This is a genomic window from Bacillus sp. FSL L8-0152 (assembly GCF_038006365.1).
GTDB classification, from domain to species: domain Bacteria; phylum Bacillota; class Bacilli; order Bacillales; family Bacillaceae_G; genus Bacillus_A; species Bacillus_A cereus.
In genome coordinates this window covers 5,514,045-5,571,715 of sequence record NZ_JBBOVB010000001.1, presented here as the reverse complement: position 1 = coordinate 5,571,715, position 57,671 = coordinate 5,514,045, and the positions used below count along the sequence as shown (strand labels likewise).

The following is a 57,671-nucleotide window of genomic DNA, read 5'->3' as shown; positions in this document are numbered from 1 at the left end:
GTTATACAATAAGGATTACGGGATTGATTGGGCAAATCCTTATTTATCTTCATGCCTGGGACAGCATGCGTTAGCTGGATGGCACCTTTACGATGTATCAGAAACATTACTTCTTTTCATTAAAGGAGAAACTTCTGATGATATAGTCTCTTTAAATAATCGAAAGTTTCGCGTTTTTGTAAGGAAAGAAGAAAAGTTAATTTATTTCTTTGATGTAACAGAACAAACGGAAATCGAAAAGATGTATGAGGATCAACGCACTGTTTTAGCTGTAATTTATTTGGATAATTATGATGAAGTTACACAAGGATTAGATGATCAATTACGTACGAATATAACAAGTCTTGTGACATCGCGACTAAATGAATGGGCACTTAAGTATGGTGCGTATTTAAAACGTGCATCTTCAGAAAGATTCTTCGTTGTGCTAAATGAAAGTATTCTGACGCAGATGGAGAAAGGGAAATTTAGTATTTTAGATCAGGTGCGTGAAGAAACATCTAAAAGGAATATACCACTTACATTAAGTGTAGGTGTCGGATCAGGTGATTTACCTTTGTCAGAGCTTGGGGCAATGGCTCAATCTGGTTTAGACCTTGCGCTTGGGCGCGGTGGAGACCAAGTAGCTATTAAACAAGCGACAGGTAAAGTTAAGTTCTATGGAGGTAAGACAAATCCCGTTGAAAAGCGTACCCGTGTACGTGCTAGGGTCATTTCGCATGCGTTAAAGGATTTAGTATTAGAAAGTAGTAATGTCATTATCATGGGGCATAGGGCTCCTGATATGGACGCAATTGGTGCTGCGATTGGTATTTTAAAAGTGGCTCAATTAAACGAGCGTAAAGGATATATTGTATTAGATGAAAATGATTCTGATAAGGGAATTAAACGCTTGATGGACAAAGTGAAACAAAATGAGGAGTTATGGTCTCATTTTATTACTCCAGAGCAAGCGATGGAATTTGCAAATGATGAGTCGTTACTTGTTGTTGTTGATACGCATAAACCTTCTATGGTGATGGAGCAAAAACTGTTACATAAAATTGAAAATGTAGTAGTTATTGATCATCATCGTCGTGGGGAAGATTTTATTGAAGACCCATTGCTAGTTTATATGGAACCATATGCTTCTTCCACGGCAGAATTGGTTACAGAATTACTTGAGTATCAACCTAAAAATTTAAAGATGACAATGCTAGAAGCGACGGCATTGTTAGCAGGTATTATTGTCGACACGAAAAGTTTCACATTCCGGACAGGGGCTCGTACATTTGATGCTGCTTCTTATTTACGCTCACATGGTGCAGATACTGTACTTGTACAAGAACTTTTAAAGGAAGATATGGATCAGTATTTACGGGTTGCAAAAGCTATAAAAAATGCGTACATTTATAAAAATGGAATTGCGATTGCTAAAGTTGATAGTGATGATTACTACGATCAAGTGCTTATTGCGCAATCGGCAGACACGTTATTAACGATGACAGGGATTATTGCATCATTTGTTGTTGCGAAACGTGGTGAGAATCTCATTGGAATTAGCAGCAGGTCTTTAGGTGAAGTGAATGTGCAGCTAATTATGGAAAACTTAGGCGGTGGAGGGCATTTGACTAATGCAGCCACACAAATGAAAAATGTTACAGTAGATGAAGCTGAGGAGAAGCTTCGATTTGTTATTGATGACTATTTACAGGGAGGCACACAATCATGAAAGTAATTTTTCTAAAAGACGTAAAAGGTAAAGGTAAAAAAGGAGAAATAAAAAACGTACCGGATGGCTATGCAAATAACTTCTTACTAAAACAAGGATTAGCTGCTGAAGCAACAAATAGCAGTATGAAAACTTTAGAAGCTCAAAAGCGTAAAGAAGAAAAAGATGCAGCAGCAGAGCTTGAAAATGCAAAAGAGTTAAAAGAGACTTTAGAGAAATTAACTGTAGAATTAAAGGCGAAATCTGGAGAAGGTGGCCGTTTATTCGGTTCTATTACGAGCAAACAAATCGTAGATGCGATGCAAAAATCACATAAAATTAAACTTGATAAACGTAAATTTGAAATGGATGATGCAATTCGTGCATTAGGCTACACAAATGTAACAGTGAAATTGCATCCGCAAGTAACAGCGACAGTAAAAGTTCATGTTAGTGAACAATAAAAATAAATTAAGCAAGGAGGATTGCGTATGAGTGATGTACTTGCTGATCGTACCCCTCCGCATAATATAGAGGCCGAGCAGGCGGTTTTAGGTGCCATATTAATTGATCAAGATGCGTTAACGTCAGCATCGGAGTTATTGGTACCTGATTCATTCTATCGAACAAAACATCAAAAGATTTTTGAGGTCATGCTTGGATTATCTGATAAAGGAGAACCGATCGACTTAGTAATAATGACATCAGCGATGGCTGATCAAGGATTACTAGAAGAAGTTGGTGGAGTGTCTTATCTAGCAGAGTTAGCAGAAGTTGTTCCAACAGCTGCTAACGTTGAATATTATGCACGTATCATTGCTGAAAAGGCACTTTTACGCCGTTTAATTCGAACAGCGACTCATATAGTGTCGGATGGATACGAGAGAGAAGATGACGTGGACGGCCTTTTAAATGAGGCCGAGAAAAAAATATTAGAAGTATCCCATCAAACGAATGCAAAAGCATTTCAAAATATTAAAGATGTTCTTGTGGATGCTTATGATAAAATTGAACTTTTGCATAATCAAAAAGGTGAAGTTACTGGGATACCAACTGGATTTACTGAATTAGATAAGATGACGGCAGGTTTCCAGCGAAATGATTTAATCATTGTAGCAGCACGTCCGTCAGTAGGGAAAACTGCATTTTCATTAAATATCGCACAAAACGTAGCGACGAAAACGGATGAAAATGTAGCGATTTTTAGCTTGGAGATGGGCTCCGATCAGCTTGTTATGCGTATGCTTTGTGCAGAAGGAAATATCGATGCGCAAAGACTTCGTACCGGGTCACTAACTTCTGATGATTGGGCGAAATTAACAATGGCGATGGGGAGTCTTTCAAATGCCGGTATATATATTGATGATACACCGGGAATTAAGGTAAATGAGATTCGAGCAAAATGTCGTAGACTAAAGCAAGAACAAGGTCTTGGAATGGTTTTAATTGACTACTTACAGCTTATTCAAGGAAGTGGGAAATCAGGTGAGAACCGTCAGCAGGAAGTATCTGAGATTTCTCGTACTTTAAAAGGGATTGCACGTGAGTTGCAAGTGCCTGTTATTGCCTTATCACAGTTATCTCGTGGTGTAGAATCTCGTCAGGATAAACGCCCGATGATGTCTGATATTCGTGAATCTGGAAGTATTGAGCAGGATGCTGATATTGTAGCTTTCCTATATCGTGAAGATTACTATGACCGTGAAACGGAAAATAAAAATACGATTGAAATTATCATTGCAAAGCAACGTAACGGTCCAGTAGGTTCAGTGGAACTTGCATTCGTCAAAGAGTTCAATAAGTTCGTTAACTTAGAACGACGCTTTGAGGATGGGGCATAAAGGCAGTATAAAAAAGAAACACATTTCTTATAATAAGATGTGTTTCTTTTTTTATGGGGTAAAGATAAGGCTTTCATAAGGTGAAAACATAATTCTTACGAACGAAAATGATTTTTGATAAAAAAATGTTCGCTTTTTGGTTGACTTCTTTTTCGGTTTTGGTACAATTATATTGTTTGAATAGATCGTTTGAAAATTGCGGAGGTGCTTTAATAATGTCTTCAGTAGTAGTTGTAGGAACACAATGGGGCGACGAAGGAAAAGGTAAAATCACTGATTTTCTTTCTGAGCATGCGGAAGTAGTTGCAAGATATCAAGGTGGAAATAACGCGGGACATACAATTGTTTTCGGCGGAGTTAAATATAAGTTACACTTAATTCCATCTGGTATTTTCTATAAAGAGAAAATTTGTGTAATCGGAAATGGCTTAGTAGTAGATCCGAAAGCATTACTTGAAGAGTTAAAATACTTACACGACCGTGGTGTAAGTACTGATAATTTACGTGTAAGTAACCGTGCACACGTTATTTTACCTTATCACTTAAAACAAGATGAGTTAGAAGAGGCTAGTAAAGGTGATAACAAAATCGGTACAACGAAAAAAGGTATCGGTCCTGCATATATGGATAAAGCTGCTCGTATTGGTATCCGTATGGCTGATCTTTTAGATCGTGAAGCATTTAAAGAGAAGCTTGAGCGCAATTTAGTAGAGAAAAATCGTTTGTTTGAAAAAATGTACGATACAGAAGGTTTCAGTGTAGAAGAAATCTTTGAAGAGTACTTCGAATATGGACAACAAATCGCACAATATGTATGCGACACATCTGTTGTATTAAATGATGCACTAGATAACAATCACCGTGTATTATTTGAAGGTGCACAAGGTGTTATGCTTGATATTGACCACGGTACGTACCCATTCGTTACATCTTCTAACCCGATTGCGGGTGGTGTAACAGTTGGAACTGGAGTTGGTCCTGCGAAAGTTACTCGCGTTGTAGGTGTATGTAAAGCATATACAAGCCGTGTTGGTGACGGTCCATTCCCTACTGAACTTAATGATGAAATTGGTCATCAAATTCGTGAAGTTGGTCGTGAGTACGGAACAACAACTGGTCGTCCGCGCCGCGTAGGTTGGTTCGATAGCGTTGTTGTAAGACATGCGCGTCGTGTTAGTGGTTTAACGGATCTATCATTAAATTCTATCGACGTTTTAACAGATATTCCGACTCTTAAAATTTGTGTTGCTTACAAATACAATGGCGAAGTTATCGATGAAGTTCCAGCAAACTTAAACATTTTAGCAAAATGTGAGCCTGTATATGAAGAGCTTCCAGGTTGGACAGAAGATATTACTGGTGTAAAATCATTAGACGAGCTTCCTGAAAATGCACGAAAATACGTAGAACGTGTTTCTGAGTTAACAGGAATTCAATTATCTATGTTCTCAGTTGGACCAGATCGTAACCAAACGAATATTGTTCGTAATGTATACGAGGCTTAATTGATATTTTAAGAAAAAACTCATGTCCGCATGAGTTTTTTCTTATCTTTTATAAAAAAATGAAAAAAAGTATTGCGAAGAATACAGAATACATGTTATGATACATCTTGTCGTCACGAAAATATGACGTTGGTGAGTATGAGCCATTAGCTCAGTTGGTAGAGCATCTGACTTTTAATCAGAGGGTCGAAGGTTCGAATCCTTCATGGCTCACCATTTTATTTTTCGTGGCCCGTTGGTCAAGTGGTTAAGACACCGCCCTTTCACGGCGGTAACACGGGTTCGAATCCCGTACGGGTCATGTTTTTTTTATGCTTATTTTTGGTCCCGTGGTGTAGTGGTTAACATGCCTGCCTGTCACGCAGGAGATCGCCGGTTCGACCCCGGTCGGGACCGCCACTTTTGTTTATACCACCATTAGTGGTTTTATATATAGTTTTGGCTCGGTAGCTCAGTCGGTAGAGCAGAGGACTGAAAATCCTCGTGTCGGCGGTTCGATTCCGTCCCGAGCCACTCTCAGGATATTAAGTGGGCCCACTTAATATCCTTTTTATTTATGTAATTTTACAAAACTGAGTAGTTATTTTAAAATAGAACGAGGAGCCTCTAGCAGTTGAAGCTAGAGGTTTTTCTATAGATCGTATAGGATTCCGTGTAAAAGTGGATCATACATGAGTCTATGAGAATAGAGGAGAAAATACTTAAACAAAGGATGCGGTCATATAGGACATACTATGTAAACATCAATATGTTTAGGGATTATTGACCATATTTTTATAAGGAGGAAATAGACGATGATGGGAAAGAAAATTTTAGTAGTTGATGATGAAAAGCCGATTGCAGATATTTTGAAGTTTAACCTAGAAAAAGAAGGTTTTGAAATAGTAATGGCGCATGATGGTGATGAAGCAATTGAAAAAGCTAATGAAGAACAACCAGATATGGTTTTATTAGATATTATGCTACCAGGTAAAGATGGCTTAGAGGTTTGTCGTGAAATACGTAAAAGTTCAGAAATGCCGATTATTATGCTTACAGCAAAGGACTCTGAGATTGATAAAGTATTAGGGCTTGAGCTTGGGGCAGATGATTATGTAACGAAGCCATTTAGCACGAGAGAATTACTTGCTCGTGTGAAGGCGAATTTACGCCGTCACCAACAAGGTGGTGCTGCAGAAAAAGAAGAAAATACAGAAATGGTTATTGGACCAATTGTTATTAATCCAAATGCATATAGTGTAACGAAGCGCGAGGAAAATATCGAGCTTACACATCGTGAATTTGAGTTGCTACATTATTTAGCGAAACACTTAGGACAAGTTATGACACGCGAACATTTATTACAAACAGTTTGGGGTTATGACTATTTTGGAGATGTGCGCACAGTAGACGTAACAGTACGTCGTTTGCGTGAAAAAATTGAAGATAATCCAAGCCATCCTACTTTAATTGTAACTAGACGTGGAGTAGGGTATTACTTGCGTGACCCAGAGCAGGAATAGTATATGAAGAAAGTTGGTTTTTTTCAATCTATTCATTTAAAATTTGTGCTTATATATATGCTATTAATATTAATAGCGATGCAAGTTATTGGGGTATATTTTGTAAGGGAATTAGAGAAGAGCCTAGTACAAGGTTTTAGGGATTCTTTAACGCAGCAAACAAACTTATTATCATATAACTTGAAACAAGAATTTAAAAAAAGTTATACAAAAGCAGAAACAGAGTCAACAGATGAAACGATTAAAACTTCTATTCGAAAGTTTGCCTCTGATCAAAAAAAAGTTATACAAGAGGTAAGTGTATTTGATTCGCATAGAAAGTTACTGGCTATTTCAGATGAATCAAAGCAGAATAAGGTGAATAGAACATCAACTGATATAGCTGTTCAGCGAGTGTTGGTGCAAAAAAAGCCAGAAGTGAAAATTGAGAAGGATGGTAGTACAGGCCATCGTGTTCAAGTTATGCTTACTCCGATTCTAGATGATAATGGTAAGGATGCGCTTGGTGTTATATACATCGTTGCATCTATGGAAGATGTATATAAACAAATGAAGGATATAAATCAAATTTTTGCTACGGGAACAGTAATTGCCTTATTAGTAACGGCCGTACTTGGGATTTTATTGGCTCAAACAATTACAAGACCAATTTCAGATATGCGGAGACAAGCAATCGAAATGGCAAAAGGAAATTATTCGAGAAAAGTAAAGGTGCATAGCCATGATGAAATTGGACAACTGGCATTATCCTTCAATAATTTATCAAAAAAATTACAACAAGCTCGTTCTTCTACAGAAAGTGAAAGGCGTAAACTATCATCTGTTTTATCTCATATGACAGATGGAGTAATTGCTACTGACCGAAAAGGGGATATTATTTTACTAAATGACCCTGCGGAAAAGATGTTAAATGTTTCTCGTGAAACAGCGCTTGATCAATCTGTTTTAGAGGTATTAGGGATACAGGAAGAATTTACGCTCGATCATTTATATGAAGAGCCAGATTCTGTTTTATTAGATTTTAGTACGAGAAATGAACCATATATTTTACGTGCTAGTTTCTCTGTTATTCAAAAAGAAACAGGGAAGGCAAATGGTTTAATTGCCGTATTATATGATGTAACAGAGCAGGAGCGTATAGAAAGGGAACGCCGTGAGTTTGTAGCGAATGTCTCTCATGAATTAAGGACGCCATTAACGACGATGCGCAGTTATTTAGAGGCACTTACAGATGGAGCATGGCAGGATCCGAATATTGCACCACAATTTTTAACGGTTACACAAGAAGAAACAGAAAGAATGATTAGACTTGTAAATGCGTTGTTACAGCTATCTAAACTTGATAGTACAGAGCACCGTTTAATGAAAGAATGGGTCGACTTTACTGATTTCTTTAATAATATTATTGATCGCTTTGAAATGTCTAAAGAACAAAATGTAAGTTTCAAACGATCTTTCTCTAAGAAGTCTAGGTTTATTGATATGGATACTGACAAAATTACTCAAGTGCTGTATAACATTATTTCTAACGCATTAAAGTATTCACCAGAAGGTGGAACAGTAACATATCGCTTACGTGATCGCGGTGATTTATTAGAAATTAGCGTAAGTGACCAAGGAATGGGTATTCCAAAAGAAAACGTTGATAAAATCTTTGAACGTTTTTATCGCGTAGATAAAGCTCGTTCAAGACAAATGGGTGGTACGGGACTTGGACTAGCAATTGCAAAAGAAATGATCGAGGCACATGGTGGCTCTATTTGGGCGAAGAGTGAAGAAGGAAAAGGGACAACTATTTATTTCACGTTACCAATGGCAGCAGATGAAGAGGACGATTGGGAATGAGTATGGAAAACTTTAAAACAATAGTTTTAATTAACCTAGTTGTAATTAGCCTGTTTCTTACTTTTAACCTATGGACGTATGTGCCAGATTCTACATCCATGCAAAATGCAAAATTTGTACAGGGCAATGAAGGAACGAATCAAACTAAAATTTCCGATGTTGTCCGTCCTACTTCTATCATCGTGCATAAAGATAAAAATCATTATGGGAGCAGAAGAGAGGCAGATATAGAATCAATCTATAAGCCTTTGGAAGTAGGGGAGCTACATGAGTTTAGAGAGATATCAATCACTAAGGGTGATTTCCTATCCTATGTGCATGGTGAAGGGAAAATTGAACTTGTTTTCCCTACTGATATCCCATTTGATGCAGTTAAATCTATGTTTAACATGAAAGAGAAAAGTACAGATAAGCCTAAATATTTTAATCGTATTCTCCTTGATCCTTCTAGGAGTAAGGATCAAGAAATTAAAATTAACTTTGTTTCTGATGGTGATAACTTTAAAATATATGAGGCAAAATTAAGTGGTGTGTATTTAAAAGATATTGTAAATGCTCAAAATCAATTTATAGTATCAGCAAAGCCCTATTTTGATTATCAAATCAATGATATGAAAAAGTTATTTTTACCAGATGGCACGACAGAGTTAAACAATATAACATATATTTCATCTAATTTAGCAGTTGATACGTTTAAGAATGCTCTGTTTAGTGATCCTCGTTATTTAAGTCCGATTACTGAGATATCGAAAGAAACATTTACAGATGGTATTAGATCCATGGAAATTGAAAACGATCGTCACATGCTAAAGTATAAAAACTCTTCTGTCTTAACTGAGAAAACGATAGATAATTTAATGCTGTTACAAAAAAGCTTTGAATTTGTAAGTGGTCACAGTGGAAGTTTGGATTCATATCGTTTGGACTATATGAATAAAGGAGAGACAGTATTTCGCTTACATGAAGATGGATATTCCGTATTCAATACAGATGGATTAGCTGAATTGAGACAAAAATGGGGATCAGAAGAAGTAATGGAATATGAAAGACCGTTGCTGTCTTTAAATACTAAAGGCATAGAACAGAAAGTTACTCTTCCGTCAGGGCATGTTGTAATAGCATCCCTAGAAAATAATCCAGAGATAAAGAAACAAGTAATTAAGGATATTGGTATTGGATACAAGTTATCACTAGATGGGCAAGTAGTTCGACTACAACCAATTTGGTATGTAAAGCTTGTTGAAGGTGAAACGGGTAAACAGCAAATCTATGAGTGGAGTGAGGGAGGACTAAATGGATTGGGATCGAATTAAAACCATATTTATTGTGACCTTTTTTGTTTTGGACCTCTTTCTCATTTTTCAATTCATTCAAAAGCAAGATAGTAATCAATTGGAGCTTATTGCAGAAACAAAGATAGATCAAGAATTAAAAGCAAATAAAATTACTATAGGGAATATCCCTAAGGAACCGAAGAAAGAGTCATTTATTAGAGCGGAAAATAAAGCCTTTAAAGAAGATGATATACAGTCTTTGAAAAATCAAACGGCGCATATACAAAATATGTACACGATAGAAAGTAAGCTAAAAGAGCCTTTTTTAAATACGAAATCATTATCAAAAGATAAGTATAATGAATTTTTGAAGAACTATGTATTAGATGGACAAAAGTATGAATTTGGAGCGGTGAAAGACTCTAAAATTTATTTCTTCCAAAAATATAAAGATAAGCCTATTTTCTATAATAATCAGGCGATGATTGTTGTGGAATTAAATGAAAAAAATGAACTTGTTTCATATACGCAGACAATGCTAACTGATTTAAAAGAAATGGGCGAAGGTGAAAAAACGAAAGAGCAAGAAATTATTACGGCTCAAACAGCTTTAGAAAATTTGTATTTAAAAAATAAAATTCATGGAAATACACATGTTAAAGAAGCGCAAATTGGTTATGCCACTCTTACCGCATCTACTTCTAATAACCAAGTACTTGCTCCAACGTGGAATTTAAAAACGGAGCAAAAGCAGGACTTCTTTGTGAATGCAATTGAAGGACAAGTTATGGAATTAGGGGAAAAGGAAAATCAAGTGGTTGATGAACATACTGGAGTGAGAAATAATGGGGTTGCATTTTAGCGTACTTGCAAGTGGAAGTACAGGAAATATGCTATACGTAGGAACCGATGAAAAAAAATTACTAGTCGATGCAGGTTTAAGTGGTAAAGCGACAGAGGCTTTATTTAAACAAGCAGAACTGAATATAAATGATGTATCAGGTATTCTTGTAACACATGAGCATAGTGATCATATTAAAGGGTTAGGTGTATTGGCGCGAAAATATGATTTACCCGTTTATGCGAATGAGAAAACATGGAATGCAATGGAACATTTAATAGGAAATATCCCAACTGAGCAAAAATTCATTTTCTCAGTTGGGGATGTGAAAACATTTGGTGATATTGAAGTCGAATCATTTGGAGTTTCTCATGATGCGGCAGAACCGATGTTTTATGCTTTCCATAACAATAATAGGAAATTAGCGCTTATTACAGATACGGGATACGTAAGCGACCGTATGAAGGGCGTTATTAAGGGAGCTAATGCTTTCGTGTTTGAAAGTAATCATGATGTGGAAATGCTTCGTATGGGACGTTACCCATGGAGCATTAAACGACGCATTTTAAGCGACGTTGGGCATGTTTGTAATGAGGATGCTGCATTAGCGATGGCAGATGTAATTACAGATGAGACAAAGCATATTTATTTAGCCCATTTAAGCTTAGATAATAACATGAAAGAACTAGCTCGTATGTCAGTATCACAAGTACTAGAGGAAAAAGGATTTGGAGTGGGTGAATCCTTTGAAATTCACGATACAGATCCAAAAATGCCTACAAAAATTCAATACGTATAATTCTTCATTTTAGTAAACAATAAAGGTGAATATAGTTGTTTTCAGGAAGATGGGTGAACAAATATGTCCTTTATTGATGAAGAAAATTATCGTATGAAACGTGCAGGGAAAAAGAAGCATAAAGGTATAGTTCTTTCTAGTATAGCGGGAACAATTGTAGGAGCTTCTTTATTTGCGTTTGGAGCTCCTTTATTTTCAAATTCTGCTGATACGCTTCCGCAAGCTGAAGCAAGCGGAAGTAATATGGCCGAAGCTCAAGGAATTAAACAGATTAGCTTTGTAGATGCTGTTGATCGTGCATCTGAAGCCGTTGTGGGTGTTATTAACATTCAACGAGATAACTTTTCAGAGGCAGATTCAGAGGCTGGTACAGGATCAGGAGTAATTTATAAAAAGACAAATGGTCAAGCTTATATTGTAACGAATAATCATGTTGTAGCTGGAGCGAATCGTATTGAAGTAAGTCTAAGTGACGGTAAGAAGGTTCCTGGAAAAGTATTAGGAACCGATGTAGTCACAGATTTAGCTGTATTAGAAATAGATGCAAAGCATGTGAAAAAAATAATTGAAATTGGCGATTCTAATACTGTTCGTAGAGGAGAGCCAGTTATTGCGATTGGAAATCCACTTGGACTGCAATTCTCTGGAACTGTTACGCAAGGTATTATTTCAGCTAATGAACGTATTGTCCCTGTAGATTTAGATCAAGATGGACATTATGATTGGCAAGTAGAAGTGTTACAAACAGATGCGGCGATTAACCCAGGGAATAGTGGCGGTGCGCTTGTAAATGCAGCAGGACAATTAATTGGTATTAATTCAATGAAAATTGCTGCAAAAGAAGTAGAAGGAATCGGACTTGCTATTCCGGTGACTAGGGCTGTTCCGATTATGAATGAACTTGAGAAGTATGGAAAAGTAAGAAGACCGTATGTTGGGATTGAACTTAGGTCATTAAATGAAATTCCAAACTATTATTGGTCAAAAACATTACATTTACCAGGTACTGTAACAGAAGGAGTTTGTATTTTGGATGTGAAAAGTCCTTCGCCAGGCGCGGATGCTGGTTTAAGAGAACATGATGTTATTGTGGCAGTAGATGGAAAACCGATTCGCGATATTATTGGATTCCGCACGGCCTTATATGATAAGGAAATTAATGATAAAATGACTCTTACGTTTTATCGTGGTACAAAAAGAGTAACAACAACAGTGAAATTAGGCATTCAAAAGTATTAAAAACAGGAGGGCCTACCTCCTGTTTTCTATTGTAGAAAAGTGAGGTGAAGAAAATGAATTTACCTTGTTGTTTAGAACATGTTGAATTAGCGTTAGATATTATTGTGGATGAGTGTGAAGTTGCGCCGGTTATCAACAGTGTGGATAACTCAGAAAAAGAGAAAAAAACATGTGAATTTTGTCAAAATGAGGCGACATATGTTGTATCGAACACAGATTCTCACACAATATGTGGGTAGTGTTTGTGGATATGTGGATAAGTTTTGTGGATAACATGTTTGTAAGGTGGAGGATACGTGTGAATATCTCGATTATTTCAATTGGGAAATTAAAAGAAAAATATTTGAAACAAGGTATAGCAGAATACTTAAAACGATTATCAGCATACGCAAAAGTAGAAGTAATTGAATTGCCAGATGAAAAGGCGCCAGAAAATTTAAGTGAAGCAGAAATGTTAATTGTAAAGGAAAAAGAAGGTATACGTATACTGGATAAAATTTCTGATGACACGCATGTGATTGCATTAGCTATAGAAGGAAAGCAAAAGTCATCAGAAGAATTTGCGGTAAGTCTAGATCGCCTTGCTACATATGGAAAGAGTAAAGTCGCATTTGTAATTGGTGGATCACTCGGACTAAGTTCAGAAGTAATGAAGCGTTCAAACGAATCACTTTCTTTTTCAAAGATGACGTTACCACACCAATTAATGCGATTAGTATTGCTTGAGCAAGTGTATAGAGCGTTTCGGATTAATCGTGGGGAACCGTACCATAAGTAAGTGCGGTTTTTAAGAATGAATATAAAACTATTACAGTTAGCTTTTATTTGAAGTAGCATAATTATAGAAATTATCTAAAAAACATAGATGAAATCATTTTCTTGAGTAGCTTGTTTATATGACTAATCACTCCAATTAGTGAAATATTTTTATACATAAAAATATTTTTATACAAAAATATGTATATTTTTGGGATAATAGTAGTATTGAATATATTGGAGTGATTATTATGAGTTTAGAAAATGAAATTGCAGCTAGTATTAATGAAATTAAGACGGATTCTTATAGTATGTCTATTGGAGAAGTAGCTAATTTGTATAAGGATGGAGATATTGAAATCTTCCCGGAGTATCAAAGATATTTTAGGTGGAATATAAATCAAAAGTCTGACTTAATAGAATCTATTATTTTAGGAATCCCTATTCCTCCTCTATTTGTAGCTCAGGAAGCTTCAGGTAAATGGGATGTAATTGACGGACTTCAAAGGATTAGCACAATAATGGAATTCATGGGGATTTTAAAGAAAAGAAATCATGAGGAAGAATTGTATGAACCTAGCCGAATGAATAAAACCAAGTTTTTGCCTTCGATGGAAGGGAAATGGTGGGATAACAGACACGATATGGATAATAGTCTGAGCTCTGATTTAAGAAGGAAAATTAAAAGAAGTAAGTTGGATTTTATCATAATTGACAGTACAGCAAATCCAAAGGCAAAGTATGAAATGTTCCAAAGGCTAAATACAAATAATTCCCAACTTAAAGATCAAGAAATTAGAAATTGCTTAATGCTTATGATAAATCCAAAATACTTTGAAATTATAAATGGGCTTGCAGAAAATGAAACATTTAAAGAAATAATATCTTTAACTGAAAAAGGTTTAGCAGAGCAATATGATAAAGAATTAATAGTGAGATATATTATAGCTCGTTCTGTAAATTTGGAAGGCATAAATTTACAACAGGATATTGGCATTTATTTAACTGAGGCATTGATTAATATGATGGAATTAGATGAAGTTGATTTAAACCAATATGCTGAAGACTTTATAAAAGTAATAGAATTATTAAATGAAACTTTAGGTGAGAAAGTCTTCAAAAAATATAATAAAGATAAAGACGATTTTGAAGGCGCATTTTCACTTAGCATATATGAATCGCTTGTAACAGGATTAAGTGAAAATAAAGATTCGTGGGGAGATAAAGATAAATTAACCGAATTAATTAAGCAAATACCATATGATAGTAAATTTGAACAGGCTACTCCGCGCGGAAAAAGACCAATTGCAAGATTCCAAGAATTAACTATGTTATCAAGGGAATTATTTAAAAATGAAGATTAGAGATTTAGAAAACTTGGAAGAAAGAATTGATAAAGATTTTTCCTGGAGAAAAATGGAGTTATTGCAATTGAAAATGGCCATAGAGAAGAATAATGTAGCTCTTTCCAAAAAAACCCTTGTTCGAAGTGGGATTGCGTTATTATGTGCTCATTGGGAAGGATTTATACGAAGTGTAGCAAACTATTATGTCGTCTACATTTGTGGTCAAAAAGTTAAACATAAAGACTTAAAAGGGAATTTTTTAGCATTTAAAGTTAAAAAAGATGTTATATTAAGTGGGAATTCCCTGAAAAACTCAGTCCATACTCAATTTTTATCAAAATTAGAAATTCTTCAAGAAGAAGTGTTTTATATCAAATATGATGATAAACCTTTTAAGAGAATAATTAATACAGATTCCAATTTGAGCTTCGAATTGTTTGATGAGATATTAAAAAGTATAGGGTTACAGAATATCTACGAAACTAAAAAAAATTATATTGATAATGAGATGTTAAAATATAGACATGAAATAGTCCATGGTGAAAGTTATAAAGATACAGAATATAATTTTACAGAAGTATATGATCAGGTACTGTCTATAATGGAAAGTTTTAAAAACCAAGTAATTGAGGCAGCTGAGGAAAAGGAATATTTAAAAGTATAGCATGAAAAATCATGCTGTTTAAAATAAATAATTTATGGGAAAAGGATTGAACAAAGGAGTATTTGTTCAATCCTTTTTGAATTTTACAGGATATGAATAATTCAAAGAGAGTATTAAATAATATATAATGTTACTTGTGGAGGTTGTTTGAATGGTAATAGATTTTTTAGATAGTATTAATAAAAGTTCTTCCTTAACAACTTCTAGTAGAACGGGAAGTTTAAATAAAGAGATTAATGAGCAATATTTTACTCCAATGCCAATTGCCTCTTTTATGAGTTCTATGTTCACCCCCATAAAAAAGAATGTAATAAATTTTATGGATGCAGGAGCTGGAGTTGGAAATTTATCTGCTTCTTTTATAGCTACTATTTGTAATTGGGAGAAGAGACCAAAAAAAATTAAAGCTCTACTTTATGAAATAGATATAACATTACTACCTGATTTAAGGAAAAACATGGAGTTGTGTATAGAATTATGTAGAAAAAATAATATTGATTTAGAGATTGTGATTAAAAATGAAGACTTCATTGAAAGTTCAGTTGAATGCTCAAAGTCGGGAAGAGATATTGAGCTATTGGATTATGTAATATTAAATCCGCCTTATAAAAAAATGAATACTGATTCAAGGCATAAAAAATTAATTTTAGAAGTAGGTATTGATGTCCCGAATTATTATGCAGCATTTGTTGCATTGTCTTATCGTTTATTAGATAAAAAGGCACAGTTAGTTTGTATTATACCTAGAAGTTTTTGTAATGGACAGTATTTTAAGGCATTTAGGAAGGATTTAATAAACAATAACAAGATAGAGAAGTTACACATTTTTGAATCCAGAAAAGATATATTTGAAGATGATGTATTGCAAGAAACTTTAATAATGTTTTTGACAAAAAATAAGCAAAAAATGACGGATTATATTGAGATAACAGGATCAATTAAGGATGATTTTTCGGAGATAGAAAAAGTCAGAAAGAGATTCGATAATGTGATTTTTCCTACAGATTCTGAAAAGGTAATTCGGATTATTCGCGACAATGATAATACGATAGTTGAACAAATGCATAGTCTTTCATGTACATTAGCTGATTTAAACATCAGTGTTTCTACTGGGCCGGTAGTTGATTTTAGAGAAAAAAAAGAACTTTTATCTTATGAGGGTAACATATGGTCTCTTCCTATTATTTATCCTGAGAATTTTGAAAATGGTTTTGTTCAGTGGCCTATAATAGGCCGAAAACCTGGGTTTATATTTGAGGATGAAAGTAACTTCAAAAGATTGAGGGAGCCCGGTATATATGTTCTTGTAAAAAGGATGAGCTCAAAAGAAGAACAAAAGCGCATTGTAGCGGCGGTTTATGATAGTCAACAGATATCAAGAACGAAAGTGGCCTTTGATAATAAGGTTAACTATTACCATATAAATAATATGGGGTTAAATAACCGAGAGCTTGCAAAAGGATTGTCCCTATATTTAAATTCAAGTCTTGTTGATTTCTACTTTAGAACATTTAGTGGTAGTACACAAGTGAATGTATCCGATTTAAAGGTATTGAGATATCCATCTATTGAACAGTTAGAAATTTTAGGTGAGTCTTATGAAGGCGAATTACCATCTCAAGACGAGATAGACACCATTATAAATGAAGTTTTAATTAAATAGAAAAAGGGTTGTTTTCATAACAGCCCTCTTTCTATAGAATTAAATATCAATATGCTTCATATTTAATTTTTTGTTTGCTTTCTATGATATACACGGTGGTTTCTCCTGCAATCGTAGTCGCATACCGTTGGTATAATTTGGGTTTTAGGAATACAGTGTAAAATTCAATGGTGAATGGACAATCTTTGAATAGTTCTAGCAATTCTTTTTTTCGTAAGTGATCGACAGGTCCAGAGGATGCTACAGCTTCATAAATCATCACAGTATCTGTTTCTACATCAAACCCTACTACGTCGGGCAGTTTAGCATGATTATCAATAATTAGATTTATATGTGAACATAATACAGGATCGTTAAATTTATCTTTGTTTTTGGTATCTCCAATATAGACCAGACGAGCATTATGATAATCTAATTGAAAGAGCTCTTCTACAATAAATTTCTCAATGATATTGTGTTCTCCAGGTGATAATATAAGAGTTTCATTTAAAGCAGGGATAGTAATATGAATATGTTGCTTTTTTAAAGAATTAAGCTCTGCTCTTCTATTTACAAGCTCCACATTAATAAATTCCTCTTTTAGCTCATTAAAAATTATATCATCTCGCTGGAAAGCGAGTAATAATTTATTAAATTTATGGGACAAAGTATAATTTGTTAATCCTGAATTAGTTGCACGATTGGGATTATCGGCATTTACTAAAACCATACCATTATCAATTAAATATTTTAAGCTATGTTTACGAATGGATTCACGAGTATTCTCCGCATAAGTTCGTCCCAAGTCATTTTCTGCAAATTGTAAGATGTCAGTAATTCTGGCTCCTTCAGCTAAACAATGTTTCTCTTTAATAAGTCCTGCACGAGTTGTTGTATTTGATAATGCTAAAATACAAATAGCAGTCATATCGGTAATGTTTTTTTGTGGAAAGGCTAATTCTTCAAGGAGTAACTTGATTGATTCAATTGATAAATTAGAAGTATTCATATTAACAGCCCCTTTATAATATCTATAATCTGCAACGTCGCAGTTATATAGTATCACACTTTTCTAAAAAATATCAATAATTAATTATACCTTTTGCGGATAGTTAGATTTGAGATATGGGAGAAGCGAATAATAAATTCTGGGGATCATTCTGTTAGTTGTTAATGCATTGAAAATGTAATAATTGAGATTTTAATTATATATTATATTTGTGAATAATTAATAAAAGGGCCCTATTCTCATAAAAAAGAGAATAGGGCCCTTTGTCTTTAAGAGGAGGAGATAATAATGGATTTAGAATTAGAGGGATTTTGTAGAGTCATGAAGTCTAAATTTAATGTAGTGGCTAGGGAAGAAGAAGTTGGTTGGGAGAATACAGAGCATTATCGAGATGAATTAGATATGGAATTATTTCCAACAGTTATTTATGAAAGCCTACCAGATCCATGTTTGTTTCAAGTAATAATCTTCACGGATGAAGACTTGAATGAGTGGATGTCAATTGTTCCTATTCATCCATCTACAAAAGAACGACTATATATAATTTGGTTGAAAAATTCAAAAGTCGTTGATTGGGAAAAATAAATATGTATATTTTAGGTGAAAAGGATATGTAAAAACAGAAGACTGAAAAGTTAGTTTAATTGGCTCCTGATTAAAAAATCAGGAGCTTAATTTATTTAGAAAAGAAAATTTACAGGAAACAGGTAAGTGGACATATATTGTCTATCTGTTTTCAATATAATTTTTAAACAAGTGAGTAAGAAAAGGAATGGGGGATATGGCAAGTATATTCAATGAGAAGACATTTCGAATACTTTCATTATATGAGCGAATACATAAGGGAGAGGTAATTAATAAAAATAATGAAGCAATAAGATTTAATGTAGATCGTAGGACTATTCAAAGGGATATTGCGGAAATAAAGCATTATTTAGAGCAACCGAACCTTTCTATGTCCCTTCAATATAGTCGAAGAGAGAATGGCTATATATTGTATAAACAAAGTCCATATTGGTTTTCTTATGGTGAATTGTTAGGAATTTGTAAGGTATTAGTTAGTAGTCGAGCATTTTCAAAAAAACAAACGATAGCTATATTAGATAAATTGATGAAGATGATAGATGAAGAAAAAGGAAATTTAATACGTGAGCAGTTGAAAAATGAGCTTTTTCACTATCATTCGTTGGAACTTAAAGATGTTCAATTAGAGTTGATCTCGAAAATCAGTTGGGCAATATATAAGAAACAGGGAATAGCTATAAAATATAAATCACCCCTAGGGGGTAAAAAGAGCGTAATACATTTATGTCCGATAGGAGTCGTCTTTTTTAATCAGTATTTCTATTTATTTTCAATATCTAAAGGAAATGTAATGGAGTACATAACGATTCATCGTTTAGATAAGATAATTTCTTTAAAGATAAAGGATAATTCAAATTTTTCCTTTGGTCATCATCGAACTGAAGTTGGGGAATTAATGAAAGGTTTCCCAACAGAACCATTGGGAGAATACATAAATGTACGTCTACGTTTTTTAAATGTTAACTTTCATGAGGTAATGAAAGAGTTCCCAAATGCTCAAGTGATGAGTAAAAGTAAAGTAGATACAATTATAGAAGTAAAAGGATTTTCAAATGGAATCAAAAAGTGGGTGCTAAAATCATTGCCTATGGTAGAAATTTTAGAGCCTAAAATTTTAAGGGAAGAAGTAATAATTATTTTGAAAAAAAGCTTTAAATTATATAGTTAAATTCATATAATTTTATATTTTGTATAAACTTAATTTTAATCAATGGATGATACGTATGAATCGGTGTTTAGTTCAAGGGATTAAGGGTATAGATACAGATGATTGGAACTCAGTGGAGGAGAAAAATGAAAAAAATTGTGGGTAGTATTTTTGTAAGCTCTGTTTTATTAGTAACAGGGTGTAGTAGTGATGATGTAGATGAAGCAGTAAATAAAGCTGATAAGCAGGTAAAAGAAGAGGTTGTGATAGCAACTACAAAAGACCATGAGTATGTACAAAAAATTAAATCCTCTAAGCTTCCTAATTATGATTCAATGGCTATAGAAGAAGCATTTCATAAATTTTTTAAAAACCCTAAATGGAAGTATTTTACGTCAAAGGATAATGAAGAGATAGTTGAGTTTACAGGTAATTGTTCATATCGTGAGCAGGAGGTGAAGGCTAAAGTTCAATTTGTAATAAATAAAGAGGATAACACATTCAAATTAAAAGCGCTGGCTTTAAATGACATATCACAGAACGAAATTGAACTAGCAGGAATGTTACATTCTATATATGGTATGACTAATGATAACTTAGAACAGCAGGAAGAATCTCGAAATAATAACAATAATCAACAAGAAATTGAAAAACCAGAAGGGGCAGTAAAAGCAGATTCATACTTTGAGGAAGACAAAGGTATTGAAGAAGTAGCTCCCACGAAACCAGAGGGATCAGTAAAGGCAGACTCGTATTTTGAAGAAGATAGAAATATTGAGGAGGTTGACCCGCCAAAACCGGAAGGATCGGTAAAAGCAGATTCATACTTTGAATAGGATGAGGTAACGATAGAATGATAATATTCATTATAATTGCAGTCATAATAGGATATCTTTTTATTTCAAGTAGAGATAGAAAAAGTGCTAAGAATGTAGTCAGTGAAGATATTACTAGTAGGGGAGGAGAGGTAACAGATCGTATAGATTGGCAAAAAGGTTATTATCAATTTATTTTTGATAAAAAGAAAAAGGGTTTTTGGTATGTAACAGGGCAAGAGAAGAGATTTTATGATTATCATGAGGTTCTTGGATGTGAAATGCAAATAGATGGTCGAACCACTGTCTCCACGTCAAGAGGTACAAGTATAGGTGGTGCAATTGTAGGTGGAATAATAGGCGGTGGCATAGGAGCGATAATAGGCGGTGTAAGTGGTGAAAGAAAATCTATAGAAGAAAAAAAGATTTTTTCAGCAAAACTGATTGTTACCGTAAATGACATGGAACGTCCGTATATTGAAATTGTAATAGCAAGCTATTTACTGCCACGGGAATTATATTATGGGGATGAAAAAAATGCTTTGAAATGGATGAAGTTGTTGGAGGTAGCGATGAAACAACCTAATGATGAGAATGCTCAAATAATAACAAATCAATATCCAACTAAAGATTAATGGTTTATCTTATGAAAAAATTTATTTATATAAAGATGAAATAGACAAAGCTTTAATTCCGTTAAGTGTTCTTGCAGCACCAAATAAAACGGTTGAGGCTTTGTCTATTATTTTTATCAATGGAAAAGACAATGAGATATGTATAGTGCAATATTTAATGAGAAAACACAGGAGTATGACAAAATCGTTAGATGATTTATCAACTATGAGCTACAAGGATGGAGGGTATGAGTATATGGATGCTAAATTTCATAGAGTAATTATTGATAATGAGACGTACTATCGTAAGTATAAGAGCTATAACAACGAATACGAAGAACTGATGGATGAAGAAACATTTGTAGAAATGCTTATGGATGAGGTTGTTACAGAAGAAATTGAAATTAACGAAACCGATGTCAGAATGGTAATTGATAGTGTAGAGAGCTTTTATGATCAACAATTGCTTTTACACTATATCTCATATTTGAAAGAACAAGCTGGATTATAAGGAGGTGAAATGAATGTGGCAGAAAGTAGTTGTACCGGTTGTGATTGCAGTGGCAACTGAGGTTGCGAAAGAAATCATCAAAAATAATAACATTAAATATTAAATCAAAGAGGGTGAAAGGCTTGAAAATATATCCATGCTTACATTGTTATCAACTATGTACTAAATGCACACTTAAAAATATTATCGATATGGTTAAAAAATAAGAGCTATAAATGCAAAGTAAAGCATTTATAGCTTTTTTGTTAGAAGGGAAAGGCGCTGAGATGAAAATAGGAATAGGCAGTCCTTGATCCTATCCTAACAAAAAGCGTTTAATCAATTGATTTGTAAAATATAAGGGGATTCATCTGAAAATATAGGTAATGGGTTAAATAGACCATATAATAATGCCTTTACAGGAGATTATTAGTAATGATAACTTGCTCATTTAGGAAGGCTTTCCTAAATGAGTATTTATTTAAAAGGGTTTGTTTTTTAGAACATGAGAGTATGGAATATGCAGGTTAAGTCCAAAAGTAATGAATTAACAGGTATAGTGTTTAATTTATAAATTAGTAACTGAAATCGATATATTTTTTTGTATAATCCTTGAAAAATAGGGGGAAAGGGGGGATATTAAAAATTAGAGGTGATTATATGAAATATTTAAATATGTCGCAAATTGTGCAACTTAAACTGAAATTGGCGAATCAAGAATGTGACCCAGACCGATTAAATAATACACATTCTACTTTTGTTCGAAATTGTAATAATAAATTAGCGAGTATCGATCTTCAAATAAAGGATTTCAAAACAGGAGAGGGTAACTTTGAATTTACTGTGGAGGCAGCAGAAAAATTAATACAATTAGAAGAATTAAATGTAAAGCAAAGTTTAAGTAAAATGAAAGATGAAAAATATGATGCTGTTAATTCAATATTGATAAAACAATATTTCGACACTTTAGAATCTTTAATTGAATCACATTTTAATGGTAAAAGGAAAGAAATGTATTTATTAAAAATTAATGCATTAAAAATAGAAGTAGAGATAAACAAAAAAAGATATAATATTATTCGTAATTTATTTCTAGAGGATAACAAACAGGAGTATTTGTTAATGTTAGAAAAAGATTTAGCAAAAATAATTGTAGATATTTATTCGGTTAGTAAATATCCTTATTTAACAGAACTGGATAGAGATAGCCTTTTGCATGAGTTATATGTAAATTTAACAGATGTTGTTTCAAAACATTCTTCTACTATTAAATTAGCTAATGACTTTAGGCACTCAGAAGACGAGCAATTTAAGGAAATGCCAATTGAGCAAATTATTTTAGGGTATTGAACATAATCTAACTTTTGAAATGAATAAAGATCTTTAATGAGCCCCTGTATTTTAATTTATGTAGACCTGCCTCTACCGTTAAAATACCGGGGTTTTTGTATTAAAATGATTTGGTCATAATTCAATCATTAAAAATGAACAAAGATTGTTAGGACAGTCCGCTGTATTCTAATTTGTGTAGACAATATTCTGCAGGATAAATACAGAAGGGATGTTTAAGATGAAACGAAAAAAGCAACATAATCAAAACGAATTTGCAAAAAAAAATGTTACTAACGATGAAGAATTTCTTTTTGAAGAAGATAGTGACCTTGGGTTGGAAGATGAAGAGCTCGAAGAAGATAGTGACCTTGGGTTGGAAGATGAAGAGCTCGAAGAAGATAGTGACCTTGGGTTGGAAGATGAAGAGCTCGAAGAAGATAGTGACCTTGGGTTGGAAGATGAAGAGCTCGAAGAAGATAGTGACCTTGGGTTGGAAGATGAAGAGCTCGAAGAAGATAGTGACCTTGGGTTGGAAGATGAAGAGCTCGAAGAAGATAGTGACCTTGGGTTGGAAGATGAAGAGCTCGAAGAAGATAGTGACCTTGGATTGGAAGATGAAGAGTTCGAAGAAAATGGTGCATCTTTGTCAAAGTCAACAAAACAAGTACTCAAAAATGTTGGTCTTAATGTGAGCCCTACAGCCCAAAAAGAATTAGATGAACAGTTAGAAGAATTTCTATCTACAAAAGTAAAAGCATTCTCTAGTGTTGGTAATAGGGGGGCATCTTTTTTAAGTATTGTTAAAGCTGATACAGGCACCAGCATTAGACTGACAAAGGATGCCACTGCAAAATTAAATAATCCAACTCGACTTTCTGTTGGCTTCACAGGAGCATATTTAGTGCTATGTAATGCGGATGAATTAAATGTTTCCAGTTATAAGGGTAGTTTTAAAAATGACCGTACAATTGTTTATAATACGGGTCTTGTAGAAGCTATAATTAAACAATTTAATTTGGATTTCTCTAATAAAACTAGTATTTCATTTAGCGAGGGCTACTATAAACAACAAGGTCGAGTAATTCTATATGTCAAACTAGGTTGTAAGGTGGATTAGATGACATTAAATATTGTAACCAAGAATTATCAATGTGATTCAACAGGTGTATACAAGTGGCTTGAAGATAAAAAAACATGGGGTTGGATAGGTAGAGCAATCTACTTATCCAAATCATACCGAAAAATTGATACAGGTGAGATTTTGTGGGAATTAACATTTTATTGTAATGATGGTTGGCAAAGCGACGTTATAAGTCGAAAAGATGTGACGGAACAAAAATTTAATGTACTTATGGCTAAAGGTGCTGATGTAGCAACTTGGAAAACAAAAGTCATTATCTCTTACTTAATTGAACAAGAATACGAATTATCCATTGATAAAATGCATGAGCAAGTTGGTTGGATGTTAGATGGGAAAAATCATTATTTTAGTCAAAATCAATTAATATCTTTACAAAATCAACCATCCAAGTATGTAGGGGAATATAACATTTTTCCAAAAGGGACACTTGATGAATGGTTGTTAACGATTAAAAAGTATGTTGTTGGGAATCCATCATTAGAATTAGCGTTAAGTATGGGATTTTCAGCAGTACTGGTTGGGTATATCAACAAGTTTTTGAATATTCATTCAGATTCGTTGATTTTTCACATTTGCGGTAATAGCACAACGGGTAAAACAACAGCAGCGATGGTAGCAGTTTCTGGATTTGGTGATCCTAAAGAAGGTCCTAGATCCCTTATCCAAAGCTTCAATGGTACAAATAATGCCTTAACTAAAGTAATTGCGAATAATAATGGTATGCCTATCGTTTGTGATGAAACCTCATTAACAACAATGGGTGCAAAAAAGCTTGTAAATGTCCTTTACACATGGGCAAAAAATTTAGAAAAGGCACGTTTAAATAAAGATAGCGCCCAGAGAGAGAGAGCATCATGGGCAACTACAATTATTACAACTGGAGAAGGTTCTTTAATTGATCAAGTCAATCAGAATGAAGGAATTCGTGCAAGAGTGTTTGAATTCCAAAACATTCAATGGACAAATGATGCAACTCAAGCCAAAGCTATTAATCATAGCTTATCTAATAATTATGGACAGGCATCAGAAATATTTGTGAAAAAACTTTTAGGGTATACAAAAACATTTATTCAAAAAGCATGGGAATATGAAACAGAGCAAATGGCATTAATTTTGCCTGATTCTAAGTTTAATGATCGAATTAGTAAAAAGTTTGCATTAATTATTATGGCTGCTAAATTAATTAACGAAGTATTTAAAATTAACTTAGACGTTGAAGCAATTCGTGAGCTATTAGTTCTTCAAGAAAAAGAGTCTCTAGAAGAACGTTTAATTGGTCCGAAGGCTCATGAGATGATGCGAGAGTGGTTATTAAAAAATCAAAAGCATTTCTATATTAATAAAGAAGGAAATCCCGAAAACCAAACGATTTGGGGCCGAATTGATATTGATAAGAAAAATAAGAAAACACAAGCCTACATTTTGTCCAGTGATTTTAAAAGGATGCTAGTTGAAAATGGTTTTAGTGATGTAAAGGTTGTATTAAGGGAACTCGATGCAATGGGCGTGCTTATTAAAGAAAAAGATTCAAAACAAAATAAGTATCATACCCGTAGAGTAATCAAAGGTGAAGAAAACACTAAAAATGGTGTGCAAGTATATGGCATTGAATTTGATGGTCGGTTTATTTATCAAACATCAACACCTTTTGAAGTTTCTAAAATATCACGGAAAAGTATAAAGAATTCGTGAGTGAACACTAGATAATTAATATTTACTAATGACAGTTAGCAGAAATTGTGAGGTATGAATATGACATTCATTGAAATATTAGCAGAGATGTGTGAGTGCTACATTACTAAGGAACTTACAGAAGGAGTAGGAGAAGATGATAAACCAACAGACACTAGAAACAACGAAAAATGATGTAGTTCAAAATGCAATGATTTCCTCAACCGTCCAAATTAAAAGAGTAGCAATTTATGCTCGTGTATCAACAACAGAACAAGCAGAAGAAGGTTATTCAATAGATGAACAAGAGAGATTGTTGTCTGATTGGTGCACGAATAATGGCTACATCATTCATCAAGTGTATGCGGATCGAGGAATTAGTGGTAAGTCGATTGAGAAGCGACCAGCATTAAAGCAAATGTTAAGCGATGCAAGAAATCAGCTTTTCGATATTGTGTTGGTTTGGAAAACTAATCGATTAGCTAGAAATATTTTGGACTTACTAAAAATTGTTGAAGTGTTTAATCAAAATTACATTAGTTTCCGATCATTTACAGAAAACCATGAGACAGAAACGTCATCAGGTAAACTTCAATTTCATATGATGGCGGCTATTGCAGAATTTGAACGCAACACAATTTCTGAAAATGTAAAAATGGGTATGTTAGCAAGAGCAAGAGAAGGTAAGTGGAATGGTGGACAAGTTCTAGGCTACGATTTAGAAGAAACGTTATCCCATGGTAATAAGCGAAAACATACAAAATTAGTTATTAATGAAAAAGAGGCACAAACAGTCCGTCGAATCTTTGAACTGTATGTAAGTGGAAATGGTTACAAAGCAATTGCTAACCGTATTAACCAAGAAGGGCATCGTGGTAAAAAAGGTAAGCCCTTCTCGATAAATGCCATTAAGACTATCTTAGAAAATCCAGTGTATATTGGGGTAATTCGATATAATGTTAGACGCAACTGGACTGATAAGCGTAGAGGTGATATTAACCCTAATCCCGTTTTTCAAAAAGGTGAACACGATGCCATCATTTCGCAGGTGACTTGGGAGAAGGCGCAACAAATCCTAAAGAAAAGATCACACAAACCAAATCGTGTCCATGGAGGCGCGTTCCCCTTTACAGGTGTACTACGATGCCCAAAATGTGGAGCTGGGATGGTTGTGAGCCGCACGGTCAATAAGCTGAAGGACGGAACAAGGAAAACTATTGAGTATTATGCTTGTGGTGCATGGAAGAACAAAGGGACATCAGTTTGCAACTCTAATACAATTCGTGCGGATAAGGCAGAGGCATACATTTTTGAGCGACTACAGCAACTTGCTACAAATGAGCAACTGATTCAAGACATTGTTGACACTGTGAATGGTAAAAGGTCTAATAACGATGAGCCGATAAAGCGCGAATTTGCAACACTAGCAAAAGAACTCGAACAGCTCCAACGTAAGAAAGAAAGAGCCATGGAGATGTTTGAAGACGATCTCATTACAAAAGTAGAGTTGCAGCAACGCTTGAATAAAACCAATGAATTAATCGACCAAGTAGAACTTCGCTTACAACCAATTAAACTACAAATGCAATCGTTAAAGACACATACAATTGATGAAACATTGATTAAAGAAGTCATGGGGAATTTCCATAAAGCATTTAAACAGTCAATTACGCAAGAACAGCAGAAGCATTTGGTAACGTTGCTAATAAAGGAAATAACAATTAATGAAGAACGAAAAATTGATAGTATCCAAATTCAATTTAATAATGCGGTACTGAACTACTTTACTGAAAAAGGTGTGGATAAGTCATCATATGATGACTTATCTGCGCCTTTTTTAATTACATTTAATATATAATGGATATAGATAAGGAGGCGGTATAGTGTCGCAATTTTTAGTAAGGTATCAAACTGACCCATTCCCGTATAATTATTTACCAAATAATTTTGCAGATGAAGAAATTAAGGGTTTTGGTGAATGGATATATGCTAAACATAGTTCTAATATAAAAAAAAGCATGACCAAAGAAATGAATTCAGAATGGATCACTAGAAACTATTTAAGTGCAAAAATGATTCTTGCTTCAAGTATGATGTTAAACTCATTAAACTATGCTAAAGAAAAAAATTTAAAAATGGCTATTCCTTATTTTTCATATTATGCATTGTTAACAAGTAGTAGAGCGTTTCTATATAGTATTCCATACAATGAGTGGAAAAATGATAAGTTTTTAGAGTTAACGCATAAAAAAGTAATTAAATTAACAAAAGACTATTTAAACCATTTGGATAAAAATTTTGCATTAAATATGGAGAATACATTACAGAATCTCAAAGAATGGAGGGAATTGTTTTCGTATAAGTTCCCCGCAAGTGGAATTACAAATCAAAATGAAGTTAAAACAGATGATTTAATAAGTTTTTGCGGAATACTATGTGAATTAGCTCAGCTAAGTAGTGAACAGTTACAAAAATATATTATAAAAAATTGTATTGGTGATATTGAACAATGGAAAGAGACAACAGATAAATTGAAAGTAGGGTACAATTATAAAACCTTTATTGATAAAGAAGATTGGTACAGAATCGATTATATCAAGAGGAAGCAATATTTTCCAGTAAGTATATATTATACAATGTCTGAGGGAATGGTTGAAGATTATTTTAATTCTTGGATAGAAGATAATGATGCAGAAGATATTTTTAATGATAGTAATATTGATTGGGGAATTATTTTTCCATGTCCATAAACCGCACTTAGATTAGTCACGGTGAACCTTACCATAAGTAAGGTATTCTATGTAAAACAAAGGTAAGACGCTGATATTATCATATTTATTTTATTATGCCTATAACTGGAGGCTATGTGAATGGTAAGTGATCAGACGAGATATTCTAGGCTCGCGAATATAACAAAAATAATAAATACAAAATTAGAACTACGTGAAGTATTACAGCGTGTGACAATGGCGATATCAGAGGAGATTGTTAGGTGCGATGCTGTTGGAATTTATTTACCCCAGGAAGATGGAACATTTAGAGGGTTTGCAGGAAAACCAGAGACCATAAATGGCGTAACGCTCGATACTCAGGTAATTGATCCTGAAGTAGATTTACTGGCAAAAGAAGTTATTGAAACGAAAAAAACCATCTATATTCCTGATACCTCAAAGGATCATCGACCAGATCCGAGACCCGTTGATGCGTTTAAAATTAAGTCCTTATTAGCTCTGCCTATCTCATTTAGGCAAGAGTTATTTGGTCTGGTTTTTTTATTTGATTATGGGATTCCGATGAACTTAACAGATTCAGAAATTCAAAGTGTTGAAGCTTATGTAAATATGGCCGCGGTCGCAATTCAAAACGCAAATAATTTAACACAAAAGGAAAACCTTATTGCTGAGAAGCAGCTGTTACTAAATGTTACCCGTGATTTATCAATGTGTGCCTCAATACAGGAGAGTTTTGATAAATGCTTTTTTTACTTAGATCAGATTTTAGAAAGTAAAAATATGACTGCCCATCTTCTAGATCCGCTAGACAAAACAACGATTAAAACAACGAAATTAAGTAAGGGCTGTGATTGGACAGAAGCGGATTGGACAGAGAAAAGCTATGAAGCCAAGATCCAAGAGGTTATTCAAACAAAAAATATAGATAGTAAGGATTTATTGATGATTCCATTGGTTTCAATGGGAGAAGTATTAGGGGTAATCGTCGTTGGTAAAGAAGGAAAAGCTCACAATTACGATAATTCTCAAATTCAACTAGCAAAATCTATTGTTGACGCCACAGCCCCTACGTTTTCAAATTTGTTATATATGGATAAACTAGAAAGTATAGTGGAAGAGCGAACGGGAGAGCTAGCTGCTGCTAATGAAAAAGTTACAAGTGTGATTGAATGTATTACGGATGGATTCTTTACTTTAAATAATAAATGGGAATTTACGTACGTAAATAAGCACCAATATTTTCCGCAAAGAAAAACAGCAAAAGATGTATTAGGAAAGAATATATGGGATGTTTTCCCGAGTGACATCGACACAGTTATGTATAAGGAATTTCATCGTGCAATGTCAGAGCGAACTACAGTTCATTTCGAATTTCTTTCTACTGCAGATGAATATTGGCACGAAGTTATTGCATACCCGTATGATGATGGTATTTGCTGTATTTTTAAAAACATAACGGAAAAAAAGAAATATGAACAGGAATTGAAAAGATTATCTAACATTGATTTAATAGGGCAAATGGCAGCAGGTATCAGCCATGAAATTAGAAATCCAATGACAACGGTACTAGGATTTTTGCAGTTATTAAAAGAAGAGAATACCTATGAGAAACATAATAAGTACTTTCATTTAATGATTGAAGAACTTAACCGTGCCAATTCTATTATTACTGAATTTCTCTCAATGGGGAATACAAGGAAATTGGATTTACAGATGTTAGATTTAAATTCAATTATCCGCGATATTATTCCTTTAATAAAGGTTGATACGCACAATCAAAATAAGTATATTCAAGTCGATACAAATGACATTCCGGAATTACTTTTAAATCGTAATGAGATACGGCAATTATTAATGAATCTATATCGTAATGGCTTAGAAGCGATGGATACAGGGAAAGTTCTAACCATTAGCACCTACAAGGAAGGTCAAAATTGTGTGGTGCTTGCAGTGCAGGATCAAGGAAAAGGTATTAGGCCTGAAGTATTAGAGAAACTGGGTACGCCATTTTACACGACCAAAGATAATGGAACTGGATTGGGGTTAGGTGTATGTTATGCCATTGCTGCCCGCCATAATGCAAAAATAGAAATTAAAACAGGATCAGAAGGCACTACCTTTTTTGTTAAATTTAATTATGAAAATAATAAAAAATAAGCTTATTTAGAATAGTTATGATGAACCGTATCATAAATAAATTTATTCTTTGCATATAAAAAGGATAAAGAGACCATTGGACAAAAATTACCGATGGTCTTTTAAATATTATTAGATGGTATGTAGATTTCCTAAAATAAGTATGTTTCTATTTCCATAAAAATATGCTGTAATATGAAGAGGAAAAAAGTATAAGTAGTTAGAGAAGTGAGGAATTAAAGGTGAAGAAGTTTAAGAAGTTTTACTTGGAGATTACGAGTGTATGTAATCTTGCGTGTAGCTTTTGTCCGCCGACGGAAAGGCAGAAGCAATTCATTTCTGTAGAGGATTTTGCTAAAAGATTAGACCAAATTAAACCTCACACAGACTACATTTATTTGCACGTGAAGGGGGAGCCGTTGCTCCATCCGAAAATAGATCAACTATTAGACTTAAGTCATGAAAAAGGGTTTAAAGTTAATATTACAACGAACGGAACGTTAATTAATAAGAGAAGGCATAGGCTGTTAAATAAGCCCGCGTTAAGACAAATGAATTTTTCACTGCATAGTTTTGATGGACACCCAGGTTCGCAAGATAAAGAGGGCTATGTAAGGAGTATACTTTCCTTCATTAGGGAAGCGACAAGTCAATCAGATTTAATTGTATCGTTAAGGTTATGGAATTTAACTCAGGATAATAAAACAAATGCTGAAATTCAGAAAAATAGGGAGTTATTATCCATAATTGAAAATGAATTTGATCTATCTTATCAGATTGAAGAGAAGCTTACACCAGGAAAAGGTATAAAAATTGCAGAACGTGTCTTTATTAATCAAGACTATGAATTCCAGTGGCCAGCATTACATGAAGAAGAGGATGATGGGAAAGGATTCTGTCATGGACTTCGTAATCAAGCAGGGATTTTAGCGAATGGGACGGTTATTCCTTGTTGTTTAGATGGTGAAGGGATTATTAACCTTGGAAATATTAATAACGATTCATTTTCTAACATTATAGAAGGTGAAAGAGCAACAAACATTGTCGATGGATTTTCCAAAAGAGTTGCGGTTGAAGAGCTTTGTAGGAAATGTGGATATCGTAAAAGGTTTGGGAAGTAAATATGAAATAAGCCCTCATAAAGCGAGGGCTTATTTTTTATTCTTGATAAGAATGCTCTAATTCATCAATTAATGAACCAACGTAAGAAACAGCTTGACGGATTGCATCTGGTTTTGACATATCTACTCCGGCATGTTTCATTAGTTCAAGTGGTTTCATTGTACCACCAGCGCGAAGCACATCTAACCAGCGATCAATAGCAGGTTGTCCTTCATCTTTAATCATTTGAGCTACTGCAGTAGATGCAGTGAGGCCTGCGGAATATGTGTAAGAATATAGACCCATATAATAATGAGGCTGACGCATCCAAGTTAAGCCCGCACCTTCATCGATTTCTACAGAATCTCCCCAGAATGTCGAAAGGACATTTGTTTTAATTTCAGTTAAAGTTGTAGCTGTAAGGGGCTGTCCTTCTTCTGCTAGAGCATATACTCTACGTTGGTATTCACCCTCAAGTAAATGAGTAACAAAGTTGTGATAATATGTGCCGAGTAGTTGTAGAATGACCCATCTGCGCATCCTCTTATCGTCAGTAGTCGCTAGTAAATGCTGAGCTAATAGTAATTCATTCATAGTTGATGGTGCTTCAACAAAGTACATAGATGGGCGTACGTTCATGATACGTTGGTTTTTATTTGCTAAATAGAAATGACCAGCATGTCCAAATTCATGTGCTAATGTGAAGCATCCACGCATCGTATTTTGCCATGTAATTAAAATATAGGGATGAGAGCCGTATGGACTTGAGCAAAATGCCCCTGTTGATTTGCCTACGTTATCTGCAAGATCTACCCATCTTTCTTTGAATCCTTTTTCGATTATGGAACTATATTCATCGCCTAATACTTTTAAAGAATCTTGAATGAGCGTGGCTGCTTCTTCATAAGTAATCGTCGGATTAAATTCGGGATCTAAAGGTGCATGTAAGTCGCAGAAAAGCATTTGATCGAGTCCTAATGCTTTCTTTTTTAAATCTGCAAAACGGCGCATATGAGGTGCTAATTCTTTATAAATAATATCAAGTTGGTTGTTATACATTTCAAGTGGAACCTTTTGTGGTTCTAATAGCATATGGGTAACGGATTCATATTTACGTAAACGAGAAAGTGTTACTTGTTTTTTTACTTCGGTAGCATATGTTGTCGCAACTATATTTTTATATCGTTTCAAGGTGGAAACAAATGATGAGTATGCTTTTCTACGTATGTATGCGCTTGGAGAAAATTCATATTTGCTTTCAAATAATGCGAAAGAAACAGGGAGTTCGTTTCCTTGTTCGTCTTGTATAGAAGTGAAATCCATATCTGCCAATTTAGTCATGCCGTAAATTTTGTATGGAGAACTATGAACTTCGCCAAGTGCAGCAAGTGTTTCTTCTGTTTCAGGAGAGAGTGTGTGCTGCCTTTTTTTGAGTATTTCTAGTAACGACTTACGGAAAGGTTCGAGTTTTGTTTCTTCAGTTAAATATTTTTCAATTGTTCCTTCGTCGAATGAGAGGATTTCATTATGAATAAAGGATAGTGCAGTATGTACTTTCGTCCATAAAGCAGAAATTTTGGAAGAGTTCGCTTGAATAACTGGATTTGTACGATCAGTAGATTCTTTTAAATTTGCATATGAGTACAGTTTTGTTAACTTCATTAAAAGCTCTTCTTCTAAAAGTAGGCAATTTAATAAAGTTGTGGAGTTAGTATGTAAACGTCCTTTAAATGCATCAAGTTTCTGTATATCATTTTCTAATATGTTTAATGCGGTATGCCACTCATCATTGGACTTATACAAATCAGACAAATCCCATTTTAGTTCGTTAGGTACTTTCGCACGAACAAGACGATTCTCAATTATAGTTTTCATGTCTTATATCCTCCTTATTAAAAGCATCTAAAAATATGATACTAGAAAATTCAGTAAAATAAAAATATTTAACATTTTTATATATTAAAAAGAAGGAGAAGCAATTCTATGCTTCTCCTTCTTTTTAATTTTAAGAATTAATATACTTTGTCACCATTAAAAATTGAGTTTTTCACGACAACATAATCTACAGTACGAATAGCATCTAGTTTTGTTCCACCAGCGTAAGAGATAGAAGATTGAAGATCTTGTTCCATTTCGATTAACGTATCTTCTAAAGAACCTTTATGCTCAACGAACATTTTCTTACCTTCAACGTTTTTCTTCTCACCCTTTTGGAATTCAGAAGCAGAACCGAAGTATTCTTTATAAAGTTTGCCATCTCTTTCAATTGTTTCCCCTGGAGACTCTTCGTGACCAGCGAATAGAGAACCGATCATGACCATAGTTGCCCCAAATCGAATAGATTTAGCTACGTCGCCGTGTGTACGAATACCACCATCAGCGATAATTGGCTTACTTGCAGCTTTTGCACACCAACGAAGTGCAGCTAGCTGCCAACCACCAGTTCCGAAGCCTGTTTTAATTTTAGTAATACAAACTTTACCAGGTCCAATACCAACTTTTGTTGCATCGGCACCAGCATTTTCTAATTCTCTTACCGCTTCGGGAGTTCCAACGTTTCCAGCGATAACGAAGCTCTCTGGTAAATGTTTTTTAATATGTTGAATCATGTTAATCACAGCATTAGAATGACCGTGTGCGATATCAATCGTGATATATTCAGGTGTAAGTTGCTCAGCAGCTAATTGTTGTACGAATTCATATTCGTCCTCTTTTACACCAACGCTGATAGAAGCGATTAATCCACGTGATTGCATATCTCTAATGAATGAGATTCGTTTCTCTGGTTGGAAACGATGCATGATATAGAAGTAATTGTTTTCAGCTAAATAAGTTGCGATTCTTTCATCAATAATCGTTTGCATATTTGCAGGCACGACAGGTAATTTGAATTTATGTTTTCCTAAAGTGACAGTTGTATCACATTCAGAGCGGCTATTTACAATACATTTTGCAGGAATTAATTGAATATCTTCATAGTCGAATACGTTTTCCATCATTTACACCCCTAAAATACGAATATTTTATTTTTATTAATCAAAAATGTTCGTCCATAGGATAATTTACATTATTTTTATTAAGAAGTCAAAGGATTTCTTAACATTTTTTTAAAAAGTAGATTTTATATCTGAAAAAAAACGTTAAAAACGAATTTAAAACGTTTTTTCAATTGTATTGTTCGTTTATGAAAAAAGGTTGAAAAATTGAGATAATTATACAAGGTTGTATGTATTCTTTTTATTTTTTGGTAGGATGAGGGTACTATGAAAGGGTTAATGCTAACAATACGAGCAAAAGATGTTATCAATTAGTTGAACAATATATGAAATGATAAGGTTTATTTCTATATAAAAAGATGAATCTGATATGATCCACCTTTTTATGTGAGGTTTCAAGTATAATAAGTAGGGTGATAGTAACGTATACAAAAGATAAAAAAGAAAATAATACAGAATAAAATGAGGTTAATATATGAGTAAAAAAAGTTTTTCTGATTATAAATTAAGTAAGGAAATTGTAAGGGCGCTTACTGGGTTAGGATATGATCATCCAACAGAAGTACAAGGTGAGGTTATTCCAGTCGCATTACAAAAGAAGGATCTTGTTGTGAAGTCCCAGACTGGAAGTGGAAAAACAGCTTCATTTGGTATTCCGCTTTGTGAAATGGTGGAGTGGGAAGAGAATAAACCACAAGCATTAGTTTTAACACCGACGAGAGAGCTTGCGGTACAGGTAAAAGAAGATATTACAAATATAGGTCGATTCAAAAGGATTAAGGCTGCGGCAGTTTATGGGAAATCTCCATTTGCACGTCAAAAATTAGAATTAAAGCAAAAGACACATATTGTAGTTGGGACTCCTGGTCGTGTGTTGGATCATATTGAAAAGGGTACCCTTTCTTTAGAGTGTTTGAAGTATTTAGTTATTGATGAAGCAGATGAGATGCTAAATATGGGCTTTATCGATCAAGTAGAGGCAATTATTGATGAATTACCTATAAAAAGAATGACAATGCTATTCTCAGCAACACTTCCAGAAGATGTTGAAAAATTGTCTCGTACATATATGAATTCACCAACTCATATCGAAATTAAAGCAGCTGGGATTACAACGGATAAAATTGAACATACTCTTTTTGAGGTGATAGAAGACGAGAAGCTTTCACTACTTAAAGATGTAACAACGATTGAGAATCCTGATAGTTGTATTATTTTCTGCCGTACACAAGAAAATGTAGATCATGTATATAGACAGTTAAAACGAGCTAACTATCCTTGCGACAAAATACATGGTGGTATGGTACAAGAAGATCGTTTTGAAGTCATGGATGATTTTAGAAAAGGGAAATTCCGTTATTTAGTAGCAACAGACGTGGCTGCGAGAGGAATTGATATTGATAATATTACACATGTTATTAATTATGATATTCCACTTGAAAAAGAAAGCTATGTACATCGTACTGGAAGAACGGGACGAGCTGGAAATAGTGGAAAAGCTATTACATTTATAACACCATATGAAAATAGATTTTTAGAAGAGATTGAGGAGTATATTGGTTTTGAAATTCCAAAGGCAATTGGACCTTCAAAAGAAGAAGTTATGAAAGAGAAAGCTGCATTTGAAGAAAAGATATATGCTAAACCAATTATAAAGAAAGATAAAAATGCGGACATAAACAAAGGCATTATGAAGCTGTACTTTAATGGCGGGAAGAAAAAGAAAATTAGAGCGGTAGATTTCGTCGGGACAATTGCTAAAATTAAAGGTGTTACAGCAGAAGATATAGGCATTATTACGATACAAGATAACGTTTCTTACGTTGAAATATTAAATGGAAAAGGACCACTGGTTTTAAAGGTTATGAGAAATACAACGATAAAAGGTAAACAATTAAAAGTTCATGAGGCAATTAAATAAATGAAAATATCCACTTTAAAGGTGGATATTTTTTTGGGGCTTACTTATAGAGTGGATAATGTGAATGGACTTTAACCAATACGTGATTGACGATTGTTTTTTTGTATGTTAGTATTTTTAATTGGTTTTTTCTACCGTTTAATGGGAAAATTGTTAATTCGTTTAGGAGTATATTTTTATATAAGTAAATCAATTTTATTTTAATTGTTGTAAGCTATAAAAAATAAGGACGGTGTTTATGAAATGAATTTTACTCAAGATAGGTGGAGTTTTAAATGGCTGCATTTTTATTTGATGGTAGTAGTTGTTGCATCTCTTTTATTACGAATATATTTAGCATTTCATTTAGAAGGATATGAACGAGATCAACTATTTTTCGTGGATTGGATGAACACGGTAGGTAAATATGGATTAGGTGATGTGTATGCACATGGGGATTTAGTAAACTACCCTCCGTTTTTCTTAGCTCTTTTAGGTATTTATGGAATGATATTGTCATTTTTTAATATATCCGTGGATGCTGCTGGTGTTTTAATTCGAGTCCCATCAATTGCATTTGAAGTAGTGGCTATAATTATTTTTGCTATAGCTTCTAAAAGGATAGAAAATTCGATTGTGAGAGCAGCATTAGTGACATTTTTTGCATTTAGTCCAGCAGTTATAGTGGATGGGACTATTTGGGGTCAAGTAGACATGTTACATAGTATATTGATGGTTAGTTCTATTTTATTGCTAATGTATAAGCCAACTTGGTCTGGTGCTATTTACGCTATAGCGTTACTAGCTAAATTTCAATCAATCGTAATTGCGCCTGTATTTGCTATGTATTTCCTAAAAATCATTTTTGAAAAAAGAGAAGGTAAGCAATTAATTAAATTTATAATAGGGTTCTGTATCCCGTTATTAATATTCGGCCTTTATTTCGCAGCACATGGAACATTTATTACTATGTTGACACAAGCATATTTAAATGCGGTGGGTACTTTCCCAACGGTAACTGTATTTGCTATGAATATTTGGTATTACGCGATTGGTACGGATCCTAATACGGTAGATACTATTCAAGTTTTACCACATATTACATTGAAAACAGTTGGATTAATACTCTTGTCTATTGCAGCGGCATTAACTTGTTTATATGTCTTTTTCCATCGCCATATGAATACGGCAATTCTATTAAAAGCAGCGACTTTTATAAGTTTTGCATTCTTTATGTTACCTACGCAAATGCATGAGAGATATGCTTTCCCAGCATTAGTATTTGTCATCTTTTTATTGCTATATGAAATGAAGTGGACAGGAATAGCTTTAGGATTAACGTTAACAATCTTTTTAAATCTAGTAATGGTTCTGTATGCAGGCTCTAATACGAATATGGGAATGTTTATCGTTACTATTAATGTTTTTATTTTCTATGCTATGTGTAAATTATTAGTAAAAGAGTATTGTGATCGCTTTGAATTACTAATAAAGAAACAGTAAAAATTATAATTTTAGAGAGAAGTACATTTTGCCAGTATGCAAAATGTACTTTTTTAGTTTGAAAGAGTAAAATTCCAATAGAAAAATAAACATGAAAGGATACTTAGAAAATATAATTTCTAAAATACTACAATCATTCGGATAGTTATTAGGACTCTTTTAAATCATCAATCAACTTCTCAGCTAAGCGTCTGTACATATTACTCATCGACACAAATGATGTTAGTAATAAAAATTTCTCTAGGTTCGGATTTTCTAAGGAAGAAATCTCACTTACTTCTGAAACACGGTTATTTACGTCTTGTGTAAAGTTTTCAACGTTGTTTTCGGTAAGGGTAAGATAATCTTTATATAGCGTATTTAATTCGAAGGAATCATCGCCTAATAAGGATTCATTTATATTTTCTAAGGAGCTTTTTATGTCATTAATGGAAAGGGCCCCTTTTAATTGATAAATTAGGCTAATTAAAATCATATGCTCTTTTGAGTATTTTTTATTTTTGATTGGAATAAACAGTTTCCCTTTTGCATAATTGTTAATCATTGTTTTTGTTAATACTTTTTCATCATCGGTTCTTGTTGTATCCGCATAAGTATTTTCAAATAGTTGGACAACCTGGTCTACATACAAGTCGACATTTGGAATATCCTCAAGCGTAATATTTTTTTCTAAATGTAATGTTTCAAGCAATTTATTTATATTTTTCAAGTAGAACCCCTCACTTTTATAACTTAGTGGAGCATAAAGTTAAATTTATCTCTAAATATGGTATTACGAAACAAATGAATTGTAAATGTTGACCTCTAATAATAATGCGTATATAATTACATGTAGTTATCAAAACTACATGTAATTATATGAGGGGTGTTTATATGAATGCTTATATAAGGGAACCGGTTAATGCTTTTACCCACTTGGGGGGAGCTGTATTATCATTTATTGCATTATTAGCTATGCTTGTAAAAGTTTCTAGTAAGATGCCATCTTTTGCGGCAATTACAGCTGTTATTTTGTTTGGCATCGGAATGATGGTTCTGTATACAGCATCAGCTGTATATCATAGTGTGGTAGCCAGTGAACGAGTTATTTATTTCTTTCGAAAGCTTGATCACTCTATGATTTTTATATTAATTGCAGGTACATATGCACCATTTTGTTTAATTACATTACATTCCGCAAACGGTTTATTATTATTTTGTTTAGTTTATGCAACGGCCATTTGTGGTATTGTTTTTAAAATGTTTTGGTTTAGTTGCCCGAGATGGTTATCAACAGCAATTTATATTACAATGGGCTGGTTAATTGTTCTGTTCTTTGCACCGTTAGCTGCTAACTTAAGTGCAGGAGGTATCGTGCTTCTAGTACTTGGAGGCATTCTTTATACAATTGGTGGATTTATTTATGGAACAAAGCCAAAATGGTTAGAGTTTAAACATATGGGGCATCATGAAATTTTTCATGTTTTTGTATTATTAGGTAGTCTTGCGCATTTTCTAAGTGTATATTGTTACGTAATTTAATAAAAAAAACGCCACATAATAAAAATTATGTGGCGTTTTTTTGTTACCTGATTAGAATCGTATATGTTATAAAATCATTATGGGATAAAATGTAAGTTTCTGTGTTCGCATGTTAAACATAGGATAAGAAATATGTGATATACTTTGAGAAGTTTATAATGAATGAAATATGGAGGACTATAATTATGGCAATACTTGTAACAGGTGGAGCAGGATATATTGGTAGTCATACATGCGTAGAATTACTAAATAGCGGTTACGAAGTTATAGTAGTGGATAACCTTTCGAATAGCTCGGTAGAATCTATAAATCGAGTGAAAGAAATAACAGGAAAACAATTTAAGTTTTATAAAGAAGATGTTTTAAATCATGAAGTGCTTGACGCAATTTTTGAAGAAAATGCAATTGACGCAGTTATTCACTTTGCAGGATTTAAAGCTGTAGGGGAGTCAGTAGCGATTCCATTAACATATTATCATAACAACATTACAAGCACGTTAGTGCTATGTGAAGTAATGCAGAAACATAATGTTAAGAAGATGATCTTTAGTTCATCTGCAACTGTATATGGTATCCCGGAAACGTCACCGATTACGGAGGAGTTTCCATTAAGTGCAACAAATCCATATGGTCAAACGAAATTAATGATTGAGCAAATTATGCGTGATGTAGCATTTGCAGATGCAGAATGGAGTATCGCGTTACTTCGTTATTTCAATCCATTTGGTGCACACGAGAGTGGGCGTATTGGAGAAGATCCAAATGGAATTCCAAATAACTTAATGCCATATGTAACGCAAGTAGCAGTAGGTAAGTTAAAAGAATTAAGTGTATTCGGAAATGACTATCCAACGAAAGATGGAACGGGAGTCCGTGATTACATTCATGTTGTGGACTTAGCAAATGGTCACGTAAAGGCGCTTGAGAAAGTACTGAATACAACAGGAGTAGATGCTTATAACCTAGGCACAGGCATGGGCTATAGTGTACTAGAGATGGTTAAAGCGTTTGAAAAAGTTTCGGGCAAGAAAGTTCCTTATAAAATTACAGAGCGTCGCCCAGGTGACGTGGCAGTGTGTTTTGCTGATGCATCTAAAGCGAAGCGTGAATTAGGCTGGGAGGCAACACGCGGATTAGAAGAGATGTGTGCAGATTCTTGGAAATGGCAATCAAATAATAAAAATGGCTATTTAGAAGTTTAATGATGAATAAAAAAATGACCTTTGCATAAAAGCAAGAGGTCATTTTTTATTAGGTTTATTAGCGAACCTAGAAAAGAACGTTTGCTGTTTTATAGGAATATTTGGCTGACAACACGTGTAGGAATCAATATTTTCAATGTCAGTAAGTGTATTGATTATTAAGTATGCGTTCTATTTTTCGTCTTAGAACGAAATTGTATTTAATATAGCCTAGTAGTAAGGGAATGGAGATTTGAAAAGTGCTACAAAGTTATTGTTATAAATAAGGAAAATTATCGGAAAGGATATAGATGGGGAATCAACTGCCCGTAAAACCCCTACTTTATGATCAGCCAGCAACACAAGAGCAATTTCAGCGAGCGTATGTAAATTTATTAAAAGAAATTAAAGGTTTTGATTCAAGCCTATTCCTTATACAAAATTGAGGATTTGAAACAATCAAAAACTGCTAAGGGGTACTATCGCGTTTTAGGTCCGTAATACAATTTTCTCATAAGAAAGAATGTATTACGGACCATCACCTATTACATAATAGGAGGAATTAATGAATTCGAACAAGCTGTTTGTGATATACTGTGTTTCCCTCTTGACTTGTATATGGTGGGAGACTTCGTCCGAAACAATTTGCAATAATATTGGAGTGAGCGGGATAAGAAATACGTATTTCATACAAATCAACAGTCTCATCTAAATTAGCATACAAGACTGCGAGATGATTGCCTTGTAAAACATATGGGAATTCTACTTCTATATTTTCACCAATTAATACAGGTAACTTTACAGGATTAGAATAATTAGACCAATCCCACACTTCTATATTTACATAGTGAGCGTAATATGCATCTAAATTTACAATGTTTACGACTGCTGAAATAGTTGCAGGTTCTCTCGTTAACACACCTGTAGAGTGAAAAACAGAATGATTTGGATAATGAAGAGGCATAAATATCAAACCTTTCTTAAAATGATATGATTTTACAATATCTTATGCTAGAAGATAGTAGAATGAGATAGAGGAATGTATTATTTTATTAATTTTTTATAGAAATTGAAAGCGTATTATTGAAAAGTATTCCAACACTTGTATCATTGCTAGAGTCCGTTTATAATCAAGGAATCCTATTTCATATTTTGATAGGATTATTTATTATTGAAAGCGTTTTAAGTGTCCTCTTTTTTGAGGTAGGAGGTCTGACTTATTCAGATGAAAAATTATGTATGTAGTTTTAAATAGGAAGAAAAATAATATCAGTATCACTTTATAGTGTGGGGAGGTTAAAAGTGTGAAAGGTAAAGATTTTCACACGAATATATATGGGTTATATAGGATTATTACTTTCAGGGGCAGCTTTATTTTTAAATAGTCTTGTTATATTAGGGAAAGCAGAGATGAAAAGTGCGGGTGTTTTTAATTTATTTGTGGGTGCACTACAAATTATTATTCCGTTTTATTTGATCATGATTTCTGACCAAAGCAATTGGACAGTGTATTCATATGCGGCTACTTTCTTATTTGGATTAACTTATTTATATGTAGGTGTTACTTTTATAAAAGGAATGGATAGTAGTGGTCTAGGATGGTTTTGTATTTGGGTAGCAATTATTGCTTTATTCTATATGGTTGTTTCATTTGTTCAATTCCATGATGTTGTTAATGCATTAACGTGGTTTATGTGGGCATTACTTTGGTATTTATTCTTTGTATTAAATACACAAAAGAAGAACATCAATCAATATCTTGGAAGGATTGCCTTCGTACAATCATGGGTAACATTGACTTTACCTTCACTATTTTATTTTATGGGAGTATGGGGAGAGGGATTCGTATATGAACTATGGGTTTATGTATCAGTAATTTCTATTTTGTACTTCTGTTATTGTATTTATAAATATCGAGTACGTTAATATATGATCTGCATAAAAGCATGGAATCGTTAAACTGATTTCATGCTTTTATATATATTAGCGTTTTATAATAAAAGAGGTGGTATCTCATAAATCATGAAAATGGGGATGATGAAATTGAAGAAAGTGTTGGTGCTAGGAGGAACAAGGTTTTTTGGTAAACATTTAGTAGAGTACCTTTTGCAAGCTGGACACGATGTAACAATTGCCACAAGGGGAGTTACTGAAGATTCTTTTGGTAGCGCAGTAAAAAGAATAATTGTCGATAGAGAAGATAGAAAGCTACTAGAAGAGCGTCTAGAAGGAAAAAGTTATGATATTGTATACGATAATTTATGCTATAGTTCAAATGCAGCGAAAATGGTATGTGAAGTTTTGAAAGGAAAAACGAAGAAGTATATTATGACATCTTCAATGGCTGTCTATGAACCTGCATTAAGTTTGTTAGAAGAGGACTTTAATCCATACGAATATGCAATTACATATGGAGATAGAAATGATTTTAATTATAGTGAAGGAAAGCGATTAGCCGAAGCGGTTTTATTTCAATATGCAACATTCCCAGTCGTTGCAGTGCGTTTTCCAGTTGTTATTGGAGAAAATGACTATACCAAAAGGTTACAATTTTACGTTGAATGTGTTGTGAACCAAAAACCTATTGTTGTGGATCATGTAGATGGAACTTTGTCATTTATACATGAAAAAGAGGCAGGAGAGTTTCTAGCTTGGTGCGGAATGGAAAATGTGAAAGGACCAATTAACGCCTGTAGTAACGGGGTAGTTTCTACGGAAGAAATTATTCATTTCATAGAAGAGAAGACGGGAATAAAAGCACTCATCCAGGAAGCTGGAGAAAATATAGCTCCTTATAATGAGGTAACTAACTGTACGTTACATAATGGAAAGGCTCGTAAATTTGGATTTTTGTTCCGAGAGCTGAAACTAGAAATAAAAAATGTTTTAAAACATTATATAAATACAATGAAGTAATCATAAATCCCCCGGTGGCAATCCGGGGGATTCTGGAGGATTTCGACAATACTGATTTTACATTACCAAATTTACCTTATACATACGACTAATGTTTTTGTGATTGAATTGCTTGTAAATACTTCTCGTTTACTTGGTCCCAGTTTACTGTATGCCACCAATTGGTAACAAACTCTGGGCGCCGATTTTGATACTTTAAATAATAAGCATGTTCCCATACATCAATTACGAGTAAGGGGATTTTCCCTTCTTGCAAAGGCGTATCTTGATTTGGTGTACTCATAACAGAGAGTTCCTCACCGTCAAGAACAAGCCATCCATAGCCACTTCCAAAACGACTAATAGCTGCTTTGGAAAGTTGATCTTTTAAGTTGTCAAAGGTATTGAAATAATAATCAATTACTTTTGCAACGTCTCCATTAGGCTCACCGCCACCTCGTGGGCTCATCACTTCCCAAAAAAGACTATGACAATAGTGACCACCACCGTTATTTCTTACAGCTGTAACAATTTCCTTCGGTAAAGCATCTAAATTACATAGCAATTCTTCTAAAGATTTATTATGTAATTCAGTATAATTTTCTAAAGTAGCATTTAAATTGTTTACGTATGTCGCATGGTGCTTTCCATGATGAATGGAAAGTGTATTGCTATCGATATGTGGCTCTAGTTCATCATAGTCATATGAAAGCTTTGGCAATTGAAATGAAGACATAACATTACCTCCTTTCTATTTAAAAAAGTTGGTCTAGGTAAAAATACTTTACCTGAGTCAAAAATACACCCATTTTCCATATAAGTCAATAGTAAGTCTGTTAATTTTCTGAAAAATATTACAATAAAAGTAACACTCTCAATTTCATTTGTGACTCCTATCTTTTTTGCTTATACTGTAAAGTAGCAAGGTTTTGTTGAAATAGAAGGAGATTGTTTATGAGTAAAACGAAACAATTAATAGAGGAAGCAAGTAATTTTATTACGATTTGTTATAAGGAGCTTCATAAAGAACAATTGATAGAAGAACGTATAAAAGAAATTCAAATTGAGATAGAGAAGACAGGGACATATGAGCATACATTTGAAGAACTTGTTCATGGTTCACGAATGGCATGGCGTAACAGTAATAGATGTATTGGAAGACTATTTTGGAGTAAGATGCACATATTAGATGCGCGCGAAGTAAATGATGAAGAGGGTGTATATAATGCATTAATTCATCATATTAAATATGCAACGAACGAGGGGAAAATTAAACCAACTATTACGATTTTTAAGCAATATCAAGGTGAGGAAAATAATATACGAATTTATAATCACCAATTGATTCGATATGCAGGATATAAAACAGAAATGGGAGTGATCGGTGACTCGCATTCCGCTACATTTACGGACTTTTGTCAGGAGCTTGGCTGGCAAGGAGAAGGTACGAATTTCGATGTATTGCCACTTGTATTTTCTATAAACGGGAAGGCGCCTACATATAAAGAAATTCCGAGGAAAGAAGTAAAAGAAGTGCCAATTGAACACCCAGAATACCCTATTTCATCACTTGGAGCAAAATGGTATGGGGTTCCAATGATTTCAGATATGCGCTTAGAAATTGGCGGTATTTCTTATACAGCCGCTCCGTTCAATGGATGGTATATGGGAACAGAAATTGGGGCGCGCAACTTAGCGGATCATGATCGTTATAATTTACTTCCGGCTGTTGCGGAGATGATGGATTTAGATACATCGAGAAACGGTACGTTATGGAAGGATAAGGCGCTAATTGAGTTGAATATTGCCGTACTACACTCTTTTAAAAAACAAGGAGTTAGTATTGTTGATCATCATACTGCTGCACAACAATTTCAGCAATTTGAGAAGCAAGAAGCTGCTTGTGGTCGTGTTGTAACAGGTAATTGGGTGTGGCTTATTCCACCATTATCTCCAGCTACCACTCATATTTATCATAAACCGTATCCGAATGAAATTTTGAAGCCAAATTTCTTTCATAAATAATATTTAGTGCAGTTTTTTTCTGCAAAATATATTTTTTTTAATTACTGTTATGTAGCAAATGGAAGCCTTTACTCTCGGTTATTTTTGGAAGAGGATTTTTGAACCAAGGAGTTCCTTATGTTATAATCAAATTTCTGTTTCGAAGACCTTATAGAAATATAAGGTCTTTTGTTTTGCTTTTTTATGTAAGAGAAAGAGATTTTTTCTTTTTAATAAGGGATTTGGCATATTTTTAGGGACAACATAAGTATGTGGGAAGTCGATAAAATGTTATGCATATATAATTATTGTGTTTTGGGTTTAAACAATAAAACATAATAAAGTTGTTTTTTTAGATTGCTGAGGAAGGAGGAAGTGTAAATGAGGATGAAGAGTCGAAAAACTGATTGGCCTGTATTTATTATTAGCGGTGGTTCACTTTTATTATTTGTAATTGCAGTTTTTTTGAACAAGGATTATGTAGAGAGTGCGATTAATAACAGTTTCGCTTTTTCAATTAAATATTTTGGTGCCTTCTGGCAAGTTTTATTATTAGGTACATTTATTGTTGCGATGTGTATGGCGTTCTCCAAATATGGGAGAGTTAAACTTGGGGGATTAGAAAAACCTGAGATTAGTACGGCAAAATGGCTTGCTATTATTATGTCTACCTTACTTGCCGGAGGTGGCGTTTTTTGGGCAGCAGCAGAGCCAATGTACCATTTGATGACGGTGCCACCAATACATGATGGTATATCTGCTGGAACGAAAGAAGCAGTTATGCCTGCTTTAGCACAAAGTTATATGCATTGGGGATTTTTAGCATGGACGATTTTAGGTACAATTAGTGCAGTAGTTATGATGTATGGACATTATCATAAAGGTATGCCGCTAAAACCTCGAACGCTTTTATATCCTATTTTTGGGGAAAAATTAAGAAAGAGCCTGCTTGGAACGATAATTGATGCAGCTGCAATTATTGCAGTAGCTGCAGGTACAATTGGCCCAATTGGATTTTTAGGTTTACAAGCAAGTTATGGGTTACAAGAATTATTTGGAATTTCTGATGTATTTACTACTCAATTAGCAATTATTGTTTGTGTAGTGGCCGTGTCTACCATATCGGCAGTAACAGGTATTGATAAAGGGATTCAAATTATAAGTAATTTAAATGTTAGATTAGCAATTTTGTTAATGGCATTCATATTACTATTTGGGCCAGGTGGATTTATTATTGATTCGTTTGTTTCTTCGTTTGGATTTTATGTAAGTGAGTTTATACCGATGAGCACATACCGTGGTGATACAAGTTGGTTAGGATCTTGGACAATATTTTTCTGGGGATGGTTTATTGGATACGGACCAATGATGGCAATTTTAGTGAGTCGAATTTCAAGAGGGAGAACGATTCGAGAAATCATCGTTGCAATTGGAATTATCGCACCTATTATTACAACGTTTTGGTTTACTATATTAGGTGGATCAGGTGTGTTTTATGAGTTAATGAATCCTGGTTCTATCTCGGATGCATTAAGTGAATCTGGTATGCCGGCAGCTATGATTGCAATTACAGGACAATTGCCACTTTCTAATATTATTGGACCAGCATTTCTTTTATTAACAATTTTATTTGTAGTGACAACAGGAGATTCAATGGCGTATTCCATTTCAATGGCAGTGACTGGAGACGGAGATCCTAGAATTAGTTTGCGAATATTTTGGTCGCTTATTATGGGAGCAGTTGCAGCAATTCTTTTATATATGGGTGAAGGAAGTATTAATGCGCTACAATCGTTTATCGTAGTGACGGCAGTTCCGGTATCAATTTTGTTATTCCCGATGCTATGGTTAGCGCCTAAAGTTGCGGGAGAATTAGCATTAAAACAAGGTATTGTAAAAGAAGAAGATAAAACTGCATTCTTATTTCAGAAGGCTAGTAAATCAAAATAAATAAAAACGTAAAAGAGGAAGCATCTTAAATGAGATGCTTCCTCTTTTACGTTTAATCTAATACTTTTCCCTTTGTTTCTGGTACACATAGTAGCATTGTAATTAACCCGATTGGGTAGATGATAAAAATCAGGGACAATGCTCCAAGTAGGTTGCCACCTGTAGCGAGTAAGCCGATGATAACAGGCCCAAATCCAGCTAATCCACGTCCTGTACCGAAAATAAAGTTTTCTGCGGTAGAGCGAGCTTCAGCAGGATAGTTTTCAGCTAAAATTGCCCCAAATCCTCCCATCATTCCATTTGCAAAGAATCCAAGCAATGCACTTCCCCATAATAATAATGTTGAATCTGTGAATAAGAAGAAGTAAATGAGACAGTATACTGTACCGCCAATATAATAAATTGCAAAAGTTTTACGACGACCAATTTTATCAGCTAGAATACCAAAGGTTGCAATTCCAATTAGCATACCGATGGTAGAAATGAACATCCAGCCACTTGCTTTTGCTAATGTATAGTTATATTTATTTGCTAAAATAGTTGGCATCCATGTGAAGATTCCGTAATATCCGAAGTTCTGGATAAATGACATAATAATAAGCCCGATTGTTGTGATTGTTACTTTTTTACTGGCAAATAACTTTCGAAGTGGGAATTTTTTTATATGTTTTAGTTGTTCTGCTTCAGTAGGTGTTAATTTACCTGCAGCTTCTTTTTGTAATAGTTCTTTTTTGTAGCGTTGTTTTTGCTCCCATATTTTCGGTTCACTTAAACTTTTACGGACATAGACAGCTAGTAAAGCTGGAATTAATCCAAATAAGAAAACGGCTCTCCATCCAAAATGCGGGACAATAAATGCTGGAAGGAGTGAAGCAACCAGTACACCAAATTGCCATCCAAGTGCAACAACAGATGTCGCTTTAGCACGCATTTCTTTAGACCATGTTTCTGTTACAATGGCCATTCCGATTCCGAATTCACCACCAACTCCCATTCCAACTAAAAAGCGAAGAATTAATAATTGCCAGTAGTCTGTTGCGAAATAAATGAGTGCGGTTGCTAGTGAAAACAGTAAGATTGTGAAGGCCATTGTACGAATACGTCCAAATAAATCAGCAATAAATCCAAATAAATAAGAACCAATTAACATCCCTATTGTGGTAGCTAATGTTAAGTTTCCACCTTCAACAGGACTTAAGTGAAACTCTTTTAAAATATAGACAAGTACGAAAGATAATAGCAACATATCTAAACCTTCTGCTGCATATCCTAGCGCAGAACCAAATAATGTTTTATATCTTTTCGCTTTCGTCTCCTCTGTTATTTGTTGTACATCAGTAGTGACGTTCATTATTACTCCTCCTTATTTTCTACAGTCGCTATGGAAGAATAACAAAAGGCCTTCTCACCTGATATGATGAGAAGGCCAAAAAAGCATACGTATCCCCAAGAAAAGAACATACGTATATTGTATTCCGACTTCCTTCTCAACCTCACGGGGTTGGGTTAAAGGACTGTATTATATTACTTTATTTTTAGCACTCTTCTATTGTATTGTCAAATAAAGAGGAAGTTATTATGTGTAAAATATTTCAAAAAACATTTCGTTCTTCTTGACGCCGACTTCATTATTTTCCCATAATAAAACTAACTAAATAAAAAGGAATGAATCAAAGATGCTAAATTTAGTACTCATGATGATTGAACGAGTCGGACTTATAGTTATTTTAGGATTTTTACTCTCTCATATTAAAACTTTCAGACGTCTCCTTCATAAACAGGATGGCTATGTAGATAAGCTTAAGCTTATTTGTATTTTTTCGGTATTTACAATTGTAAGCAATTACACTGGGATTGAAATAGCAGGAAATACGATTATGAATGAAAATTGGTTACAAGGTGTTTCTTCGTCAAGTACAATTGCGAATACGCGTATTATGGGTGTTGGTATTAGTGGCTTACTTGGTGGCCCTATCGTAGGGGTTGGAGTAGGGTTTATTGCTGGTATTCATCGTTATATGCTTGGTGGTACGACGGCGCTAAGCTGCGCAATCTCTTCTATTTTAGCGGGGATTATAACTGGTTATATCGGATATATTTTCAAAAAATATAATCGTACAATTACTCCTAAGTTTTCAGCAGTTTTAAGTGTTTTTATCGTATCTTTAGAAATGGTTATGATTTTATTAATTATAGAGGATGGAATTAGCGTTGTGAAAACAATAGCGATACCGATGATTCTTGTAAATAGTTTTGGAAGTTTTATTTTACTTTCTATGATACAAGCTATTTTGCGTCAGGAGGAGAATGCAAAAGCACTTCAGACTCATAAAGTATTGCGTATTGCTGATAAAACGTTACCGTATTTTCGTCAAGGTTTAACAGAAGAATCGTGTAAGCATGTGGCACAAATTATTCACCGCTTTACAGGAACGGATGCGGTATCTTTAACAGATACAGAGAAAATATTAGCGCACGTTGGATTAGCATCAGATCACCATATTCCTTCACATAGTTTAATAACTGGTTTATCAAAAGAGGTTTTACATACAGGACAAATAATGAAGGCGAAATCACGTGAGGTTATTAATTGCCAACATGAAAGCTGTCCCTTACAAGCCGCTATTGTTATTCCACTAACTTCACATGGAAATACGATAGGTACATTAAAACTGTATTTCAAAAATTCTAACCAGTTAAGTCGCGTTGAAGAAGAATTAGCAGAGGGGTTAGCAAAGATATTCTCCACGCAGTTAGAGTTAGGAGAAGCTGAGTTGCAAAGTAAATTACTTCAAGATGCGGAGATAAAAGCATTACAAGCACAAATTAACCCGCACTTTTTATTTAATGCGATTAATACAGTATCAGCTTTATGCCGAACAGATGTAGAAAAAGCAAGGAAGTTATTATTACAGCTGAGCGTGTATTTTCGTTGTAATTTGCAAGGGGCACGTCAGTTATTGATTCCACTAGAGCAAGAATTAAACCACGTACAGGCATACTTATCATTAGAACAAGCAAGGTTCCCAAATAAGTATGAGGTAAAGATGTATATTGAGGATGAGCTAAAGACAACTTTAGTACCACCATTTGTTCTTCAACTATTGGTTGAAAATGCACTGCGACATGCTTTTCCGAAGAAGCAACCAATATGCGAAGTGGAAGTGCATGTTTTTGAAAAAGAGGGTATGGTTCACTTTGAAGTAAAAGATAATGGACAGGGAATTGAGGAAGAACGTTTAGAACAATTAGGAAAGATGGTAGTTTCATCAAAGAAAGGGACTGGAACAGCTTTATATAATATTAATGAACGTCTTATTGGGTTATTTGGGAAAGAAACGATGCTTCATATCGAAAGTGAATTAAATAAAGGGACGGAGATTACCTTTATTATTCCAAAAAAAGTAGGGGAGGAAGAGCCGGGTGTTAAAAGTATTAGTAGTTGACGATGAAATGTTAGCACGTGATGAACTAAAGTATTTATTAGAGAGAACGAAAGAAGTTGAGATAGTTGGTGAGGCTGATTGTGTGGAAGACGCATTAGAAGAACTAATGCAAAGTAGACCAGATATTGTGTTTTTAGATATTCAATTATCCGATGATAACGGATTTGAAATCGCGAATATATTAAAGAAGATGAAAAATCCACCTGCAATTGTATTTGCTACTGCCTATGATCAATATGCGCTGCAAGCATTTGAAGTAGATGCGTTAGACTACATTTTAAAACCATTTGATGAAGAACGTATTGTGCAAACATTAAAGAAGTATAAAAAACAAAAACAAGCGCAAATAGAAACGAAGCACGAAATAAAGGGGACAGATGTAGCAGCAGAGATGCATAAATTAGCATTACCAATTGAAGAATCAATCGTACTTGTGAATATTGAAGACATTATATATGTAGGGCTTGTAGATGGGAAAGTAACAGTAAAAACAATGAGGGAAACGTATGTAACACATGATACACTTGTAATTTTAGAGAAGAAGTTACCACAAGCAAGCTTCATGCGCATCCATCGTAGCTTTATTGCGAATATTAATCATATTACTGAAATTCAGCCATGGTTCAATTCTACTTATAATTTAATCATGAAAGAAGGATCGAAAGTACCTGTTAGCCGTACATATGCAAAAGAACTCAAGAAGCTGCTTCGTATTTAAGAAGCAGCTTTTGTATTTCATCCTTTTATATTTGTAACTGATTCTGTATATTTGACGTTCTGTTATGTAAACGCTTACTTTAGTGTTTATATCCTATACAATAAAGGTACCAAATCGAAAGAGGTGGCCAAAATGAGTACGAAAAAAGTATATAGTTTCTTATCACAAGCATTTATATTCTCAGCTATTATGTTAATTTCAAATATTATTGCAACGCATTTACCAATTCCAATGCCTTCATCGGTAATCGGGTTAGTTATTTTATTTAGTCTATTATGTTTAAAAGTAATTAAATTGGAGCAAGTTGAATCACTTGGAACAGCTTTAACCGGCATTATCGGATTCCTTTTCGTCCCATCAGGTATTTCAGTTATTAATTCTCTTGGTGTAATGGGGCAATACTTTGTACAAATTTTAACTGTAATTGTTGTAGCAACAGTTATTTTACTCGCTGTAACAGGATTATTTGCACAATTCATTTTAGGAAAAGATGAAAAAGAAACAGAAGATACAAAAGAATTGAAAATAGTAAATAAAGGACGCAAGCACGGAAAGGTTGCGTAACCATTGAATTTATATATTGTTAGGAGGTAATGAACATGGCAAGCACAATGACTCCATATTTCGGAATCGTCGTTTCATTAATCGCATACGGAATCGGAACATTATTATTCAAGCATTCAAAAGGGTTCTTCCTATTTACACCATTATTCGTAGCGATGGTATTAGGGATTGTCTTTCTAAAGGTAGGTAACTTTACTTTTGAAGAATATAATACTGGTGGAAAAATGATTAGTTTCTTCTTAGAGCCAGCAACAATTGCATTCGCTATCCCACTATATAAACAAGTTGATAAGTTGAAAAAATATTGGTGGCAAATTTTATCAGCTATCGTGGTTGGATCTATTTGTTCAGTAATTGTTGTGTTCATTGTTGCAAAAGCAATCGGTTTAGATACAGCAGTAATGAATTCAATGCTACCACAAGCAGCAACAACAGCAATTGCGTTACCAATTTCAGAAAGTATTGGTGGTATTCCTGCAATTACATCGTTTGCGGTTATTTTCAACGCAGTTATCGTATACGCATTAGGAGCATTATTCTTAAAAACATTTAGAGTGAAGCATCCGATTGCAAAAGGTTTAGCACTTGGAACAGCGGGCCATGCATTAGGAGTTGCAGTAGGAATTGAAATGGGTGAGGTAGAGGCAGCGATGGCAAGTATCGCTGTAACGGTAGTTGGGGTTGTAACAGTAGTTGTCATCCCGATGTTCATGCCATTCATTGGATAGTAAAACTTACTTAAAAAATAAGAGAAGCAAGCTATTTGTAGGACAGATTTCTACTGATAGCTTGCTTTTTATGTTACAGTAGTGGTAAGACCTATTTAAAAAAATGTAAGTTTCCTTAAATCTTCATTAATACTATGTAGAATACGTTTTGAATTAGGTCATTGTATTGTAAAATAAGAAGTAAGCTACTATATACCTGTTAAGGTAGGCATATAATGAGTTTATAAAAATCTTAATATGAATGAATAATTAAAAGTAGAAAAGAGAGAGAAATCTACTTATTAACGTTTTAGTTTATAGGACAGGAGAGAGTATTCGTCGATTATGCAAATAAAAAACCTGTTTCAAAGCAAAGGATTTCAGAGGTTACTCGTATTAGTAATACTTGCTCTCGTGTTATACGGGCTGCAAAGTATGTTGAATTTAATATTAATTACGTTTATTCTCACGTATTTAATGGATCGATTCCAAAAGTTTATTTCCCGCAAATTAGATCATTTCATGCCTATTAATCGAAAAATTATTATAGCATTTCTATATGTAATGTTAATTGGTGGAATTGCTATTACGCTATTTAAATATTTACCAGTATTAACGATACAAATTTCACAATTGATTTACCAATTCAATGTATTTTTAAGAAACCCACCAGATAGTGAACTAATTAAGTATGCAGTTAATGCTGTCAATCATATGGAGCTTTCTAAATATGTAGGACAAGGCGTAGACATTTTGTATAAATCAATTACGAATGTTGGTAAATTTGGTCTTCAAGTTTTACTTTCTTTAATTTTGAGTTTGTTTTTCTTACTAGAAAAATCTCGTATTGTTGGTTTTACTGCAAAGTTTAAAGAAAGCAGGCTTGCAATTTTCTATACTGAAATTGAGTACTTCGGTAAGAAATTTGCACGTTCATTCGGAAAAGTAATCGAAGCACAATTTTTAATTGCAGTTGTTAACTGTGTTTTATCCGTGATTGCACTATGGATATTAGGATTCCCGCAATTATTAGGTTTAGCATTAATGATTTTCTTGCTTGGATTAATTCCAGTAGCGGGGGTTATCATTTCGTTATTCCCACTTTGTATGATTGCTTACAATATTGGCGGTATTATGTACGTTGTTTATATTTTAGTTATCGTAACAGTGATTCATGCGCTTGAAAGTTACGTATTAAATCCGAAGTTTATGTCGCAAAAAACAAATTTACCGATTTTCTATACTTTTATGGTATTAATTTTCTCAGAGCACTTCTTAGGTGTATGGGGACTGATTATCGGTATTCCAATCTTCATTTTCTTACTAGATGTTTTAGACGTGACAAGTGATGAAATTGAGAAGGATGTTGGAACAAAATAAAGTGAAGTAGAGAAAAAGCATCGATGTTCGATGCTTTTTCTTTTATAACATTATGTTTCTTATGCCATACTGTAAGGAGAATATAGAATAGGGGTGAAGTAATGGCTGTAAATGAAAAGGTAGAATTGGCTACATTTGCTGGAGGGTGTTTCTGGTGTATGGTTTCTCCATTTGAAGAGATGGAGGGAATTATACAGGTTGTTTCAGGTTATACAGGCGGTCATAAAGAGGACCCAACGTATAAAGAAGTGTGCTCAGAAACAACAGGACATTATGAAGCAGTACAAATTACATTTGATGCAAATAAAATGCCGTATGAGGAATTGTTAAATATATATTGGAGACAAATTGATCCGACTGATATTGGGGGACAATTCCACGACCGCGGGCAGTCTTATGAAACGGTGATTTTTTATCATAATGAAGAACAACATAAAAAAGCTGAGGCCTCAAAAGAAGAGCTTGAGCAGAGTGGACGCTTTTCAAAACCAATTGCGACAAAAATACTACCAGCAGCTACATTTTATCCAGCTGAAGAATATCACCAAGGATATCATAAGAAAAACACATTCCGCTATGAGTTATATCGTAAAGGCTCAGGACGAGATGCTTTTATTAAGCAACATTGGCCAAAGGATAATGCTCATTTAAAAGAAAAACTCAATGAGATGCAGTTTTATGTAACACAGGAAAATGGTACAGAACCACCATTTCGAAATAAGTATTGGAACCATAAAGAGGAAGGTCTTTATGTAGACATCGTTTCAGGTGAGCCGCTGTTTACTTCTCTAGACAAATTTGATAGTGGATGTGGATGGCCTAGTTTTACAAAACCAGTTATGTCAGCAAGTGTGAAAGAAAAGATGGATGTGAGTCATAATATGACACGTACAGAAGTGAGAAGTAAAGAAGGAGACTCACATCTTGGGCACGTATTTCCAGACGGTCCAGGACCAAATGGCCTTCGTTACTGTATTAATTCCGCAGCTCTTCGATTTATTCCAAAAGAGGAATTAGAGAAAGAAGGCTATGGCGATTTCCTAATCTTGTTTGGAAATAAAAAATAACCTCGCAGTTAGCGAGGTTATTTTTTTGTTATTTTGCTTTTTTCTTTTTGAACTTGCTTAATACTTCATAAACGATTGGAACAATAAGAAGTGTTAATAACGTTGAACTTGTTAATCCACCAATTACTGTTACACCAAGTCCTTTAGAAATTAAGCCACTACCTTCAAATCCTAATGCAAGCGGGATAAGAGCACCGATTGTTGCAATTGCAGTCATTAAAATTGGACGAAGGCGTGTTGCACCAGCTTCTAATAAAGCTTCACGTGTTGATAGACCTTCATTTTCTTTATGAATAACGCGGTCGATAAGCACGATTGCGTTTGTTACAACGATACCGATTAACATAAGCGCACCAATCATTGCAGATACACTTAATGTTTCACCAGAGATTAATAAGGCAACAAGAGCCCCAATAATTGTGAATGGTAGCGAGAATAAAATTGCGAATGGTGCAAGAGCACCGCCAAATGTAACGACAAGAACGAAGTATACAATGGCAATCGCAGCTAACATCGCTAAGCCCAGTTGTTTGAATGATTCTTCAATATCTTTAGTAACACCGCCCATAGAAACATCTACACCGGAAGGAAGATCCATTTTATCTACTTCTTTTTGGACTGCAGCAGATGCTTTTGAAACGTCATCAGATGTTAGTTTTGCACTAACCTCTGCATAAACGCGTCCATCTCGGTGTGTTACTGTATTCGATGTTTCACCTTCTTTTACAGTCATAACATCTTTCACAGCTACTTCATTACCAAGTGGTGTTGTAATTTTGCGATTTGTTAAGTCATCGATTGTTTCATAATTTTGTTTTTCAGCTTCTACATATACATTGATATCTTTACCGTCTTTTTTAATTGTTGTCAGAACAGGGCGATCATGTTGATTAGAAAGTCCCATTCCAATTTGAGCAGCCGTTAAGCCCATTTTACTTAGCTTTTCTTGATCTGCGACTAAAGTGTACTCTGCATATGTTTTTGCAATACTAGAATCTATATCTTTTAAGTCTTTATTTTTCTTCATGATATTTTGAATATCTTTTACGACAGGCTTAATGTCTTCTGAGCTATCTCCGTAAACGTATAGTTTAATTTCATTACTACCGCCACTTGCTCCGAAGTCTTGGTTTTTCCATTCGCCTTTGCCAGACATCTTCTGTAAATCTTTAACGACTTGTTCTTTCTCTTTTTCGAAGTTTTTCGTGTCGTTATCATATTGCACGAAGAACATTGCTTGGTTTGATTGACCAGGACTCATTGGATTCTCTCCACCTAATGAGAACTGAATTGTTTTGACGTCTTTATTATCTTGGAAGTGCTTCTCAGCTTTTGTTGCAATTTTTTCAACGTCTTCTAACGTTTGACCTGGTTCAGGATTATATGTTGCAATAATCATTTTTTCTTCTTCAGAAGGTAAGAAACTTACACCGATAATTGGTACAAGTGCAAGACTACCAACCAATAGAAGGACAGCGATACTTGATGTAATAATTTTGTGATTTAAAGCCCATGCAAGTATGCGTTTATAACCATTTGCTAATTTACTTGGCTTTTCTTCATGATGTACTTCTTTTTCCCTCATACTCTCTTTCTTAAATAAAGAGTGAGCTAGCATCGGTACGATTGTAACAGCTACTAGTAATGATGCTAATAAAGCGAAGACGATAGTTAAGGCAAATGGTAAGAACATTTCACCAATCATACCTTTTACTAGTCCAAGTGGTAAAAATACAGCAATTGTTACAATGGTAGAAGACATAATTGGGATAAACATTTCTTTCGTAGCTTCACGAATTAAATCTTTTCCGCGCAATTTCTCTTCTGATAACGACATACGTCGGTAAATATTTTCAATAACAACAATTGAGTCATCGACAACGCGGCCTATAGCAACGGTCATTGCTCCAAGTGTCATAATGTTAAGCGTAATATCCATTTGCTTTATGACTAAAACAGCAATTAATAAAGAAAGTGGTATTGAAACGACAGAGATTAACGTTGTTCGAATATTTCGTAGGAACAGCATAATAATAACAATCGCAAAGATAGCACCGAAAATTGCTTTGCTTAGCATTGTTTCAACTGATTTTTCAATAGGTGCACCTTGGTCGAATGTTGA

49 protein-coding genes and 4 tRNA genes (2 of these 53 cut by a window edge) are annotated in these 57,671 nt (G+C 34.1%); 45 read left to right on the top strand and 8 right to left on the bottom strand.

Annotation, left to right across the window (positions count from 1 at the left end):
• The 19 genes from MHH27_RS28275 to MHH27_RS28185 form a co-directional block, all read left to right on the top strand.
• On the top strand, positions 1–1,711 hold the 3' portion of the coding sequence (locus MHH27_RS28275; RefSeq protein WP_001113779.1) for a DHH family phosphoesterase. It extends 263 nt beyond the left edge of the window; only the last 1,711 of its 1,974 coding nucleotides appear in the window; its start codon lies beyond the left edge, outside the window; its stop codon occupies positions 1,709–1,711.
• Positions 1,708–2,154 carry a 50S ribosomal protein L9 gene (rplI, locus tag MHH27_RS28270; protein WP_000864223.1) on the top strand — a complete coding sequence of 149 codons (447 nt, stop codon included), beginning with the start codon at positions 1,708–1,710 and terminating at the stop codon, positions 2,152–2,154. Before MHH27_RS28275 ends, rplI begins: the two co-directional genes overlap by 4 nt.
• Positions 2,155–2,181: 27 nt before the next feature.
• Entirely contained in the window at positions 2,182–3,531 is a 1,350-nt protein-coding gene (gene dnaB / locus MHH27_RS28265) for a replicative DNA helicase (RefSeq protein ID WP_001286147.1), read from the top strand.
• Between the two features lie 215 nt (positions 3,532–3,746).
• Positions 3,747–5,036: an adenylosuccinate synthase gene (locus tag MHH27_RS28260; RefSeq protein WP_000100230.1), complete on the top strand. Its 1,290-nt coding sequence runs from the start codon at positions 3,747–3,749 to the stop codon at positions 5,034–5,036.
• 140 nt (positions 5,037–5,176) lie between these two features.
• Positions 5,177–5,252, top strand: a tRNA-Lys gene (locus tag MHH27_RS28255).
• Between the two features lie 13 nt (positions 5,253–5,265).
• Positions 5,266–5,337 (top strand) — tRNA-Glu (locus tag MHH27_RS28250).
• A 22-nt stretch (positions 5,338–5,359) separates the two neighbouring features.
• Positions 5,360–5,435, top strand: a tRNA-Asp gene (locus MHH27_RS28245).
• A gap of 41 nt (positions 5,436–5,476) precedes the next feature.
• Positions 5,477–5,549 (top strand) — tRNA-Phe (locus MHH27_RS28240).
• Between the two features lie 281 nt (positions 5,550–5,830).
• Positions 5,831–6,538, top strand: a complete 708-nt coding sequence (gene walR, locus MHH27_RS28235) for a cell wall metabolism DNA-binding response regulator WalR (RefSeq protein WP_000971865.1) — start codon at positions 5,831–5,833, stop codon at positions 6,536–6,538.
• 3 nt (positions 6,539–6,541) lie between these two features.
• Positions 6,542–8,383: a cell wall metabolism sensor histidine kinase WalK gene (gene walK / locus MHH27_RS28230; RefSeq protein ID WP_000755367.1), complete on the top strand. Its 1,842-nt coding sequence runs from the start codon at positions 6,542–6,544 to the stop codon at positions 8,381–8,383.
• Entirely contained in the window at positions 8,380–9,696 is a 1,317-nt protein-coding gene (locus MHH27_RS28225) for a YycH family regulatory protein (RefSeq protein ID WP_075719576.1), read from the top strand. The genes walK and MHH27_RS28225 overlap by 4 nt, the downstream gene beginning before the upstream one ends.
• On the top strand, positions 9,677–10,519 hold the full coding sequence (locus tag MHH27_RS28220) for a two-component system regulatory protein YycI (RefSeq protein WP_000383720.1): 843 nt from the start codon (positions 9,677–9,679) through the stop codon (positions 10,517–10,519). Before MHH27_RS28225 ends, MHH27_RS28220 begins: the two co-directional genes overlap by 20 nt.
• Positions 10,503–11,297 carry an MBL fold metallo-hydrolase gene (locus MHH27_RS28215; RefSeq protein WP_000522837.1) on the top strand — a complete coding sequence of 265 codons (795 nt, stop codon included), beginning with the start codon at positions 10,503–10,505 and terminating at the stop codon, positions 11,295–11,297. The genes MHH27_RS28220 and MHH27_RS28215 overlap by 17 nt, the downstream gene beginning before the upstream one ends.
• A 63-nt stretch (positions 11,298–11,360) precedes the next feature.
• The gene (locus MHH27_RS28210; RefSeq protein ID WP_000008032.1) at positions 11,361–12,536 is read left to right on the top strand and encodes a S1C family serine protease; all 1,176 of its coding nucleotides are present in this window, start codon (positions 11,361–11,363) and stop codon (positions 12,534–12,536) included.
• A gap of 53 nt (positions 12,537–12,589) precedes the next feature.
• Positions 12,590–12,775, top strand: a complete 186-nt coding sequence (locus MHH27_RS28205) for a CxxH/CxxC protein (RefSeq protein ID WP_001052833.1) — start codon at positions 12,590–12,592, stop codon at positions 12,773–12,775.
• A 59-nt stretch (positions 12,776–12,834) separates the two neighbouring features.
• A complete protein-coding gene (gene rlmH, locus MHH27_RS28200) occupies positions 12,835–13,314 on the top strand; it encodes a 23S rRNA (pseudouridine(1915)-N(3))-methyltransferase RlmH (protein ID WP_001027003.1) in 480 nt (159 codons plus the stop codon).
• Positions 13,315–13,543: 229 nt separating this feature from the next.
• Complete coding sequence (locus MHH27_RS28195) at positions 13,544–14,656, top strand: DUF262 domain-containing protein (protein WP_340944799.1); 1,113 nt, start codon at positions 13,544–13,546, stop codon at positions 14,654–14,656.
• Positions 14,646–15,302, top strand: coding sequence for an MAE_28990/MAE_18760 family HEPN-like nuclease (locus MHH27_RS28190; RefSeq protein WP_340944798.1), 657 nt, complete (start codon positions 14,646–14,648; stop codon positions 15,300–15,302). The genes MHH27_RS28195 and MHH27_RS28190 overlap by 11 nt, the downstream gene beginning before the upstream one ends.
• 151 nt (positions 15,303–15,453) lie before the next feature.
• Complete coding sequence (locus MHH27_RS28185; RefSeq protein WP_340944797.1) at positions 15,454–16,965, top strand: Eco57I restriction-modification methylase domain-containing protein; 1,512 nt, start codon at positions 15,454–15,456, stop codon at positions 16,963–16,965.
• A gap of 46 nt (positions 16,966–17,011) precedes the next feature.
• On the opposite strand, the gene MHH27_RS28180 is transcribed toward MHH27_RS28185, so the two are convergent.
• Positions 17,012–17,953 (bottom strand): BsuBI/PstI family type II restriction endonuclease, encoded by a 942-nt coding sequence (locus tag MHH27_RS28180; protein WP_270735301.1) that lies wholly within the window; start codon positions 17,951–17,953, stop codon positions 17,012–17,014.
• A 288-nt stretch (positions 17,954–18,241) separates the two neighbouring features.
• On the opposite strand from MHH27_RS28180, the gene MHH27_RS28175 reads away from it, so the two are divergent.
• The 12 genes from MHH27_RS28175 (at position 18,242) to MHH27_RS28120 (ending at position 31,737) form a co-directional block, all read left to right on the top strand.
• A complete protein-coding gene (locus MHH27_RS28175; protein WP_098652888.1) occupies positions 18,242–18,538 on the top strand; it encodes a hypothetical protein in 297 nt (98 codons plus the stop codon).
• A 187-nt stretch (positions 18,539–18,725) separates the two neighbouring features.
• Positions 18,726–19,706: a helix-turn-helix transcriptional regulator gene (locus MHH27_RS28170; RefSeq protein WP_340944795.1), complete on the top strand. Its 981-nt coding sequence runs from the start codon at positions 18,726–18,728 to the stop codon at positions 19,704–19,706.
• A 125-nt stretch (positions 19,707–19,831) separates the two neighbouring features.
• Positions 19,832–20,521, top strand: a complete 690-nt coding sequence (locus tag MHH27_RS28165) for a hypothetical protein (RefSeq protein ID WP_340944794.1) — start codon at positions 19,832–19,834, stop codon at positions 20,519–20,521.
• Positions 20,522–20,538: 17 nt separating this feature from the next.
• Entirely contained in the window at positions 20,539–21,135 is a 597-nt protein-coding gene (locus tag MHH27_RS28160; RefSeq protein WP_340944793.1) for a hypothetical protein, read from the top strand.
• Positions 21,136–21,310: 175 nt separating this feature from the next.
• Complete coding sequence (locus MHH27_RS28155; protein WP_340944792.1) at positions 21,311–21,625, top strand: hypothetical protein; 315 nt, start codon at positions 21,311–21,313, stop codon at positions 21,623–21,625.
• Between the two features lie 639 nt (positions 21,626–22,264).
• Complete coding sequence (locus MHH27_RS28150; protein ID WP_340944790.1) at positions 22,265–22,954, top strand: hypothetical protein; 690 nt, start codon at positions 22,265–22,267, stop codon at positions 22,952–22,954.
• Positions 22,955–23,174: 220 nt separating this feature from the next.
• Positions 23,175–24,053: a hypothetical protein gene (locus MHH27_RS28145; protein ID WP_340944789.1), complete on the top strand. Its 879-nt coding sequence runs from the start codon at positions 23,175–23,177 to the stop codon at positions 24,051–24,053.
• Positions 24,054–25,769 carry a DUF927 domain-containing protein gene (locus MHH27_RS28140; RefSeq protein WP_340944787.1) on the top strand — a complete coding sequence of 572 codons (1,716 nt, stop codon included), beginning with the start codon at positions 24,054–24,056 and terminating at the stop codon, positions 25,767–25,769.
• Positions 25,770–25,905: 136 nt separating this feature from the next.
• Entirely contained in the window at positions 25,906–27,606 is a 1,701-nt protein-coding gene (locus tag MHH27_RS28135) for a recombinase family protein (RefSeq protein WP_340944784.1), read from the top strand.
• A 25-nt stretch (positions 27,607–27,631) separates the two neighbouring features.
• On the top strand, positions 27,632–28,498 hold the full coding sequence (locus tag MHH27_RS28130) for a hypothetical protein (RefSeq protein ID WP_340944782.1): 867 nt from the start codon (positions 27,632–27,634) through the stop codon (positions 28,496–28,498).
• A gap of 120 nt (positions 28,499–28,618) precedes the next feature.
• On the top strand, positions 28,619–30,637 hold the full coding sequence (locus MHH27_RS28125) for a GAF domain-containing sensor histidine kinase (protein ID WP_069356595.1): 2,019 nt from the start codon (positions 28,619–28,621) through the stop codon (positions 30,635–30,637).
• Positions 30,638–30,858: 221 nt separating this feature from the next.
• Positions 30,859–31,737: a radical SAM/SPASM domain-containing protein gene (locus MHH27_RS28120; protein WP_000713633.1), complete on the top strand. Its 879-nt coding sequence runs from the start codon at positions 30,859–30,861 to the stop codon at positions 31,735–31,737.
• Positions 31,738–31,774: 37 nt separating this feature from the next.
• On the opposite strand, the gene pepF is transcribed toward MHH27_RS28120, so the two are convergent.
• A complete protein-coding gene (gene pepF, locus MHH27_RS28115) occupies positions 31,775–33,592 on the bottom strand; it encodes an oligoendopeptidase F (protein WP_340944779.1) in 1,818 nt (605 codons plus the stop codon).
• 137 nt (positions 33,593–33,729) lie between these two features.
• Positions 33,730–34,713, bottom strand: a complete 984-nt coding sequence (gene guaC / locus MHH27_RS28110; protein ID WP_000432447.1) for a GMP reductase — start codon at positions 34,711–34,713, stop codon at positions 33,730–33,732.
• A 475-nt stretch (positions 34,714–35,188) separates the two neighbouring features.
• On the opposite strand from guaC, the gene dbpA reads away from it, so the two are divergent.
• Complete coding sequence (gene dbpA / locus MHH27_RS28105; protein ID WP_053563264.1) at positions 35,189–36,634, top strand: ATP-dependent RNA helicase DbpA; 1,446 nt, start codon at positions 35,189–35,191, stop codon at positions 36,632–36,634.
• A 243-nt stretch (positions 36,635–36,877) separates the two neighbouring features.
• A complete protein-coding gene (locus tag MHH27_RS28100) occupies positions 36,878–38,116 on the top strand; it encodes a hypothetical protein (protein ID WP_098250878.1) in 1,239 nt (412 codons plus the stop codon).
• 148 nt (positions 38,117–38,264) lie between these two features.
• Here MHH27_RS28100 and MHH27_RS28095 read toward each other — a convergent pair whose 3' ends face one another.
• Positions 38,265–38,825: a DUF1836 domain-containing protein gene (locus MHH27_RS28095; protein WP_090978343.1), complete on the bottom strand. Its 561-nt coding sequence runs from the start codon at positions 38,823–38,825 to the stop codon at positions 38,265–38,267.
• A 164-nt stretch (positions 38,826–38,989) separates the two neighbouring features.
• On the opposite strand from MHH27_RS28095, the gene trhA reads away from it, so the two are divergent.
• Both trhA and galE read left to right on the top strand, forming a co-directional pair.
• Positions 38,990–39,637: a PAQR family membrane homeostasis protein TrhA gene (gene trhA / locus MHH27_RS28090; protein WP_090978341.1), complete on the top strand. Its 648-nt coding sequence runs from the start codon at positions 38,990–38,992 to the stop codon at positions 39,635–39,637.
• A 185-nt stretch (positions 39,638–39,822) separates the two neighbouring features.
• Positions 39,823–40,839, top strand: coding sequence for a UDP-glucose 4-epimerase GalE (gene galE, locus MHH27_RS28085; protein ID WP_053563268.1), 1,017 nt, complete (start codon positions 39,823–39,825; stop codon positions 40,837–40,839).
• A 541-nt stretch (positions 40,840–41,380) separates the two neighbouring features.
• On the opposite strand, the gene MHH27_RS28080 is transcribed toward galE, so the two are convergent.
• On the bottom strand, positions 41,381–41,782 hold the full coding sequence (locus MHH27_RS28080; RefSeq protein ID WP_090978339.1) for a hypothetical protein: 402 nt from the start codon (positions 41,780–41,782) through the stop codon (positions 41,381–41,383).
• Positions 41,783–42,153: 371 nt separating this feature from the next.
• Between MHH27_RS28080 and MHH27_RS28075 the strand changes: the two genes are divergently transcribed.
• Positions 42,154–42,744 carry an AmiS/UreI family transporter gene (locus tag MHH27_RS28075; RefSeq protein ID WP_000540540.1) on the top strand — a complete coding sequence of 197 codons (591 nt, stop codon included), beginning with the start codon at positions 42,154–42,156 and terminating at the stop codon, positions 42,742–42,744.
• Positions 42,745–42,840: 96 nt separating this feature from the next.
• The gene (locus tag MHH27_RS28070) at positions 42,841–43,734 is read left to right on the top strand and encodes an NAD-dependent epimerase/dehydratase family protein (RefSeq protein WP_100910525.1); all 894 of its coding nucleotides are present in this window, start codon (positions 42,841–42,843) and stop codon (positions 43,732–43,734) included.
• An 88-nt stretch (positions 43,735–43,822) separates the two neighbouring features.
• On the opposite strand, the gene sodA is transcribed toward MHH27_RS28070, so the two are convergent.
• Positions 43,823–44,449, bottom strand: a complete 627-nt coding sequence (gene sodA, locus MHH27_RS28065; RefSeq protein WP_000094037.1) for a superoxide dismutase [Mn] — start codon at positions 44,447–44,449, stop codon at positions 43,823–43,825.
• A gap of 218 nt (positions 44,450–44,667) precedes the next feature.
• On the opposite strand from sodA, the gene MHH27_RS28060 reads away from it, so the two are divergent.
• Positions 44,668–45,738 carry a nitric oxide synthase oxygenase gene (locus tag MHH27_RS28060; protein WP_090978335.1) on the top strand — a complete coding sequence of 357 codons (1,071 nt, stop codon included), beginning with the start codon at positions 44,668–44,670 and terminating at the stop codon, positions 45,736–45,738.
• A gap of 360 nt (positions 45,739–46,098) precedes the next feature.
• The gene (locus tag MHH27_RS28055; RefSeq protein ID WP_001242450.1) at positions 46,099–47,667 is read left to right on the top strand and encodes a BCCT family transporter; all 1,569 of its coding nucleotides are present in this window, start codon (positions 46,099–46,101) and stop codon (positions 47,665–47,667) included.
• Between the two features lie 52 nt (positions 47,668–47,719).
• On the opposite strand, the gene MHH27_RS28050 is transcribed toward MHH27_RS28055, so the two are convergent.
• A complete protein-coding gene (locus tag MHH27_RS28050) occupies positions 47,720–49,018 on the bottom strand; it encodes an MFS transporter (protein ID WP_016513283.1) in 1,299 nt (432 codons plus the stop codon).
• A gap of 325 nt (positions 49,019–49,343) precedes the next feature.
• Here MHH27_RS28050 and lytS point away from each other — a divergent pair, with 325 nt between their 5' ends.
• From lytS to msrB, 6 genes are all read left to right on the top strand, one after another.
• Positions 49,344–51,113 carry a two-component system sensor histidine kinase LytS gene (gene lytS / locus MHH27_RS28045; protein ID WP_000933592.1) on the top strand — a complete coding sequence of 590 codons (1,770 nt, stop codon included), beginning with the start codon at positions 49,344–49,346 and terminating at the stop codon, positions 51,111–51,113.
• Positions 51,091–51,831: a LytR/AlgR family response regulator transcription factor gene (locus MHH27_RS28040; protein WP_000921848.1), complete on the top strand. Its 741-nt coding sequence runs from the start codon at positions 51,091–51,093 to the stop codon at positions 51,829–51,831. The genes lytS and MHH27_RS28040 overlap by 23 nt, the downstream gene beginning before the upstream one ends.
• 132 nt (positions 51,832–51,963) lie before the next feature.
• A complete protein-coding gene (lrgA, locus tag MHH27_RS28035; RefSeq protein WP_053563271.1) occupies positions 51,964–52,395 on the top strand; it encodes an antiholin-like murein hydrolase modulator LrgA in 432 nt (143 codons plus the stop codon).
• A 35-nt stretch (positions 52,396–52,430) separates the two neighbouring features.
• Complete coding sequence (gene lrgB, locus MHH27_RS28030) at positions 52,431–53,123, top strand: antiholin-like protein LrgB (protein WP_000168869.1); 693 nt, start codon at positions 52,431–52,433, stop codon at positions 53,121–53,123.
• A gap of 324 nt (positions 53,124–53,447) precedes the next feature.
• Positions 53,448–54,482 carry an AI-2E family transporter gene (locus tag MHH27_RS28025; protein WP_001166009.1) on the top strand — a complete coding sequence of 345 codons (1,035 nt, stop codon included), beginning with the start codon at positions 53,448–53,450 and terminating at the stop codon, positions 54,480–54,482.
• Between the two features lie 101 nt (positions 54,483–54,583).
• On the top strand, positions 54,584–55,549 hold the full coding sequence (msrB, locus tag MHH27_RS28020) for a peptide-methionine (R)-S-oxide reductase MsrB (protein WP_340944773.1): 966 nt from the start codon (positions 54,584–54,586) through the stop codon (positions 55,547–55,549).
• Between the two features lie 28 nt (positions 55,550–55,577).
• On the opposite strand, the gene MHH27_RS28015 is transcribed toward msrB, so the two are convergent.
• A protein-coding gene (locus MHH27_RS28015; RefSeq protein ID WP_340944772.1) for an efflux RND transporter permease subunit crosses the window boundary here: on the bottom strand, positions 55,578–57,671 show its 3' portion. Its footprint extends 1,023 nt past the window's final position; the window shows 2,094 of its 3,117 coding nt (coding positions 1,024–3,117); the start codon falls outside the window, past its right edge — the gene reads right to left on this strand; it ends in the stop codon at positions 55,578–55,580.

Coding starts and splice junctions, on each gene's coding strand:
- rplI (WP_000864223.1), top strand. CDS start 1,708: ATGAAAGTAATTTTTCTAAAAGACGTAAAAGGTAAAGGTAAAAAAGGA.
- dnaB (WP_001286147.1), top strand. CDS start 2,182: ATGAGTGATGTACTTGCTGATCGTACCCCTCCGCATAATATAGAGGCC.
- MHH27_RS28260 (WP_000100230.1), top strand. CDS start 3,747: ATGTCTTCAGTAGTAGTTGTAGGAACACAATGGGGCGACGAAGGAAAA.
- walR (WP_000971865.1), top strand. CDS start 5,831: ATGATGGGAAAGAAAATTTTAGTAGTTGATGATGAAAAGCCGATTGCA.
- walK (WP_000755367.1), top strand. CDS start 6,542: ATGAAGAAAGTTGGTTTTTTTCAATCTATTCATTTAAAATTTGTGCTT.
- MHH27_RS28225 (WP_075719576.1), top strand. CDS start 8,380: ATGAGTATGGAAAACTTTAAAACAATAGTTTTAATTAACCTAGTTGTA.
- MHH27_RS28220 (WP_000383720.1), top strand. CDS start 9,677: ATGGATTGGGATCGAATTAAAACCATATTTATTGTGACCTTTTTTGTT.
- MHH27_RS28215 (WP_000522837.1), top strand. CDS start 10,503: ATGGGGTTGCATTTTAGCGTACTTGCAAGTGGAAGTACAGGAAATATG.
- MHH27_RS28210 (WP_000008032.1), top strand. CDS start 11,361: ATGTCCTTTATTGATGAAGAAAATTATCGTATGAAACGTGCAGGGAAA.
- MHH27_RS28205 (WP_001052833.1), top strand. CDS start 12,590: ATGAATTTACCTTGTTGTTTAGAACATGTTGAATTAGCGTTAGATATT.
- MHH27_RS28195 (WP_340944799.1), top strand. CDS start 13,544: ATGAGTTTAGAAAATGAAATTGCAGCTAGTATTAATGAAATTAAGACG.
- MHH27_RS28190 (WP_340944798.1), top strand. CDS start 14,646: ATGAAGATTAGAGATTTAGAAAACTTGGAAGAAAGAATTGATAAAGAT.
- MHH27_RS28185 (WP_340944797.1), top strand. CDS start 15,454: ATGGTAATAGATTTTTTAGATAGTATTAATAAAAGTTCTTCCTTAACA.
- MHH27_RS28180 (WP_270735301.1), bottom strand. CDS start 17,953: ATGAATACTTCTAATTTATCAATTGAATCAATCAAGTTACTCCTTGAA.
- MHH27_RS28175 (WP_098652888.1), top strand. CDS start 18,242: ATGGATTTAGAATTAGAGGGATTTTGTAGAGTCATGAAGTCTAAATTT.
- MHH27_RS28170 (WP_340944795.1), top strand. CDS start 18,726: ATGGGGGATATGGCAAGTATATTCAATGAGAAGACATTTCGAATACTT.
- MHH27_RS28165 (WP_340944794.1), top strand. CDS start 19,832: ATGAAAAAAATTGTGGGTAGTATTTTTGTAAGCTCTGTTTTATTAGTA.
- MHH27_RS28160 (WP_340944793.1), top strand. CDS start 20,539: ATGATAATATTCATTATAATTGCAGTCATAATAGGATATCTTTTTATT.
- MHH27_RS28155 (WP_340944792.1), top strand. CDS start 21,311: ATGACAAAATCGTTAGATGATTTATCAACTATGAGCTACAAGGATGGA.
- MHH27_RS28150 (WP_340944790.1), top strand. CDS start 22,265: ATGAAATATTTAAATATGTCGCAAATTGTGCAACTTAAACTGAAATTG.
- MHH27_RS28145 (WP_340944789.1), top strand. CDS start 23,175: ATGAAACGAAAAAAGCAACATAATCAAAACGAATTTGCAAAAAAAAAT.
- MHH27_RS28140 (WP_340944787.1), top strand. CDS start 24,054: ATGACATTAAATATTGTAACCAAGAATTATCAATGTGATTCAACAGGT.
- MHH27_RS28135 (WP_340944784.1), top strand. CDS start 25,906: ATGATAAACCAACAGACACTAGAAACAACGAAAAATGATGTAGTTCAA.
- MHH27_RS28125 (WP_069356595.1), top strand. CDS start 28,619: ATGGTAAGTGATCAGACGAGATATTCTAGGCTCGCGAATATAACAAAA.
- pepF (WP_340944779.1), bottom strand. CDS start 33,592: ATGAAAACTATAATTGAGAATCGTCTTGTTCGTGCGAAAGTACCTAAC.
- guaC (WP_000432447.1), bottom strand. CDS start 34,713: ATGGAAAACGTATTCGACTATGAAGATATTCAATTAATTCCTGCAAAA.
- dbpA (WP_053563264.1), top strand. CDS start 35,189: ATGAGTAAAAAAAGTTTTTCTGATTATAAATTAAGTAAGGAAATTGTA.
- MHH27_RS28100 (WP_098250878.1), top strand. CDS start 36,878: ATGAATTTTACTCAAGATAGGTGGAGTTTTAAATGGCTGCATTTTTAT.
- trhA (WP_090978341.1), top strand. CDS start 38,990: ATGAATGCTTATATAAGGGAACCGGTTAATGCTTTTACCCACTTGGGG.
- galE (WP_053563268.1), top strand. CDS start 39,823: ATGGCAATACTTGTAACAGGTGGAGCAGGATATATTGGTAGTCATACA.
- MHH27_RS28080 (WP_090978339.1), bottom strand. CDS start 41,782: ATGCCTCTTCATTATCCAAATCATTCTGTTTTTCACTCTACAGGTGTG.
- MHH27_RS28075 (WP_000540540.1), top strand. CDS start 42,154: ATGGGTTATATAGGATTATTACTTTCAGGGGCAGCTTTATTTTTAAAT.
- MHH27_RS28070 (WP_100910525.1), top strand. CDS start 42,841: ATGAAAATGGGGATGATGAAATTGAAGAAAGTGTTGGTGCTAGGAGGA.
- sodA (WP_000094037.1), bottom strand. CDS start 44,449: ATGTCTTCATTTCAATTGCCAAAGCTTTCATATGACTATGATGAACTA.
- MHH27_RS28060 (WP_090978335.1), top strand. CDS start 44,668: ATGAGTAAAACGAAACAATTAATAGAGGAAGCAAGTAATTTTATTACG.
- MHH27_RS28055 (WP_001242450.1), top strand. CDS start 46,099: ATGAGGATGAAGAGTCGAAAAACTGATTGGCCTGTATTTATTATTAGC.
- MHH27_RS28050 (WP_016513283.1), bottom strand. CDS start 49,018: ATGAACGTCACTACTGATGTACAACAAATAACAGAGGAGACGAAAGCG.
- lytS (WP_000933592.1), top strand. CDS start 49,344: ATGCTAAATTTAGTACTCATGATGATTGAACGAGTCGGACTTATAGTT.
- lrgA (WP_053563271.1), top strand. CDS start 51,964: ATGAGTACGAAAAAAGTATATAGTTTCTTATCACAAGCATTTATATTC.
- lrgB (WP_000168869.1), top strand. CDS start 52,431: ATGGCAAGCACAATGACTCCATATTTCGGAATCGTCGTTTCATTAATC.
- MHH27_RS28025 (WP_001166009.1), top strand. CDS start 53,448: ATGCAAATAAAAAACCTGTTTCAAAGCAAAGGATTTCAGAGGTTACTC.
- msrB (WP_340944773.1), top strand. CDS start 54,584: ATGGCTGTAAATGAAAAGGTAGAATTGGCTACATTTGCTGGAGGGTGT.